The organism is Azospirillum brasilense (assembly GCF_003349955.1).
Taxonomy (GTDB): domain Bacteria; phylum Pseudomonadota; class Alphaproteobacteria; order Azospirillales; family Azospirillaceae; genus Azospirillum; species Azospirillum brasilense_B.
Map to the genome: position 1 here is coordinate 1 of NZ_QLKQ01000037.1, position 55,778 is coordinate 55,778.

Below are 55,778 nucleotides of genomic sequence, written 5' to 3' on the forward strand. Positions count from 1 at the left end.
CTCGCCATGATCCAGCAATGCATGCGCGTCAAATGGCCGTCAGACAGGACCTAAGATGAGGGGGCGGCCGCAGGCCGGAAAAGCCCCGGCATGAGGCAGGTCTTCCCCCACCCCGGCCCTCCCCCGCTGAGCGGGGGAGGGACATTGTGATGCATCAGAGCAGGTGGGCCTGGGTCAGGACCTCGTTGCCGCCGCGCCAGATCATGTCGAGCGCCACGTAGGTGATGATGGCGAGGCCGATCCAGCCGATCCAGCGGTGCTTGTGCAGGATGTGGGCGATCACGTTGGCCGCGGCCCCCATCAGAATGACCGACAGCAGCAGGCCGAGGACCAGGACCGTCGGATGGTCCTTGGCGGCGCCGGCCACGGCCAAAACGTTGTCGAGCGACATCGACACGTCGGCCACCACGATCTGCCAGACCGCCGCGCCGAAGGTGGTCGTCGCCACCGCCGCGCCGACTGCGGCGTCCCCCGAACCGTTCACGGCCAGCGCCTCGTCGGGCGTCACCTCGTCCGCCCCTCCGGAGCGAAGCTCGCGGAACATCTTCCAGCAGACCCACAGCAGCAGCACGCCGCCGGCCAGGGTCAGACCGATGATGGCGAGGAGCTGGGTGGTGACCAGGGCGAAGAAGATGCGCAGGATGATGGCGGCGCCGATGCCCCAGAAGATCACCTTGCGGCGCTGCTCCACGGGCACGGCGGCGGCGGCCATGCCGACCACGATGGCGTTGTCGCCGGCGAGAACGAGGTCGATGGCGACCACCTGCCCAAAGGCGGTGAGCTGCGACCAGAGATCGACGCTTTCCATATGAAAATCTCTTCGAAGGCTTCGGTTGGGCTCAATAGCGGTGTGCGGTCATCTTTTTTGTTGGGGCTTGCGCCTGAAACAGCGGCCCTGGGGGTTCTGTCGCACGAATCCGACCCCGGCGCAGCAGGTTTGGCGTGCAGCGGTGGGTTGCAACGGGCGTGGGGCGGGATCAGTCGGGCGCGCGCAGCCGGTAGCCGACGCCGGTCTCGGTCAGGATGTGCGAGGGGCGCTCCGGCTCCGCCTCGATCTTCTGGCGGAGCTGGCGGATGTAGATGCGCAGATACTGCACGTCGGTGTCCGCACCCCACACCTCCTTCAGGATGAAGCGGTGGGTCAGCACCTTGCCGGCATGGGCGACCAGCAGGCGCAGCAGGTCGTATTCGCGGGGCGACAACTTCACCTCGGCGCCACGGACGGTCACGATCCGCCGGACCAGATCGACGGCAAGGTCGCCGCTGCGGAACAGCGGGCGCTCCCCCTGCTGCTGCAGGCGGTGACGCAGGGCGGCGCGGATGCGGGCCAGCAGCTCGTCCATGCCGAAGGGCTTGGTCACATAGTCGTCGGCGCCGAGGTCCAGCGCCTCCACCTTGCCCGCCTCGTCGGCGCGGCTCGACAGCACGATGATCGGGGCGGCCACGCCGTCGGCGCGCAGGCGGCGGATCACCTCCAGCCCGCCGATCCCCGGCAGGCCGAGGTCGAGCACCAGCAGGTCCGGCGGGCGCCGCCGCACCGCCTCCAGCGCGCCCGCCCCGTCCTCCGCCTCGGCGATGTCGTAGCCCTGGGCGGACAGGGTGGTGCGCAGGAATCGGCGGATCGGCGGCTCGTCGTCCACCACCAGGACGCGCAGCGGCAACGTGTCCGACCTCATGGCGTCCCTTCCTCCCCAAGGCCGGGCCCCTCAAGGCCGGGCCCCTCAAGGCTGGGCCCCTCAAGACTGGGCCCCTCAAGACTGGGCCCCTCAAGACTGGGCAGGGCGGCGGCGGCGGGCATGGTCAGGGTGAAGACGGCGCCGGAGCGGTCCTTGCGGTTGCCCGCAGCGATGGTGCCGCCCATCGCCTCGACGAAGCCGCGGCAGATCGCCAGCCCCAGCCCGGTCCCGGCGCGCTGCCGGTCCTGGGCCTGGACGCGGTAGAACTTGTCGAAGATCCGTTCGACATCCGCCGCCGGGATGCCGTCGCCCTCGTCCCGCACCTCGATGCGCACCCGACCGCCCTCCCGCGCCGCCCCGACCTCGATCCGCGAGCCTGTTGGCGCGTATTTGGCCGCGTTGTCCAGCAGATTGAAGAGAACCTGTTCGAACAGCACGTCGTCCGCCTCCAGCATCGGTAGGTCGGGGGCCAGATCCACGTCCACCCGGTGCCCGGCCAGGATGCGGCCCGCCCGCCCCAGCGCGCTGCCCACCGTCTCGGCCAGATCGACCGGGCCGGTGCGCGGGCGGATGGCGCCCGATTCCAGCCGCGTCATGTCCAGCAGGTTGGCGATGAAGCGGTTCAGCCGCTCCGCCTCCTCCTGGATGGTGGCGGCGAGGTCGCGGCGCGACGCCTCGTCCATACCGGCGCCGTAAGCGGTCAGGCTGGTCGCCGACCCAAGGATGGAGGCCAGCGGAGTCCGCAGATCGTGGGAGATCGAGGTCAGCAGGGCCGAGCGCAGCCGCTCCGTCTCGGCGGCCAGACGGGCGCGGTCGACGTCCTCGGCCAGGGTGACGCGCTCAATGGCGAGTGCGGCCTGATCGGTCAGCGCGTCGAGCAGCCGGCGCTGGTCCGGTGTCAGCAGGGCGCCGGGCTTTCCCGTGCGGGCGGTGTCGGTGTCGATGCCGACCACCCCGACCGGGCCGCGCCCGGTGCGCAGGGGAAGGAACAACCACTTGGCGCCGGGCAGCGTGTCCGAGCCGCGCCCGGCGGGCCGGTTGTTCTCCCAGGCCCAGACGGCGGCGGCGAGGTCGGCCTCGCGCAGCTCGTCCTCCGGCGGGTAGCCGGCGCGGACGGACACGGTGTCGCCGTCGGGCAGCAGCAGGACCACATGCACCTTCAGCATCGCCGCGATCTGGTGGGCGGTCGCCCACAGCAGGTCGTCCATGGTGACCACCCCGGCCAGCTTGCGGCTGAAGCCGTAAAGATCCTCGGTCGTCTTGGCGCGCAGGCTGGCGGTGACGGCCTGGGCGCGCACGCGGGCGGTCAGGTTGCTGGCGATCACCGCGACCACCGCGAAGAAGAACAGCGCGACGATGTTCTCCGGATCGGCGATGGAGAAGGTGTAGAGCGGGTTCAGGAAGAAATAGTTGAAGGCCAGGATGCTGGCGACGCAGGCGTAGAGCGACGGCCCCAGCCCGCCGGTGACCGCGCTGCTCAGCACCGCCGTCAAAAAGACCAGCGCCACATTGCTGACGTCGAGCACCTGCTGAAGCACCTCCCCGACGCCCAGCGCCAGCGCGACATAGCCGGTGGCCGCGGCGTAGGGCCACCAGGACAGCGCCGGGCGCCGGGGGGCCGCGGTGCGCACCGTCTTGGGCGGGATCGGCTCCTCGGCGTCGTCGGCGATGACGTGGACGCTGATGCCGCCGGCCTGCCGGATCAGCCGGAAGGCGATGGAGCTGCGCAGCAGCTCCGCCCAGGGGCCGCGGTGGGACTTGGCGATGACGATGTGGGCGACGTTGTTGGTCCGCGCATACTCGACCACCGTGCCGGCGACGTCGCCGCCGGGGATGGTCACCGCCTCGCCACCCAGCTTCTCGACCAGCCGCAGCGCGTCGGCGATGCGGTCGCGCTCGGCCTCGCTCAGGCGCAGGCTGCGTGGGGTCTCCACATGCAGCGCGGTCCAGTGGGCGCGCAACCGGTCGGCCTGACGGCGGGCGTAGCGGACGACGGCGGCGCAGGCCGGGTCCTCGTTCACGCAGACCAGCAGCCGCTCCCCCGCCGCCCAGGGGCCGGCGATGGCATGGGCCTGCATGTGGGTGAGAAGCTGGTCGTCCACCCGCTGGGCGGTGCGGCGCAGCGCCAGCTCGCGCAGCGCCGTCAGGTTGCCGGGGGAGAAGTAATGGCGGATCGCCCGCTCGGCGGTGCGCGGGACGTAAACCTTGCCGTCCTTCAGCCGCTGGATCAGGTCGTCGGGCGTGATGTCGATGACCTCGATGTCGTCGGCGCGGTCGAGGATGGAATCCGGCACCGTCTCGCGCACGCGGACGCGGGTGATCCGGGCGACGACGTCGTTCAGGCTCTCCACATGCTGGATGTTCATCGTCGTGTAGACGTCGATCCCGGCGGCGAGGATCTCCTCGACATCGAGGTAGCGCTTGGCGTGGCGGCTGCCGGGGGCGTTGGTGTGGGCCAGCTCGTCCACCAGCACGATGGCCGGGCGGCGGGCGAGGATGGCGTCGAGGTCCATCTCGTCGAGCCGGCGGCCCTTGTACTCGACCTTGCGGCGGGGAAGGACCGTCAGGCCGGCGAGCAGCGCCTCGGTCTCGCGCCGGCCATGGGTTTCGACCACGCCGATCACCACGTCCACCCCGTCGCGCCGCTTGGCCTGGGCGGTCAGCAGCATCTCGTAGGTCTTGCCGACGCCGGGGGCCGCGCCCAGGAACAGCTTCAGCCGCCCGCGCCCCTCCCGCGCCGCCGCGCGCAGGAGCGCTTCGGGCGAAGGCCGGGCAGCGGCGGCGGTTCGGTCGTTCGGCATCGGGGGGCTTTCGGAACGGATCGGCAGCCCCGTCCCTGTCCCCGCCTGTGCGGGAGACGGAGCGGGGCCGCCTGTTGACCTTCAGCTAATGCGTCGCCGTGGCGGCGTCGAGGGCGAGATTGAGCCGCAGCACGTTGACCACCGGCTCCCCCAGCGGTCCGAGCAACGAGGGCTCGGTGTTCAGGGTGATCAGGGCGCGGACCTGGGCCTCCGTGATGCCACGGGCGCGGGCGACGCGGGGAACCTGGAAGTCGGCGGCGGCCGGCGACAGGTGCGGGTCGAGGCCGCTGGCCGAGGTGGTCACCAGTTCGACCGGCACCGGGGCGTTGGGATTCTCGGCCTTCAGCCGCTCCGTCTCCTCCCGCACTCGGTCGGCCAGCGCCTGGGCGGTCGGGCCGAGGTTGGAGCCGCCGGAGGCCGCGGCGTTGTAGGGCGCCGGCACGCTCTTCGACGGGTCGGCCGGGTCCGGCCCCAGCGTGGCGGAGGGCCGCCCATGGACATAGCCCTCCCCGGCAAAGCCCTGGCCGATCAGGGCGGAGCCGACGACCGTCCCGTTCCGCTCGATCAGGCTGCCGTTGGCCTGATGCGGGAAGACGGCCTGGGCGATGCCGGTGACGGCCAACGGGTAGATCAGCCCGGTCACCACGGTCAGCGCGGTGATCATGACGAGGGCGGGGCGCAGTTCCTTGATCATGGCGGGGTCCTCAGACGAGTCCGATGGCGGTGACGAGCAGGTCGATCAGCTTGATTCCGACGAAGGGCACGATCAGGCCGCCCAGCCCGTAGATCAGCAGATTCCGGCGCAGCAGCCGGGCCGCCCCCACCGCGCGGTAGGCGACGCCGCGCAGCGCCAGCGGGATCAGCGCCACGATGATCAGCGCGTTGAAGATGATCGCCGACAGGATAGCGCTCTCCGGGCTGGCCAGCCCCATCACGTTCAGCGCGCCCAGCTGCGGGTAGAAGGCCAGGAACATGGCGGGAATGATGGCGAAGTACTTCGCCACGTCGTTGGCGATGGAAAAGGTGGTCAGCGCGCCGCGGGTCATCAGCAGCTGCTTGCCGATCTCGACGATCTCGATCAGCTTGGTCGGGTCGCTGTCCAGGTCCACCATGTTGCCAGCCTCGCGGGCGGCGACGGTGCCGGTGTTCATCGCCACGCCGACGTCGGCCTGCGCCAGCGCCGGGGCGTCGTTGGTGCCGTCGCCGCACATGGCGACCAGCTTGCCCCGCGCCTGCTCGTCGCGGATGAGCTGCAGCTTCATCTCCGGCGTCGCCTGGGCGAGGAAGTCGTCCACCCCGGCCTCCGCCGCGATGGCGGCGGCGGTCATGGCGTTGTCGCCGGTGATCATCACCGTCTTGATGCCCATCTGGCGCAGCGCCGCGAAGCGCTCCCGGATGCCGCCCTTGACGATGTCCTTCAGGTGGATGACGCCGAACAGCCGACCGTCGCGGGCGACGGCCAGCGGCGTTCCGCCGGACTTGGCGACGCGCTCCGCGATGGCCTGCACCTCGCGCACCGCCGCCTCCAGGGCGGGGTCGGGGCGCAACGCGGTCACCGTGTTGCCCTGGCCGGCGACGCCCTGCCCGAGGGTCCGCACATGGGCCAGCACGGCGTCCACCGCACCCTTGCGGATCGTCACGCCGTCGCTGTCGATGCCGCTCAGCCGCGTCTGGGCGGTGAAGGGCACGAAGCGGGCGTGCAGCCCGGCCATGTCGCGGGCGCGGATGCCGTACTTCTCCTTCGCCAGGACGGTGATGGAGCGGCCCTCCGGCGTCTCGTCGGCCAGCGAGGCGAGCTGGGCGGCGTCGGCGAGGTCGCGGTCGGCCACGCCGGAGATCGGCAGGAATTCCGACGCCTGCCGGTTGCCCAACGTGATCGTGCCGGTCTTGTCGAGCAGCAGCGTGTCCACGTCGCCCGCCGCCTCCACCGCCCGGCCCGACATGGCCAGCACGTTGAAGCGGACCAGACGGTCCATGCCGGCAATGCCGATGGCCGACAGCAGCGCGCCGATGGTGGTGGGGATCAGCGTGACGAACAGCGCCGCCAGCACCAGCACCCCGACCGACCCGCCGGCGTAGGCGGCGAAGCTGGGGATGGTCGCCACGGCAATGACGAAGATGACCGTCATGCCGGCCAGCAGGATGTTCAGCGCGATCTCGTTGGGCGTCTTCTGCCGCTGCGCGCCCTCGACCAGCCCGATCATGCGGTCGAGGAAGGTGTTGCCCTGGGCCGCGGTGATCCGCACCTTGATCCAGTCGGAGATCACCTGCGTGCCGCCGGTCACCGCCGAGCGGTCGCCGCCGGATTCGCGGACGACCGGGGCGGATTCGCCGGTGATCGCCGCCTCGTTGACGCTGGCCACACCCTCCACCACCTCGCCGTCGGAGGGGATGAGGTCGCCCACCTCCACCAGCACGAGGTCGCCGGGCTTGAGCGCGGTGGCCGGGACGGGCAGCCAATCCTCATTGTCGGACAGCCGCTTGGCGGTGGTCTCCGTGCGGGTGCGGCGCAGGCTGGCCGCCTGGGCCTTGCCGCGGCCCTCCGCCACCGCCTCCGCGAAGTTGGCGAAGAGCAGGGTGAACCACAGCCACAGCACGATCTGCAGGGAGAAGCCGAGGCCCCCGGCGCCCGTCAGAAGATCGCGCAGGAACAGCAGCGTGGTCAGCGCCGCCACCACCTCCACGCAGAACATCACCGGGTTGCGGGCCATCAGCCGCGGATCGAGCTTGCGGACGGAGCCGGCGACGGCGGGCAGGAGGATGGCCGGGTCCAGCAGCGTGGAGGCCGGAGTCCGGGTGGCGGTTTTCGAATGGGTGTCCATGGAGGGTCCCCGGTCAGAAGAGGAGGCCGGCGCGCATCGCCAGATGCTCGGCCACCGGGCCGAGGGCGAGCGCCGGGAAGAAGGTCAGGCCGCCAACGATCAGGATGACTCCGGCCAGCAGCCCGACGAACAGGCCGCCATGGGTCGGGAAGGTGCCGGCCGAGGCCGCGCTGCGCGTCTTGGCGGCGAGCGAGCCGGCGACCGCCAGCATCGGCACGATGACCAGGAAGCGGCCCACCAGCATCCCGGCGGCCAGCGTCAGGTTGTACCAGAGCGTGTTGCCCGACAGCCCGCCGAAGGCGCTGCCGTTGTTGGCCGCCGCGGAGACGTAGGCGTAGAGCGCCTCCGAGAAGCCGTGCGGTCCGGCGTTGGCGAGCGAGGCGAGGCCGGTGTCCAGCACCACGGCGAAGGCGGTGCCGCCCAGCATCATCAAGGGCAGGCAGAGCACGGCGAGCATGGTCATCTTGACCTCCTTCGCCTCCAGCTTCTTGCCCAGATACTCCGGCGTGCGCCCGACCATCAGCCCGGCGACGAACATGGTGACGATGGCGAACAGCAGCATCCCGTAGAGGCCGGCCCCGACACCGCCGACGATGATCTCGCCCAGCATCATGTTGACCATCGGCACCATGCCGCCCAGCGGCATGAAGCTGTCGTGCATGGCGTTGACCGCGCCGCAGGAGGCCGCCGTGGTCACCGCGGCGAACAGGGCGCTCATGGCGATGCCGAAGCGGGTCTCCTTGCCTTCCATGTTGCCGGCGGCGTTGTCCAGCCCGAGGGCGGCGAAGGCCGGGTTGCCCTGGGTTTCCGCCCAATAGACGGCGGCGACGCCAACGAAGAACAGCAGGCCCATGGCGGCCAGGATGGCCCAGCCCTGCCGCTCGTCACCGGCCATGCGCCCGAACAGGTTGGTCAGCCCGGCGCCGATGGCGAAGATCGACAGCATCTGCACCAGATTGGTCAGGGCGTTCGGATTCTCGAAGGGATGGGCGGAGTTGGCGTTGAAGAAGCCGCCGCCGTTGGTGCCCAGCATCTTGATCGCCTCCTGCGAGGCGACGGGGCCGAGCGCAATGGTCTGCCGGGCGCCCTCCAGCGTGGTGGCGTCCACCGTCCCGGCGAGCGTCTGCGGCACGCCCTGCCAGACGAGGAACAGCGCGTAGAGCAGGCTGAGCGGCAGCAGCAGGTAGAGCGTGGCTCGGGTCAGGTCGGTCCAGAAATTGCCGACCGTCCGCGCCCCGGTGCGGGTGAAGCCACGGACCAGAGCCACCGCCAGCGCGATGCCGGTCGCCGCCGACACGAAGTTCTGCACGGTCAGCCCGGCCATCTGCACGAGGTGGCTCATCGTGCTTTCGCCGCCGTAATTCTGCCAGTTGGTGTTGGTGACGAAGCTGGCGGCGGTGTTGAAGGCGAGGTCGGCGGGCACCGCCGCCATGCCGTTGGGGTTCAGGGGCAGGACGCCCTGAAGGCGCTGCAGCGCGTAGAGCAGCAGCAGGCCGGCGGCGTTGAACAGCAGCATGGCGACGGCGTAGGTCACCCAATGCTGCTCCGCCTTCGCGTCCACCCCGGCCAAGCGGTAGAGCCCGCGCTCGACGGGGCCGAGCAGCGGCGACAGCAGCGTGCGCTCCCCGTTGAACAGCCGCGTCATGTAGCCGCCGAGCGGGCGCGCCACGGCGGCCACGAGGGCGGCGAAAAGCAGAATGTTGATCCAGCCGCTGACGGTCATGGGAGTCTCCTCAGAACCGTTCGGGGCGGATCAGGGCGTACACGAGGTAGCCCAGCAGCCCGGCGGCGACGAGGCCGCCGAGCGCGTAATCGACGATCATGGCGCAGGCCCCCCTCACAAGCGGTCGCAGGCGTGCACATAGGCGATGGCCGCGGCGAAGAAGGCCGCGGTGATCGCCAGCGCGATGATGTCCAGCATGGTTGCCTCCGGGGCGCGTCCGGAGAGCCGGGCGCGCGTCAGCGTGGATCGGATGCCGGCACGGCTGTGTCCGGCACGATCAGGCTGCGCCCGAAGCGCGTATAGATTCGAGGGGGGCGGTGGGGGGCGTGGAATATACGACGCGTATATGGTGGGTTGGTAAGTGCATGAAATGGTGAGGTTCTTGCCCCCACCCCGGCCCTCCCCCGCTGCGCAGGGGAGGGAGAAACAAGTCCCCTCCCCTGCGATAGCGGGGGAGGGTTAGGGAGGGGGCACCGTCAGCACAACGACACGCCCTCACCCGCCCGGCGCTTCCTCCATCCGGCGCAGCAGCAGATCGCACGGCCCCTGGAGATGCTCCCGCATCAGGAACTCCACCCGCCCGCTCTGGCGGCGGGCGATGGCGTCGAGGATGCGGCGGTGCTCCTCGTTGTACTGGCGCAGGGTCGGGCCGTCCTTCTCCATTTCGAGAACGTCGTAGATCTTCGGGACCCGGTAGACGGTCTGGAAGGAGCGGTTGAACAGCCCGCTCGGCACAAGCCCCATCAGGGTGGTGTGGAAGCGCTGGTTCAGCAGGCGCCACTGCTCCAGCGCCTCCCCTTCCAGCGGGCTGTCGCCAGACATCAGCGCCTCGGCGCGGTCGAGGCCGTTGCGCAGCGCCCGCTCCACGTCGAGCGGCAGGCCGCGCTCCGCCACGATGCGGCAGCCGTGCCCCTCCAGCAGGGCGCGCATCTCGTAGCTCTCCAGCAGGTCGCGCCGGGTGAACTGGCGCACCGTGTAGCCGCGGTTGGTCTCGTAGGTGACCAGCCCTTCCCGCTCGGCGGCCACCAGCGCCTCGCGGATCGGAGTCCGCGACACGCCGAACTGGGCGGCCAGCTCCGCCTCCTTCAGCTTGGTGCCGGGGAGCAGCTTGCCCTCCAGCACCCGGTTGCGCAGGGCGGTCATGATGGAGCCGACCTGCTCGGACCGGACGGTCCCGGTCGCCTTCTCATCGCTGAACGGGGTCACGGTGTCCTCCGGCCGGGGGCGTCGGGTGCCGGCGGTTGGAAAATGGCGGGGCAAGGGATGCGTTCTATCGGCGGCGCAGGAATCGCACAAGAAGAACGCTCATCAGGATCGTCCCGAACAGCCTCAGGGTTTGCAGGGTGAGGATGAAGGGCACGTCGGCGGCGCTGCCCAGAGCCACAACCGCCACGGAATCCAGCCCGCCGGGGCTGGTCGCCAGATAGGCGGTCAGCGCGTCCTTGCCGGTCAGCGTGACCAGCAGCCAGGCGGAGCCGAGCGACATCGCCACCAGGCCGAAGGTGGACAGCAGCATCAGCGGCACCGACGCCACGAGATCGCGCAGCAGCTCCCGCCGGAAGCGCAGGCCGGTCGTCCAGCCGATGATCGTGAAGGCGACGGCGATCAGCCAGGACGGCGAGTCCAGCACCACCAGCCCGGTCATGTTGAGCGTGCCGCCGAGCAGGATCGGACCGAGCAGCGGCCCCGCCGGAAGCCGCGTCACGGTGCCGGCCCAGCCTCCGGCCAGCGCGACCGCCACCAGGGCCAGCGTCGAGGCGACGGAGGCGGACGGCGCGGGACCGGCGCCGGGCACGGCAAGCGGTACAGGAACGCTGCCCAGCAGGAAATGGCAGACGAGCGAGGCCAGGACGACGACGACGATCACCCGCAGATACTGCATGACGGCGACGAAGCGCGGGTCGCCGCCGAAATCGCCGGCCATGGCGATCATCGCCGGGGCGGCGCCCGGCATGGTCCCCCACAGCGCGGTGCCGCCGGGAAAGCGGCCCGACCGCTCCAGCAGCCAGCCGACCAGCACCGCGCCGGCCAGCATCGTGGACAGCGCCATCAGCATGGGGAACCAGTGCAGCGCCACGTCGTGCAGGATGGTCACGTCCATGGACCGGGCGACGACGCCCCCGGTCAGCGCCTGGGCCAGCCAGGAGAAGCGCTTGGGCAGCTCGATGGAGGCGCCGCGCACCCCCAGCAGGATCGCCGCCGCCATCGGGCCGAGAAGCGTCGCGCCGGGAAGGCCGGCCACCATGAACAGGGCGGTGAACAGGAGGGTCGCCCCCACCAGCAGGCACCACTGGAGGGGATTGGAAAGGGGCATCATGTCGGCAGATTGCTCAGGGGCGCGCCCGCCGGTCGGCCGCGGGCGCGCCACCGCTCCATACAGTTCGGATGGGGTGGAAGGAGGATGGGAGAAATCAGGCGGCCACGGCCTCGGCCTGCTTCTCGACGTAGGCCATCACCTCCGCCACCGGCAGCACGTCGCCGTACTTGGCGTTCATGTCGAACAGGGCGGAATCGTGCGGGGCCTGGTGGCGGTCGCCCACGCATTCGGCGGGGACGATGACGCGGAAGCCGTGGGACACCGCGTCCACCGCCGTCGCCCGCACGCAGCCGCTGGTCGAGCAGCCGGTGAGGATCACCGTGTCGCACTCCATCACGCGCAGCATGGTGCTGAGCGGCGTGCCGAAGAAGGCGGAGGAGTGGTGCTTGACCAGCACGACGTCCTGCGGCTCCGGCGTCACGCGGGCGTCGAACCCGGCCAGCGGGTTGTCGGCGGTGAAGGCGCGCAGCGCCGGGATCTTCTTGACGAACATGCCGCCTTCGGTTCCGGCCGCGTCATAGACGACCTTGGTGTAGATGACCGGCAGGCCGGCGCGGCGGGCGGCGGCGTAGAGCGGCACGCTGGCGATCGTCGCGTCCACCACCCCTTGCCCGAAGAAGGGGGCGCCGGGCTGGGTGTAGAAGTCGATGAAGTCGATGGAGATGATGGCGGCCTTCCGCCCGAAGCCGATCCGGTTCTGGAAGACGCCGGAATAGTTGTCCTTGAGTTCGTCGGTGACGCTGAACATGGGGGTGATCCTTAAGCCGATTGCAGGGGGATGGGACGGATGGGCGGATAGCCGATGTCCTGAAGGACCGCCGTGGCGACCTCGGACCGGGCTTCCGGGGTTTCGGGGAAGTGGCAGGCGACCTGGTCGGTGCCCGCGCCGCAGGCGCGAAGCTCCGGCTGGTCGATCAGGCAGGCGCGCGGCAGCAGGGCGTCGCCGCTGCGTTCTGTGGGCACGCCGCCCGCCGCGGCGACCAGCCGCGCCCGGTAGCAGCGCGGGTGGAAGCGGCAGCCCGGCGGCACGTTGGTGGCCGAGCCGATCTCGCCCATCGTCACCGAGGTGCGGCGGCGGTTGCGCATCCGCACGTCGGCGATGGGCACCGCCGCCAGCAGCGAGACGGTGTAGGGGTGCAGTGGCCGGCGGTAGAGGTTGTCGCGCTCCGCCATCTCCACAACCTTGCCGAGATACATCACGGCGATGCGGTGGCTGACGTGGCGGACCACCGCCAGATCGTGGGCGATGAACAGGTAGGACAGCCCACGCTCCCGCTGGATGCGCTGGAGCAGGTTGATGATCTGCGCCTGGATCGACACGTCCAGCGCCGACACCGGCTCGTCCAGCACCAGGATCTTGGGGTCGAGCGTCAGGGCGCGGGCGATGCCGATGCGCTGGCGCTGGCCGCCGGAGAACTGGTGCGGGTAGCGGTCGGCGTGCGAGGGGTCGAGCCCGACGAGGCTCATCACCCCGGCCACCTTCTGCGGCCCGTCGCCGTCCCACAGCCCATGGACCTTCAGCGGCTCGGCGATGCTCTGGCCGATGGTGACGCGGGGGTCGAGCGATCCGTAGGGGTCCTGGAAGACCATCTGGATGTCGCGCCGCATCGCCTGCATCTCGGACTTCGACACGCCGGTCACGTCGCGCCCGTCGACCAGCAGCCGCCCGCTGGTCGGCTCGACCAGCCGCAGGGCGAGGCGGCCCAGCGTGCTCTTGCCGCTGCCGCTCTCGCCGACGAGGCCGAGGGTTTCTCCGGCACGGATGGTCAGCGACACGCCGTCCACCGCCCGCACCGCCTTGCCGGCCTTCTTGAACAGGCCGCCGCGGCGGGTGAAGACGCGGGTGGCGTCGACGAGTTCCAGGGCCGGAGGCGGTGCGGAGAGGGTATCGCTCATCGGATGGCCTCCTTCCGGTCGGGCAGGTCTTCGTGGAAACAGGCGCTGCGGTGGCCGGAGCGGTCGCCGGCCAGCGGCAGCGGCCGCCGGGTGCAGCAGTCCGCCCGCCCGCGGCCGACCGTGCAGCGCGGCTCGAAGGCGCAACCGGGCGGCAGGCGGGCGACGTTGGGCGGCTGGCCCTCGATGGCCGGAAGCTCCTCGTCCACCGGGCCGTCGAGCCGGGGGATGCTGCGGAACAGCGCGCGGGTGTAAGGGTGCCGGGGCCTGGTGAAGACCTCCTCCATGGAGCCGGTCTCGACCAGCCGCCCGGCGTACATCACCGCCACGTCGTCGGCGTATCTGGCGACCAGCCCCAGGTCGTGGGTGATGAGGACCAGCGCCATGCCGGTCTCCGCCTGGAGGTCGGCGAGCAGGTCGAGGATCTGCGCCTGCACCGTCACGTCGAGCGCCGTGGTCGGCTCGTCGGCGATCAGGATCTTCGGCGACAGGGCGATGGCCATGGCGATCAGCACGCGCTGGCGCTGCCCGCCGCTGAGCTGGTGCGGGTAATCGTCCACCCGCCGGGCCGGGTCGGGGATCTGGACGCGGGCCAGCAGCTCGATGGCGCGGGCGCGGGCGGCGGAACGGCCGATCCGCTGGTGCGCCCGCAGCACTTCGACGATCTGCTCGCCGATGGTGAAGACGGGGTTCAGCGCGGTCAGCGGGTCCTGGAAGATCATCGAAATGACCGCCCCGCGCAGGCGGCGCAGCCGCTCCGGCGGCTGGTGCAGGATGTCGGCGCCGTCGATCCGCACCTCGCCGCGGCGGACGCGGCCCGGTGCGGCGACGAGGCCGAGTGCCGACAGGAAGGTCATCGACTTGCCCGATCCGGACTCGCCGACCACCGCCAGCGTGCCACCCGCCCGCACGGCGAGCGACACGCCGTCGATGACGGTGACCGGCCCGTCGTCGCCGGGAAAGACCGTGGTCAGGTCGCGCAGTTCCAGCGCAACCGGGCGGGGGGCCGTGGCGGGGGCGACGGGAGACGCCGGGGCCACGGGATGAAGGTTGGGCATGGGCATTCTCACAGCACGCGTCCGGAGGAGCGGCGCATCTGCGGGTCGAGCGTGTCGCGCAGACCGTCCCCCAGCAGGTTCAGGGCGACCACCATCACCGCGATGCAGATGCCCGCCGACAGCGAGATCAGCGGGTTGGAGGCCAGGAAGCTCTGCCCGTCGGCGATGACGTTGCCCCAGGTCGGGGCCGGCGGCTGGACGCCGAGGCCGAGGAAGCTCAGGCCCGCTTCTGCCAGGATGGCGGTGGCGGCGCTGACCGTGGCGACCACGATCACCGGCGGCAGGCTGTTCGGCACGACGTGCAGGAACAGCAGCCGCATCGTGCCCATGCCGATGGCCCGCGACGCCTCGACGTAGGTGCGCGGCTTGATCGTCAGGACGACCGCCCGCATCACCGCGGCGACCCGCGGCGTGAAGGCCAGCGCCACCGCGATGATGACCGATTCCAGCGACGAGCCGCGGGCCGCCACCAGGGCGAGCGCCAGCAGGAAACCGGGGAAGGCCAGCAGGATGTCGATGATCGAGACGGTCACCCGCTCGACCCAGCCGCCGAAGAAACCGGCGACCGCGCCGATCACCATCCCCAGCGACAGCGAGAGCGCCATCACCGCGACGGCGACCTGGAGGGAGATGCGGGTGCCCCAGATCAGGCGGGACAGCACGTCGCGCCCGAACTGGTCGGTGCCCAGGAGATGCGCGGCCGAGGGCGGGGCCAGCGTGTTGGCAAGGTCGGTCTCAAGCGGCGACATCGGGGCGATCCAGGGGGCCGCCACCGCCACGATCAGCAGCAGGGTCAGCAGGATCACGCCGATCAGGAAGCCCGGATGGCGGAAGTAGCGCATCAGGGACGACCGCCGCGCCGAAGCAGACGCGGAAAGGGTTGCTGTGGCTGCCATGGGTCACCGTGTGGACAGGCGCGGATCGACCAGCCCGTAGGCGAGGTCGAGCAGGCTGTTGACGAGGACGACGGCGACGGCCAGCACCAGCACGCCCGCCTGGACGAGCTGGTAGTCGCGGGCCGAGACCGCCTTCAGGATCATCGAGCCGATGCCGGGCCGGCTGAACACCACCTCGATCAGAATGGCGCTGCCCAGCGACCAGGCGAAGGTCACCCCGACGATGGCGAGGATCGGCACCAGCGCGTTCTTCAGCGCCAGCCGCCACACCACCCGGCGCTCCGGCACCCCCATCGCGCGGGCGACGCGGATGCAGTCCTGGCCCAGCACCTCCAGCATCGCCGAGCGGGTCAGGCGGGTGATGTAGGCCGCGACCGAAATGCCCAGCACGCCGGCCGGAAGCACCAGATGGTGCAGGTGGGTGAGGAACCCGCCGCCCGAGCTGGCCCCCAGCGCCGGGAACCATTTCAGCTCCTGCGAGAACAGCAGGACGGAGGCGAGGCCGAGCCAGAAGACCGGGAAGGAGATGCCGAACAGCGCGACGATCATGATCAGCATGTCGCTCCACGACCCCTGGCGCTCCGCCGTGAGGATGCCGAGCGGGATGCCGATCGCCACCGCCACCGCGAGGCCGGCGAAGGCCAGGATTGCGGAGTCCGGGAGGCTGAACAGGATCTCCTCCAGCGCCGGGCGGCCGGTGACCACCGACGACCCGAAATCCCCGGTGACGGCGCGCAGCACGTAGAGTCCGTACTGCACGTAGACCGGCTGGTCGAGGCCGAGCTGCGCGCGGAGAGTCGCCAGCGCCTCCTCGGTCGCGTAGTCGCCCAGCATGTATTGGGCGGGGTCGCCGGGGATCATCCGGACCAGGAAGAAGGTCACGGTCACGATGCCGAACACCGTGATCGCGAGCTGCGAGAGTTGGCGAAGAAGCCGGTCCATGGTCACGCCTCCAGCAGCGAAACCGGATAGGCGCTCATCGTGAACAGCGAATTCTGGACGAAGCCGGAGACCTTCTTGGTGTGGGCGATGTACAGGTGGTCAGCGTAGAGCGGGATCACCGGCACGTCGCCCATCACCTTGGCCTGGATCTTCCCGTAGACCTCCTTGCGGGCGGCATCGCCCTGGGCGTTGCGGGCGGCGGCGATCAGGTCCTCGACGCCTTCGTAATGGGCGGTGTTGAGGCCCGGCGGGAAGGAGGATTTGGCGAACAGCGACAGGATCGGGCTGTCCGGGTCCGGCGCGCCGACGACGCCGGTGATGCAGGTCGGCACCGTGCCCTTGTTGCGCGCCTGGAGGTAGGCGCCGCGCTCCAGCACCTTGATCTTGGCGTCGATGCCCACGGCGGCGAGGTCGCTGGCGATCGGCACGACGATCTTGTCGTAGGGGTTGGCGCCCGGCGCCACGAGGTCCAGCGAGAAGGACCCCACCCCGGCCTCCTTGAGCAGCGCCTTGGCCTTGGCCGGGTCGTAGGGGAACAGCGGGACCTGGTCGGTGAACTCCTGGAAGGAGGAGGTCAGGAAGCCGCTCGCCTCCGACTTGGTGCCCTTGAAGAAACCGTCGATCAGCGCCTTGCGGTTGATGGCGTGGTAGATCGCCTGCCGCACCCGCACATCGCCCAGCGGCTTGATCGAGGTGTTGAGGACGAGGTTGATCGTGTGGTTGGCGTCGCGGTCGTGCACGGTGACCTGTCCGCCGCCCTTCAGGCGCTGGATGACCTCCGGCTGCTGAAGGCCGAAGAAGATGTCGATCTCGCCGTTCTCCAGGGCGATGGCCGCCGCCGTCTCGTCCTTGATGACGCGGAACTGCACCTCCTCGACCTTGGGTGCGCCGGCGAAATAGTCCTTGTTGGCGGACAGCTTGACCTCGCGGCCCGGCGCCCAGTTCTGGAACACGAAGGGGCCGGTGCCGATGGGGTTGAGGGCGAAGGCCTTGTCGCCGATCTCGCCCAGCGCCTTGCGGCTGACGATCCAGCCCTGGTTGAAGGCCGACACCTTGTGCAGGAAGCCGGAGTTCGGCTCCTTCAGCGTGATGACCACTTTGTCGGGGGACGGCGTCTCGATGGACTTGATGGAGGCGAGCTGGCCGCTGTAGCTGCTGCCGGTCTGCGGGTCGAGCACGCGTTCGAACGAGAATTTCACGTCGTCGGAGGTGAAGGGGCCGAAACCCTTGTGCCAGGTGACGCCGCTGCGCAGGGCGAAGCTGTAGACGGTGCCGTCGCCGGAGATGTCCCAGCCGGTGGCGAGGTCGGGGACGATGGCGTTGCTCGCCTCGTCATACTTGACCAGCCCGTTGAAGATCTGGGTGGCGACCGTCTGGTTCTCGATCTGGAAGATGCGGGCGGGATCCAGGTTGCCGATGTCGCTGCCGATGCGCACCCGCAGGACCGGCGGCGCCGCCGACGCCGGCAGAGGCCAGCCGCTGCCCGCCACCAGGGCGCCGGCGGCCAGCAGGGTGCCGAACTGGCGGCGGTTGACCCCGCTCCGCTCGATCCGGCCGGCGCGTTCCTTGCGATTGATCCCGTCCATAAGCCTGCTCCTCTGTGTCAAAGATTTTACGGGCAGCGCTGAGATTTGTCCGGTCTATTTTTGCACACAATCTGCGCTGGACCCTTATGCCCGACCAAATTCGCAGGAATCGTGCCACCCTGCGACAGACCGCCGCAGGCCGCCTATAAATTATTAAAAATCAGCTACTTAACATCTGATTCAGTGGCATTGCTTATGAATACAGCAATATGCATATCTGCGCAAAAGGCGGGCAGAGGCGGGTTTGAAATGGTGAAACTATGGACTTTGAATGCAAAAAAACCTCGTTGTATGCTGGTTGGGCGCCCGTGATGCGGCGTAAAAGCGGAAGAAGGAACCTCCTGAAATGAGCGATCTTTCCATCTACGACCGCCAGGGCATCGGCAAACCGCTCGGCTTCGGCCGCAAGTGCGCCCTCCTCGTCATCGACTTCCAGATCGGTTTCACGCGCGAGGACGCCTTCGGCGGCTTCAACATCAACAGCGCCATCACCGCCACGGGGAAGTTGCTCGGACATGTTCGCCCGCTGGGCATGCCGATCGCCCATGCCTGCTTCATCGCACCGGAGGCGCCGGGCGGCATCGGCCCGTTCGGTGAGAAGATCCCGTCGCTGCTGACCCTGACCGCCGACTCGCCCGACGTCGCCTTCGCTCCGGAGGTCGCGCCGCTGCCCAACGAGTTCATCGTGCGCAAGCAGCACGCCTCGGCCTTCTTCGGCACCGCCCTGTCGTCCTGGCTGCGGGCGAACGCGGTCGACACGCTGCTGGTCACCGGCTGCACGACCTCGGGCTGCGTGCGGGCCAGCGTGATCGACGCCTCCGCCCACGGGCTGCGCCCGATCATCGTGGAGGAGTGCGTCGGCGACCGGGCGGAGGAGCCGCACCGCGCCAACCTGTTCGACATGGGAAAGAAATACGCCGACGTGATGCCGCTGGACGCGGTCATCGCCCATCTGGCGCTGGCGGACGCCGCCTGATCCGGCGGTTCCGTCCCTAAGCGCAACGAAGCGACTTCAACAGGCCGTCGCCGGAGCAGTTCGTCCGAAGCCATCCGGCACGCGAGCGGAAAGCAGCAACGCATGTCCGATCTTTCGACAACGCATCCGGCCCGGTCCGGCGGCGGCAGCCCCTCCATGCCCGGCCCCAGCGAGGCGGAAACCCGCGCCCGCCTGGCCCGCATCGAGAGCCTGAACCCGATCGTCAACGCCCTGCTGGCGGTGGACGCCGACGGGGCGATCCGCCGGGCGCGGGCGCAGGATGAGGCGCGGGCGGCGGGTGACTGGCCCGGCCTGCTGGACGGGGTGACCGTCACCGTCAAGGACTGCTTCGAACTGGCCGGGGAGACGACCAGCTACGGCTCCTCCGCCCGCTTCGCCCGGATGGAGCAGCGGGACGCCCCGGTGGTGCGCCGCCTGCGCGACGCCGGGGCCATCCTGGTCGGGCGCAACAACCTGTCCGAATTCTGCCTGGGCTCGACGAACCAGAACGAGCATCACGGCCCCGGCCGGAATCCCTGGGACACCGGGCGGGTGCCCGGCGGGTCGAGCGGCGGGTCGGCGGCCTCGGTCGCCGCCGGGCTGTGCCGGGTCTCCATCGGCACCGACACCGGCGGCTCCATCCGCATCCCGGCGGCGCTCTGCGGGGTGGTCGGGCTGCGGCCCAGCGTCGGCCGGGTGTCGAACAGCGGCGTGATCCCGTGCAGCGTCGATTTCGACACCGTCGGCCCACTGGCCTACTCCGTCGCCGACGTGGCGCGCGCCTTTGCCGCCATCGCCGGCTACGATCCGGAGGACCCCAATTCGGTCGACGTGCCGCTCGACAATTTCCTTCCGGGTTTAAAGGCGGGGATCGCCGGCACGCGCATCGGTCTGCCGCGCAACTTCTACTTCGACAATGTCCAACCCGCGGTGGCGGAGCGGGTGCGCGCGGCAGCGGCGGTGCTGGAGAAGGCCGGCGCCATCTTGGTGGACATCAGCGTCGAGGACGCCGAGGTGGCGCAGGCCCGCACCGCCTTCTCGCTGCTCGTCGCCGACATGGCGCAGCATCACCTCGACAAGATGGAGACCGCGCCGGAGTCCATCGGGCCGGAGGTGCTGCGCCGCCTGCAGCTCGGCCTGCCGGTGTCGGGCGTGCAGTACGCGGACTCGCGGCGCTGGCTGGCCTCCTGGAAGCTGCGGTTCCGCGCGCTGTTCGAACGGGTGGACCTGATCCTCACCCCGACCACCCCCATCGTAGCCCCGCGCATCTACGACAGCGCCGACATGATCGAGGCGACACGCGCGGTCAGCCGCTTCACCTACGGCTTCGGCGCGCTCGGCCTGCCCGCCATGTCGGTGCCCTGCGGCTTCGACGGCGATGGGATGCCGGTGGGCATGCAGATCGTCGGGCGCTGGTTCGACGAGCCCCTGGTCTTTCGCGCCGGGGCGGCCTTCCAGGCGGCGACCGACCATCACCGTCAGCGCCCCGCCCTGCCCGCCTGATGCCTCCCGCCTGATTTCCCGAAAGGACCCGCCATGGAACCGTTCGAACTCACGGCCAGCGAGGCCGCCCACGCCATCCGCGACGGTCGCCTGACCAGCGAGGCGCTGGTCCGCTCCTGCCTGGAGCGGATCGCAGACCGCGATCCGCAGGTGCGCGCCTGGATCACCGTTGATCCCGCCCTGGCGCTGGCCGCCGCGCGGGAGGCCGACAAACGTCCCGCCGCCGGCCCGCTGCACGGCCTGCCCTTCGGCGTGAAGGACGTGATCGACACCGCGGACCTGCCGACCACCCAGAACTCGCCGATCTTCCAGGGTCACCGGCCCGCCCGCGACGCAGCCTGCGTGGCCATCGCGCGCAGCGCCGGCGGCATCCTGCTGGGCAAGACCGACACGGTGGAGTTCGCCTCCGGCGGGCGCAAGGCGGCGACGCGCAACCCGGTCAACTTCGCCCACACGCCGGGCGGCTCCTCCTCCGGGTCGGGGGCGGCGGTCGGCGACTGGCATGTGCCGCTGGCCTTCGGCACCCAGACCGGCGGCTCCCACATCCGCCCCGCCGCCTTCAACGGCATCTACGGCTTCAAACCGACCTGGGGCGTGGTCAACCGCGAGGGGATGAAGCACTACGCGGTGTCCCTCGACACGCTCGGCTGGTACGGGCGTTCGGTCGGCGACCTCGCGCTGATGGCCGAGGCGTTCCAACTGGAAGGCATGGGCAAGACGCCGCCGGTCACCCTGGCGGGCCTGCGCGTCGGGCTCTGCCGCTCCCCCGTCTGGTCGCGCATCGAGCCGGCGGGCGAGGCGGCGCTGCTGCTCGCCGCGAAGCGGCTGGAGGAGGCCGGCGCGGTGGTCGTGCCCTTCGAACTGCCGGAGGCGTTCTCGACCCTGGCCGAGGTGCAGGACGTGATCCGCCGCGGCGAGGGGCGGGCCTCGTTCCTCGACCTTTACATCAGCGACCGCCACCGGTTGCATCCCGAACTGGCCGACCATTGCGAGCACAACCACGGCATCACCGCCCGCACCCTGACCGAGGCCTACGACGTCGCCGACAGCTGCCGGCCGCGCTTCGCCGCGCTGTTCGAGTCCATCGACGTGATCCTGACCCCGCCCGCGCCGGGCGAGGCGCCGGAGGGGCTGCACAGCACGGGCGACCACATCTTCAATTCGATCTGGACGGTGCTGCACGTCCCCTGCCTCGCCATGCCCTGCGGCCGCGGGCCGCGCGGGCTTCCGGTGGGGGTACAGCTGGTGGCGCCACGCTTCCAGGACGCCGCCCTGCTCGCGATGGCCGAAGCCATGGCACCGGTGGTTGACGTCTGAGGGCCAGTGAAATCCCCTCTCCCCTCTGGGGAGAGGGTTAGGGTGAGGGGGGTGCGCTTGGCGTTACGTCCGGCAAAAGCGCAACCCCCTCACCGGCCCTTCGGGCCACCCTCTCCCCAGAGGGGAGAGGGTTCTAAGGCGCGCATGCTATTGCCTGCCCTACGGCCATCCATGGCTTGAAACAATGCTGCGCGCCCCGGAAACTTTCCCGGACCGGCCGGGTTGGACGGGTGCGGCGCCGCAGCCGGGCGCCCGAGGACGGGAGGAGAGGACGGATGAAGCTCGACGGGTCCTGCCATTGCGGCGCGGTGCGTTTTTCGGTGGACGCCTACGCACCGGTCCCCTACCTGCGCTGCCACTGCTCGATCTGCCGCAAGACGGCGGGCGGGGGCGGCTATGCCATCAATCTGGGGGCCAAGGCCGACACGCTGGAGGTGACGGGGGCGGAGCACATCACCGTCTTCCACGCCCGCATCGACGGGCAGGAAAGCCCCGGCGAGCGGCGCTTCTGCGCGCGCTGCGGCTCCGCCCTGTGGGTGAGCGACCCGCGCTGGCCGGAACTGGTCCACCCCTTCGCCAGCGCCATCGACAATCCCCTGCCGGAGGCGCCGGCCCACGTCCACATGATGCTGGGGTCGAAGGCCAACTGGGTCCCGGTCGAGGCGGGGCCGGGGGACGAGCGCAGCGACGACTACCCGCCGGAATCGCTGGAGGAGTGGCACCGCGCCCATGGGATGCTGGGCGGCGGAGTGTAACCTCCGCCGCCTGGACCGGTCAGTTCTTCAGCTTGTAGCCGGTGCGGAAGATCCACCAGACCGCCGTCAGGCAGAGCGCCAGGAACAGCGCGGTCATGGCGAGGCTGATCCCCACCGGCACGTCGGCCTGGCCGTAGAAGCTCCAGCGGAAGCCGCTGACCAGATAGACGACCGGGTTGAACAGGGTGATCTTCTGCCACAGCGGCGGCAGCATGCTGATCGAGTAGAAGCTGCCGCCGAGGAAGGCCAGCGGCGTGATGACCAGGATCGGCACGATCTGCAGCTTCTCCCAGCCGTCCGCCCAGACGCCCAGGATGAAGCCGAACAGGCTGAAGGTGACCGAGGTCAGCACCAGGAAGGCAACCATCCAAACCGGGTGCTGGATCGAGTAGTCGACGAACAGCCGGGCGGTCAGCAGGATCAGCACGCCGAGGATCATCGACTTGGTCGCCGCCGCCCCGACATAGCCGAGCACCGTCTCGAAGGCCGAGATCGGTGCCGACAGCACCTCGTAGATCGTCCCGGAATAGCGCGGCATGTAGATGCCGAAGGAGGCGTTGGAGACGCTTTCCGTCAGCACCGACATCATCACGAGGCCGGGCACCAGGAAGGCGCCGTAGCTCACCCCGTCCACCGCCGTGAAGCGCCCGCCGATGGCCGCCCCGAAGACAATGAAGTAGAGCGAGGTCGAGATGACCGGCGCCGCGATGCTCTGGAACAGCGTGCGCCAGGTGCGGGCCAGCTCGAACAGGTAGATGGCCTTGACCGCATGAAGGTTGATGGGGGAGGTCATGCCCGCTCCTTCACAAGGCTGACGAAGATCTCCTCGAGGGAGCTTTCCTCGGTGTGCAGGTTCGTGAAATCGATGCCGTGGTCGCCGAGCTTACGGAGAAGCCGGGCGATGCCCGTCTGGTCGTCCTGCGTGTCGAAGCTGTAGACCAGCTCCCGCCCGTCGCCGGACAGGGTCAGGGGGTAGCCGGCCAGCTCCGCCGGGATGGACTCCAGCGGGTTCTGGAGTTGCAGGGTCAGCAGCCGCTTGCCAAGCTTGCGCATCAGCGCGGCCTTGTCCTCGACCAGCACGATGCGGCCGTTGGAGATGACGCCGATGCTGTCGGCCATCTCCTCCGCCTCCTCGATGTAGTGGGTGGTCAGGATGATCGTCACGCCGCTGTCGCGCAGCCGCCCGATCATCTCCCACATGCCGCGGCGAAGCTCGACGTCCACACCGGCGGTCGGCTCGTCGAGGAAGAGGATGCGCGGCTCGTGCGACAGGGCCTTGGCGATCATCACGCGGCGCTTCATGCCGCCGGACAGCGCCATGACCTTGCTGTCCTTCTTGTTCCAGAGGGACAGGTCCTTCAGCACCTTCTCGATGTGGGCGGGATCGGGCGGCTTGCCGAACAGCCCGCGGCTGAAGCTGACGGTGGCCCAGACGCTTTCGAACGCCTCGGTCGTCAGCTCCTGCGGGACGAGGCCGATCAGCGAGCGCGCGGCGCGCCAGTCGCGCACGATGTCGTGCCCGTCGACCGTCACGGTGCCCGCGGTGGCGTTGACGATGCCGCAGACGGTGCTGATGAGCGTCGTCTTGCCGGCCCCGTTCGGTCCCAGCAGGGCGAAGATCTCGCCGCGGCGGATGTCGAGATCGACCCCTTTCAGCGCCTGGAAGCCGGTGGCGTAGGTCTTTTCCAGCCCACGCACCTGAATGATCGGCTGCATGTCTCCCCTCTGCCTGTCGGTCGGCCCGGTCCGGGCGGGCGCCACCTTAACGGTGGGACGGCCCGCGGTCATCGGGCATTCGGCGCGACGCAACCATTCCGGAGAGGGGGGCCCTGATTTCGGAGTCCCGATTCGGGGTGGGGGATGCCCGCCCACAAATGATTTCGGGACAAAGGCCCTGCCCCTCCCCATATTATGTAAAAAGCACGGTAGAGGACGAGCGCTCATGCCAAAAGATGTTGTGCTCAGCGATGTCGATGTTTGGGAAAGCTCCATCACCACATGGCTGCGTTCCAACGCGGCCGAGGACCCGGCGCACGATGTCGACCATCTTCTTCGCGTCTGGCGCACCGCCAAGGCCCTGGCCGCGGCGGAGGCCGAACGGGACGGCGGCCCGCCTTCCGATAGGCCGGCCGACATGCTCGTCGTGCTGGCCGCGGCCCTGCTCCACGACATCGTCAACGTGCCGAAGGACCATCCGGACCGCAGCCGCGCCTCCCGCCTGTCGGCGGACCGGGCGGAGGAGGTCCTGCGCGGCATGGGCTTCCCGGACGCTCTGATTCCCGCCACCCGCCACGCCATCGAGGCGCACAGCTATTCGGCCGGCATCCCGCCGCTGACCATCGAGGCCAAGCTGGTCCAGGACGCCGATCGGCTGGAAAGCCTGGGGGCCATCGGCATCGCCCGCTGCTTCGCCACCTCCGGCCTGATGAAGCGGGCGCTGTTCCACGGCGAGGACCCGATGGCCGAGACCCGCCCGCTGGACGACCTGCAATACGCGCTGGATCATTTCAAGGCGAAGCTGCTGCTGCTCCCCAACACCATGCAGACCCCGGCGGGCCGGGCGCGGGCGCGGGAGCGCGCGGCCTTCCTGCTGTCCTTCCAGGTCCAGCTTCTGGCGGAGATCGCCGGGGACGCTTGACCGCCCCGGGGACGGCGCGCCGGGAACCGGGGCCGTGGCTGGGGCCGATCCCGTCGCTCACTTGCCACCGGTGACGTCGAGGAAGGTGCCGGTGATGAAGGACGCCTCGTCACTTGCCAGCCATAGGATCGCCCGCGCGACCTCCTCGGGCTGACCGCCTCGTCCCATGGGGATCGAGTCCTTGACGCGGTCCACCCGTCCCGGCTCCCCACCGCTCGCATGCATCTCCGTGTAAATGTGCCCGGGGCGGATGGCGTTGACGCGGATGCCGTCCCGCGCGACCTCCTTGGCGAAGCCGATGGTGAAGGTTTCGAGGGCGCCCTTCGAGGCGGCGTAGTCGACATATTCGTTCGGACTGCCGAGCCGGGCCGACGCCGACGAGACGTTGATCACCACACCGCCCCGCCCGCCGTGGCGATGGGACATGCGCTTGGCCGCCTGCTGCGCGCAGAGAATCGGACCGATCGCGTTGACCGCGAAGATGCGCTGCATCCGCTCGACGCCGAGATCCTCGGTCCGGCACTGCCGGGCCAGCACCGCGGCGTTGTTGACCAGGACGTCGATCCGCCCGAACTCCCGGTCGATCGCGGCGAACAGCCGGACGACCTGCGCCGGATCCGCGCTGTCGGCGCGCACCGGCAAGGCGCGGCGCCCCAGAGCCTCCACATCCGCCGCCACGGCACGAGCGGCGGATTCGTTGGCGACGAAGCTGATCGCGACATCGTAGCCCCGCGCGGCGGCAAGCCTTGCGGTCGCCGCGCCGACGCCACGGCTTCCACCCGTTATCAGAATCAGCGGCGCCTGAGGGACGGTGTTCATTGGTATGACCCTTTCCTGTGGTGGCGGGACGGTCATGCGTGTTCGGGCGCGGCGGAAGGCCGGCGGCCCAGATGCGGCCTCAGCGTGAGGACGAGCGGAACGATCAGGGCGGCGGTCGCCGCCGAGGCCAGCACGCCGACCGTCTGGGTGCTGTGATCGGCAATCGCGCCGTAGAGGATCGGCGCCAAGCCCCCGGAACCGATGACACTCGTGTAGAAGACCGCGAAGGCCCGGCCGGTATCGCCGTCGGAAAGCTCCGGCACGGAGCCGTAGAGCACCGACGAGGTGCCGTTGAGCACGATGCCGAGCAACGGCAGCAGGACGAGCGTCGGCGTCAGCGACGTGAACAGCGTCGCCGCGATCAGCACCGCCGTGGCGGCCTCGGTCACCATGACGCTGCCGACGACACCCAGCCGCTCCCCAAGCCGGCTGCACGTCGCCTTTCCGAACGCGCCGCCGACGAACAGCAGGGCGAGGGCTAGACCGACCGTCGCCGTGTCCCCGCCCTGCCCATGGATGAGGAAGGGCAGAAAGAGCAGATAGCCCATGCGGGTCGCCGTATCGAGCGCGCCGATCATGGTCAGGATGCCGAAGCCGCCACGGCCACGGCCGGAGGCCGTCCCCGTCGCGGCGCCCCTGGCGATGGGGGTCGCCGGAGCCAGCGGCACCAGGGCGACCGACAGGGCGAGTCCAAGCGCCGCCATCAGCCCCAGCACCGGCTGCCAGGCGAGGAGCGGCAACAGCACCGCGACGAGCGCCGGCAACGCAGCCTTTCCGAGATCGCCGGAGAAGTTGTAGATGCCGAGCGGATGCCGCGACGCCGCGCCATAGCTGGCGGTGACGAGCATCGAGCCGCAGGGGTGCTGGATGCTCGATCCGATGCCGGCCACGACGAGACCGACGCACAGACCCGCGAAGCCGAACGGCGCCGCCATGATCAGCAAGCCCGCGGACGCGAGGGCGGTCGACAGGATCAGCGCCGCCCGCGGCGACAGGCCGCGCAGCGCCCGGTCGGCCGGAATCTGCAATCCCCCCATCGTTCCGTAATAGAGAGCGCGGACGATGGCCAACGCCGCGTAGGAAAGACCGAACTCCGCCTGCCACACCGGCAGGAAGGCGTAGAGGGCGTCGGTGTACCCGTCATGCAGCGCGTGGGCGAGGCAAGCGCCCGTCAGGTTTTTCTTTTTCCGAGTCCACCGATCCCCCGATTTCATCTTTGTTCGATTCCTCGAAGACGCAACAGACCTTGCTCGGCTGGGACAATCTCAAGGGCATGGTATACGCGTGAGGTTTCATCGACTAGTATGCTTTGAATCACGAATGCCGTTCCTTTTCCTCACGGATCACCCATGCGCCGCCTTCCTCCCTTGAACGCCCTGCGCATCTTCGAGGTCGCGGCCCGGACCGGCAGCTACGCCGAAGCCGGAGCCGAACTCGGTCTCACCCATGGCGCGGTGAGCCGGCAGATCGCGGCGCTCGAAAGCTGGCTCGGGCAGAGGCTCTTCATGAAGGACGGGCGCCGCATGGTCGCGACGCCGATGGCGAGAGTCTTCGCCGCCGAGGTCGGCCTTTCCTTCGATCGTCTGGCCGTCGCGGCGCAAGCCTGTGGCCGCCCCGACGCGCGCCGCATCCTGCGTGTCAGCGCTCCGACCAGCTTCGCGATGCGCTGGCTGATCCCGCGCCTCAACCGGTACCACGCCGACCATCCGCACGTCGAAGTCGCGGTCACGACGGTCTCGACCGTGCTCGAGGAGCTGCGCGGCGGCGTCGACGTGGCGATCCGGCGCGGCGCCGCGCGGGAGCATGTGTGGCCGCAGCATCGCGTCGTCCCGGTGCTGGACGACGTGGACACGCTGATCATGAGCCCGGCGCTGTTCGCGCAACGGCCGATCCTGACACCCGCCGACATCGAGGGACACACGCTGCTGGCAAGCGAAACCCGTGCCGGCGATTGGGCGAACTGGCTCGAGGCGGCAGGTCTGCAACATCTTGCCGGGCGGCCGCGCCGGATGTTCGATCATTTTTTCGTGACCCGTCAGGCGGTGGAGGACGGGCTTGGCATTGGGATCGGCCCGTTGCCGATGCTGGAGATCGACGTTGCCGCTGGAAGGCTGATGACACCGCTGCCGGACATCCGGGTTCCGAGAACGGGGTACGTCGCGCTCATTCCCCGTCAGGCCGATGCCGGAAAGCTGGCCGGAAATCTGGTTGCCGGCTTCGTCGACTGGCTTGTCGGAGAGGCGTGGGGGGAGCGCGGTGGCGGGCCGGGCTAAACCCCGGTGCGCCCGGCCATGGCTGGCGGAGTTCGGAAAAGCTGCCGCGTCCGATGGACGAAACGAAAAAGGACCGCTCCGGAGGAGTCGGTCCTTTTTTCCGGCCCGGATGGGCGGGCCGTCGCGTCGTGGGGCCGAAAGGCCCTGGCGCCGGTCATTCGCGCATCAGCGTCGGCAGGTCGAGCGTCGAGGTGCTGGCCGCCGGGGCGTAGGCGCCGGACGAGACGGCCTGGTATACGATGTACAGCGGAGTGGCCGAGATCCAGGCGCTGGCGAATTCCGTAACACCCTTGGCGATGCTCGACAGAAGGCCGTCGTGATGGCTGTGATGGGCGGAAGCGTAAGCCATGATGTGTCTCCTCTTTGCTGGTGGGGTTATTGTGCCGTGGTATACCCGATACCAGAAGCGCTATGCCCGCAGAGCTGCAAGACCGAAAAATTACAGCTTCCTCAAGCGTTTAGGATCAAAACAGTCGGCTGAACGAACCAAAAAATTGGATACTCCGGTATGACTCTTGCCACATGATTGCGTATGTGTTTGCCGGGGGGATCGCGTATCCTCTCGTCATTACCCCTGGAGATAATCTGGAGAGCCGTCTGTGCCGGTGCATGAGTGGCCGCAGATCGTGCGCGCGTTGCGAAGGCTGCACGGCCTGACCACCGCGCAGTTCGCCGTCATGCTGGCCACCACCGAGGAAACCGTCGCGCGCTGGGAATCCGGCGCCACCCTGCCCGACCCGCGGGAGCAGGCGCTGTTGCGCGACGTGCTGACCGGCCATTTCCGGCACCATCCCACCTTCCTCGGCCTGAAGGCGATGGTGCGGAGCATGGACGAGAAATGCACCCTCTACACGCCGGGGCTGATCGCGCAGGCGGTGTCCCCGCCGCTGGCCCGATGGATCGAGCGGCACCGTTTCGACATCGTCGGCTCCTCGTTGCTGCCACGCATCGACGGCCTGACCGCGGAGATGATGGAGCGCCACGCCCTGCCCATGCTGGAGGGGGCCAGCGACGTCCTGTCGGTCTCCTACAATGACCGGGCCGTGGCCTTCCGCAACGCCGTCATCAACCGGCGGCTGAGCGTCGTCCCGGTGGATGGCGTGCGTGTCCTCGTTCTGGTGGACCGGGTGCTGTATCTGGACGATGGTGCAGACACGCCGGACCCGGATTTCCACATGCTCACCGCCGACGAGTTGGCCGACGGCTGACCGGCCCTTCGAAGGTCCGGCTTGCCCTCGGCCGCGTTGTCTGCTCCATGGACGCCGGTACGGAGGGGAGCCAAAGCCTTGAGCACGGGACTGATCGCATTGCTGGACGATGTGGCCGGGTTGGCGAAGGTCGCCGCGGCTTCGCTGGACGACGCCGCGGGACAGGCGGCGCGGGCGGGGGCCAAGGCCGCCGGGGTGGTGGTGGACGACGCCGCGGTGACGCCGCGCTACGTGGTCGGCTTCACCGCCGACCGGGAACTGCCGATCATCGGCAAGATCGCGCTGGGCTCGCTGAAGAACAAGCTGGTGTTCCTGCTGCCCTTGGCGCTGGCGCTCAGCCTCGTGGCGCCCTGGGCGATCACGCCGCTGCTGATGCTGGGCGGCGGCTTCCTCTGCTACGAGGGGGCGGAGAAGGTGTGGGAGGCGCTGCGCCCCCACGCGGCTCATGAGGACGGCGAGGGGGCGGGCGCCGCCGGGCAGGACGCCGCGCAGTTCGAGCGGGAGAAGGTCAACAGCGCCATCAAGACCGACCTGATCCTGTCGGCGGAGATCATGGCCATCGTCCTGTCGACGGTCGCCGCCGAAACCTCGTCCTTCTGGACGCAGGCGATCGTTCTGGCGGTCGTCGGGGCGGGCATCACCGGCCTCGTCTACGGCGCGGTGGCGCTGATCGTGAAGGCGGACGACGTCGGCCTGTCGCTGGCGCAGAACGGACGCCCGGCGGCCAGCCTTCTGGGGCTTCGCACCCCCTCTCCCGGCGCGCCGGGGGGCGCCGACCGGGCGCTCGCCCCGGTGACGCAGGCGATCGGGCGCGGGCTGGTCAAGGGGATGCCGGTGTTCCTGAAGCTGCTCGCCCTGGTCGGCACCGCGGCCATGCTGTGGGTCGGGGGCGGCATCGTCATCCATGGGTTGGAGGGCTTCGGCCTGACCGCGATCGGGCACGCGATCCACGGCGCCGCGGTGGCGGCGGGCGAGGCCGTGCCGGCGGCGAAGGCGGCGGTGGAATGGCTGGTCGGGGCGGCGGGGGCCGGGGTGTTCGGGCTTCTGCTGGGCGCCCTGCTGATTCCGCTGGTTCACAAGGTGGTCGAGCCGCTCTGGGGCATGGTGACCGGCAAATAGAATGTCGGAAAGCGCGAAGGGGCGGCCCTGCCCGGACCGCCCCTTGGCGTTTGCCCTTCACACGCGGCCCTGCCCCGTTTCCACAATGACAAGGACGCTCCATGGACGGGGCTTGGTGTGCCCGGACCGGCCGTGGGTCCGCCGAGAGATCGGAGCGCCATATACTAGTATATCAGTACCCCGACCCATGGCAAGCCCCTTCCCCCTTCACATCAGCATGTTGGGCAGGAACAGCACCAGCCCCGGCCACAGCGTCAGCACGGCGACCAGCAGGACGACGGTGCCGACGAAGGGCAGCGATTCGACGATGTACTCCTCGACCGGGCAGTCGAGCAGGCTGCACACCGTGTACATCGCCACGCCTACCGGCGGCGTCATCGAGCCCAGCGTGACGATGGTCATCATCAGGATGCCGAAATGCACCGGATCGACGCCCAGCGGCGTGACGATGGGCAGGAAGATCGGCGTCAGCAGAAGGACCAGCACCGTGCTTTCGACGAACAGCCCGGCGATGAACAGGAAGATCAGGATCAGCGTGACCACCAGCAGCGGGTTGGTGGTGAGCTGGGTCATCGCCTCGGCGATGGTCTGGGGCGCCTGCTCGAAGATGATGGCGTAGCCGACCATGCCCGAGAACAGGATGATGAGCATGATCAGGCCGGTGTCCACCACCGCTTCCTGAAGCGCCTCGGCCACCGCGGCCCAGGTCAGCTCCTTGTGCAGCAGGAAGCCGACGACGGCGGCGTAGACGACAGCGAAGGCGCCGACCTCCGACGGGGTGAACAGGCCGCCGCGGATGGCGAACAGCAGGGCCACCGGGAACAGCAGCGCCCATTTGGCGTCGGCCACCGCCCGCCACACGGCGCGCAGGGTCGGCCGCTCGGCCATCTCGGGACGGTAGCCGCGGCGCTTGGAAATCAGCCACACCGTCACCATCAGCCCGGCCATCATCAGCAGGCCCGGAATGACGCCGGCCAGGAACAGCCGGCCGATCGACACGTTGCCGACGAAGCCGTAGAGGATCAGCCCCAGGCTGGGCGGGATGGTCGCGGTGATCAGCGAGCCGACCGCGATGGTCGCCGAGGTGAAGCCCTTGGAATAGCCGCGGGCGATCAGGCTGGGGCCGAGGATGCGGGCCTCCATCGCGGCGTCGGCGACCGCCGAGCCGGAGACGCCGCCCATCAGCGTGGACAGCACGATGCAGACCTGCGCCAGCCCGCCGGACATCCAGGAGACCAGCACGTTGGAGCAGTTGATCAGGCGGCTGGTGATGCCCGTCCGGTTCATCATGTGCCCGGCGAGCACGAAGAAGGGCACGGCCAGCAGCGGGAAGCTCTGCGAGGCCGAGGCGACCTGCTGCACACCGATGGACATCGGGATGATGTCGTTGGTGGCGAAGAAGGAGAAGCCGGCGATGCCGATGGCGAAGGCGATGGGAAGCCCGAAGGCCATCAGCGCGAAGAAGGTGACGGCAAGCAGGGTCACGGCACGACCTCCTCGATGTCGCCGGATTTGGGGGCCGGGGCGAAGACCGGCTTGGGGTGGCTGCGCAACTCGCGCAGGGTGTCCAGGATCTGCCCGGTCAGCGTGATGGCGAGCAGCAGGCAGCCCACCGGCACCGCAGCGGTGACGAAGGCGTAGCTGATGCCGCTGTCGCCGAACTGGCGTTCCAGGTTCAGCATGGTCAGGCGGTAGCCCATCACCGTCATGGTGACGAGGAAGGCGAGAACCAGAACGCCCAGCACGACATCCAGCATGGCCCGGCTGGAGGCCGGCAGGCGCTTGACCAGATAGTCGATGCCGATGTGGGCGCGCTTGCGCAGCGCCATGTCGGCGCCGAGAAAGGCGACCCAGACGAACAGGAGCTGCGCCACGTCCACCGACCAGACCAGGGGATGGCCGAACCAGCGCATGACGCCGGCGGCGAAGACGAGCAGAACGATGGCGGCGAGGAGAAGCATCGCCAGGACGGCTTCCCCCTTGTGAAACAAGGACGACATGATGGCGGTCCCTTGATGGCGGAAGGTGACGGCGGACAGCGTCGCATGCGGGAGAGGTGCTGGCCCCCACCCCGGCCCTCCCCCGCTCCCGCAGGGGAGGGAGAAGTCGTCCCCTCCCCTGCGAGAGCGGGGGAGGGTCAGGGAGGGGGCAAGGTCAGCGCGAACCGACTCCGCGTCAGTTCTGCAGCAGCTTCTCCACTTCCTTGTGGAGTTCGGCGTAGCCCAGCTTCTCGTAGACCGGCGCGGTGGCGTTGCGGAACGGGGTCACGTCGATCTCATCGATCGTCATGCCCTTCTCCTTCATCTGCTTCTCGAAGTCGGCGAGCGACGCCTGGGTGGCGCGCGACGCGCTGTCGCCGGCCTTCAGCGCCTCTTCCTTGAGGATCGTCTGCTGCTCCGCCGGCAGCTTGTCGAACCAGGCGGCGCTGGTGACGATGCCGGTGATCAGGTTGATATGGCCGGTCTTGGTGACGTGGTTGGTCACCTCGTAGAGGCGGGACCCGAAGCTGGCCGGGTGCTGGGCCTCGACGCCGTCGATCACCTTCTGCTGCAGGCCGGTGTAGACCTCCGACCAGCCCATCGGCGTGGGGGTGGCGCCCATGGCGCGGATCGTCTCCATCCACACCGGGGCGCCCGGCGTGCGCATGCGGATGCCGGCGAGGTCTTCCGGACCCTTCACCGGCTTGTTGGTCAGCAGGTGGCGCTCGCCCTGCCACCAGTTGAAGGACAGCACCTGATGGCCCGACGCCTTGCGCAGCTTGTCCGACCACTGGTCGAACAGCGGCGAGGTGACGACCTTGCGGATGCCGTCGTAACCCTGGGCGAGGTACGGGCCGCCCAGAACGCCGAACTCCTTCACGAAGACGGCGAGACGCCCGCCGTCGACGACCACCGCGACTCCGGCGCCGGCGCGGGCCTGCTCCAGCACGTCCTCGTCCTTGCCGAGTTGCGAGCCGGGGAACAGGCGGACGGCCATCTTGCCGCCGGACCGCGCCTCGACGTTCTTCTTGAACTCCTCCAGCCCGCGGTAGAGCGGGTCCTGCTGGGCCAGCGCCGTGTTGACGCTGAGCGTGTAGTCGGCGGCCATAGCGCCGCCGGCAACGGTGGCGAGCGCAAAGCCAAGGGCGGCGACGCGCCAGGTGCGGGTGATGATGCTCAATGCTTCCTCCCTTTGAGGACAACGCCTCTTGCACGGAGGCGATTGTTCGGTACGCGACTGGTATGGTAGTATACAAGAATGGTGTTGTCCATGGGCTTGCGAACCGTGCAGGATGAATCGGCCGCTTCGGATCGTCCGGACGCGCACCGGCGGGACGGACGGATAAAAGAAAGGATGGGGGAAGCATGCTGAGGAGGATCGAACCGGATTCGACGGAGCCCGTGGCCCGACGCGTCTTCCGTGAGCTGCGCCACGCCATCGTGACGATGCAGTTCCAGCCCGGCCAGCCGCTGTCCGAGCAGGAGGTCGCGGGCCAGCTCGGCGTCAGTCGCCAGCCGGTGCGCGAGGCCTTCATCAAGCTGAGCGAATCCGGTCTGGTCGTCATCCGCCCACAGCGCGGTACCTTCGTGGTGAAGATTTCGGCCAAGCAGGTGATGGACGCCCGCTTCGTCCGCGAGGCGGTGGAGCTGGCGGTGGCGCGCAAGGCCGGCGAGGGGTTGCCCGCCCGCGCCGTAGGGGAGCTTGAGGCCAATCTCAAGGCGCAGCGGGACGCCGCCCAGAGCACCAACCCGGCGGCCTTCCTGGAGTTGGACGAAGCCTTCCACCGCACCATCGCGCTGGGGGTCGACTGCGAATACGCCTGGCGGGTGGTCGAGGAAACCAAGGCGCAGATGGACCGCGTGCGCTACCTCAGCTTGCCCCAGGCGACCCCGCTGTTCCGGCTGATCGCCCAGCACGAGCAGATCGTCGAGGGAATCCGTGCCCGCAGCCCCGACGCCGCCGAGACCGCCATGCGCCTGCATTTGCGCGAGATCCTGACATCCCTGCCCGAACTGGCCCGGCGCTTCCCCGACCTGTTCGACAGCGAATCCGCTCCCGTCGCCCCGATCGCCGAATCCGCATGAACAGCGGGATCGCAGCGCTGCAACAGAATCGATAGCAGCGCTGTGAAGAGCGCTACGAATACTTTAGATCCCTGAGTGATTGACTTACAACAGCGCTGTTGTGCGCTGCAATATCGCTATGGAAGGCATGCGAATTGCGCGGTTTTTTCTTGAACCCGTGCGGTGCGAACATTGGCTCAACACGGATGCGGGGTGCCGCCCGCCAAGGCCAATCGGAGCCATGCCATGAAGACCCACATCATCGCCCGTCTCGTCATCGTCAGCAGCTTCGCCCTCGCCTCCCTGCTGACCGCCGCCATCCAATAAGCCCCTCGCCCGCATGAAAAAAGGGCCGCGCGGCCCGGGTCTTCCCGGATCGCGCGGCCCCATGGTGTGAGACGAGGGGACGCTGGGATCAGTCGGCGTGGGCGCCGCTCGGCATCGCCGGGGGCGTGACCTTGTTCCGGCCCCACTGACCGAGAACCACCAGCACCACGATGAAGGCCGTGATGTCGAAGACCGACAGGCAGACGAACAGCGGCTCGTAACCGATCGTGCTGGCGAGCTGGCCGATGATCAGCGAGAAGATCATGCCGCCCATGTAGCCGGCCATGCCGCCGAAGCCGGTCGCCGTGGCGACGTCCTGCTTTTCGAAAGTGTCGGTGACCAGGGCGTAGAGCAGGCTCGACAGCATCTGGTGCGCGAAGGCGCCGACCGAGAACAGGAAGATGGCGGTGATCGGGCTGCTGGTCAGGCCGATCAGGGCCGGGCCGATCATGCACACCGCACCGATGCCGATGCCGGCGATGCGCGAGTTGACCAGCGACATGCGGAAACGCTTGGCGAAGAAGGGCGACAGGTAGCCGCTGAGGACGCAACCGATGTCGGCGAACAGGAAGGGCAGCCAGGCGAACAGCGCGAACTGCTTGATGTCCATGCCGCGCGTGCTGACCATGTAGAGCGGGATCCAGAAGCTGAAGGTCTGCCACGCCGGCTCGGTCAGGAAGCGGGCGGCGGCGATGCCCCAGAACTTGCGCATGGTGACGACGCGCTTCATCGAGGGCTTGGGAAGCTGCACCTGTTCCTGGCCGTCCAGGATGTAGGCGTGCTCCTCCTTGGTCAGGCGCGGGTGGTTTTCCGGGTTGCGGTACAGCGCCAGCCACAGCATCGACAGGCCGACGCCCAGCAGGCCGGTGACGACGAAGGCGATCTGCCAGCTCCAGGTCACCGACAACCAGATGACCAGCGGCGGGGCGATCATGGCGCCGACGGAGCTGCCGGTGTTGAACCAGCCGGTGGCGATGGACCGCTCCTTGGCCGGGAACCACAGGGTGGCGGTCTTGGCGCCCGACGGCATGGCCGCCGCCTCGCTGATGCCGAGCAGGCCGCGGAAGAAGGCCATCGACTGCCAGCCGCCGGAGAAGGCGTGCAGGGCCGCCGCACTGCCCCAGACGAAGGCGAACATCGCGTAGCCGAACTTCAGGCCGATGAGGTCGGTCACATAGCCGGCGATCGGCTGCATCAGGCTGTAGCAGAGCTGGAACACGCTGACGATGTAGGAATACTGCTCCGTCGTGAAGTGCAGTTCTTCCTTGAGCATCGGCGCCAGGATGCCCAGCGTGTTGCGGTCGATGTAGTTGATGATCGTCCCCAGCATGATGAGCGCCAGGACTTTCCATCTCAGGCCACGCACTATCTTCATGACTTCCTCACTTGCCTGTCATCGGCAGGCATGGGCGCACGCCTTCCCCTTTCGGGAATTTCCCGGCGATTGCAATTTTTCGGATGGGGCCCAGGGCTTGAACACGGACACGCGGTGGGCTCCGCATGTGTGGCATATATTAATATATCAGTTCGGCGCGCAAGCGCTAAGCCGGCCGTTTTGTCCTGACCGACAATATGTCGCATACCAGATGGCAGAAAAAACAAAGGGGCGCGGCCCTGTCCAGAGCCGCGCCCCTATAAGACAACCCCTTGAACGGGAATTAGAATTGGCTTTCCGCAACCCTCTTGACCAGGAAGTCGCGGAAGACCGCGATGCGCTTGGAATGGCGCAGTTCCTCCGGATAGACGAAGAAGGCGTCCACCTTCGACCCGGAGTGGTCCGGCAGCACCCGCACGATGTCGTTCAGGCCGGTCACCAGATAATCGGGCAGCGAGCCGATGCCCAGCCCGCTCTCCACGGCGCGGAAGATCGCGTAAAGGTTGTTGACCTGAAGGACCGTCCGGTCGCGGGCGACCGGGTCGGTCACCAGATCGCGCAGCCAGTGGGTGTTGGCGAAAGGCGCGCGCAGCTCCTGCGGATAGGTCACCAGATCGTGGGAGGCGAGATCGGCCACCGTTTGCGGCTCTCCCTTGCGGTCCAGATACCGGCGGTGCGCGTAGAGGTGGGAGCGGAAGGTCATCAGGTGCCGCTGGATCAGGTCCGGCTGGCGCGGCGGGCTGACGCGGATTGCCACGTCGGCTTCGCGCATGCCCAGATCCAGCTCCGTGTCGGTGATCAGCAGGGTGAGCTGGATGTCCGGGTAGAGCGCCAGGAATTCCCCGATGCGTGGAGTCAGCCAGGTCGAGCCGAAGGCCGCCGTGGCCGTCACCTTCAGCGGCCCCTTGGCGGCGTCCTTGCTCTCGCTCAGCATCGCCTGGGTCATCGACAGCTTGGCGAAGATGTCGCGCGCCGCGTGGTTGAGCAGTTCGCCCTGCTCGGTCAGGATCAGGCCGCGGGCGTGCCGGTGGAACAGCGGAACGCCGAGGCTGTCCTCCAGCGCGCTGATCTGACGGCTGACCGCCGATTGGCTGAGGTTGAGGGCCTCGCCCGCGTGGGTGAAGCTGCCGGCCTCGGCCACAGCGTGGAACACCCGCAACTTGTCCCAGTCCATCATCCCGTCCTGCTTCCCATGCCTTCGCCTGTCGGTCGGGGCCTGTCCGCGGGAGAATGTGCCGCGCGCCCCTGTTCCAATACTCTTTATGGCAAAAAGCGGCGCAGGTCTTCCATCGCGAACGTCAGAGAAAGACGGTGCGGACATTAGACGTCTAATTTTTTGCTCCGCTCACCCCACCAAATGCCCGAGCGGCAGCGCCGTGCGGTAGCGCACCTGCTTCAGCGCGAAGCTGGAGCGGATGTTGGCGACCCCGGAAATCCGCGTCAGATGCTCCTTCAGAAAGCGCTCGTAGCTGGCGAGGTCGGGCACCACCACGCGCAGCAGGTAATCGGCGTCGCCGGTCATCAGATAGCATTCCATCACCTCCGGCAGGGCCATCACGGCGGCCTCGAAGGCGTCGATCCGCTCCTCCACCTGCCGCTCCAGGCTGACGCTGACGAAGACGTTCACCGGCAGATCGACCGCGGCGGGATCGACCAGCGCGACGTGCCGGGTGATGACGCCGGCCTCCTCCAGCGCCTTGACCCGGCGCAGGCAGGGGGACGGCGACAGGCCGACGCGCTCCGCCAGCTCGTTGTTGGGCATCCGCCCGTCCTGCTGGAGCAGGGCCAGGATCTTGCGGTCAATGCGGTCGAGTTTGATTTTTGGCATTTCATGCCGCCTGAAAGGTTTCTGCGCAATCTGATGCTAATCCGACGCGATTTCCGGCGCCACTTTGCAAACGCCTGCCGCGGCACAAATGATAGGCTTCACCAACCATCGACCGCCGTTCCGTTGAAAGGGGAACAGACATGGACGCGACCGTTCCGAACCACGCCGACCTCGCCTGCCTGCGCGAGCTGGAGCGCAAGGTTCTCTGGCTCGCGTCCTGGACGATCCACAACGCCAACCACCTCCGCCCCAACCAGGACGGGCTGAAGATCGGCGGGCATCAGGCCTCCTCGGCCTCGCTGGCGACGATTATGACGGCGCTCTATTTCCAGGCCCTGCGCCCGGAGGACCGGGTGGCGGTGAAGCCGCACGCCAGCCCGATCTTCCACGCCATCCAGTATCTGCTGGGCAACCAGACGCGCGCGAATCTGGAAAATTTCCGCGGTTTCAAGGGCGCCCAGTCCTACCCGTCGCGAACCAAGGACGTGGACGACGTGGACTTCTCCACCGGCTCGGTCGGGCTGGGGGTGGCGCAGACGCTCTTCGCCGCGCTGGTGCAGGACTATGTGAAGGCCAAGGGCTGGGCGAAGGATCGGCCGGAGGGACGCATGGTGTCGCTGGTCGGCGACGCCGAGATGGACGAGGGCAACATCTTCGAAGCGCTTCAGGAAGGCTGGAAACACGGGCTGCGCAACACCTGGTGGATCGTCGACTACAACCGCCAGAGCCTGGACGCGGTGATCCGCGAGGGGCTGTGGGAGCGGCTGGAGAACATCTTCCGCGCCTTCGGCTGGGACGTGGTGATCCTGAAATACGGCGCCCTGATGCAGGCGGCCTTCCAGGAGGAGGGCGGCCAGCGCCTGCGCGACTGGATCGACCACTGCCCGAACCAGCTCTATTGCGCGCTGACCTACCAGGGCGGGGCGGCGTGGCGGAAGCGGCTGCTCGACGACCTCGGCGACCAGGGGCCGGTGACCCGGCTGATCGAGCGCCGCAGCGACGAGGAACTTGCCCTCTTGATGGGAAATCTCGGCGGCCACGACCTGCCCTCCCTGCTCGACGCCTTCGCCCAGGCCCGTACGCACGATCGGCCGGTCTGCTTCATCGCCTACACGATCAAGGGCGCCGGCCTTCCGCTGGCCGGCCACAAGGACAACCATTCCGGCCTGATGACCCCGGCGCAGATGGAGGCGTTCCGCGCCGCAAACGCCGTCCGTCCGGGCCATGAGTGGGACCGCTTCGAAGGGCTGAGCCTGCCGGAGGCGGAGCTGGACGCCTTTCTGAAGCGGGTGCCCTTTGCGGCCAAGGGACGACGGCGCCACAGCGCGGCGACGGTCCCGGTGCCGGCGGCCCTGGTGACTCCGGCGCAGAAGGCGCTGTCCACCCAGGCCGCCTTTGGCCTGATCCTGAACGAGCTGGGGCGGGAGAAGACCGAGCTGGCGGAACGCATCGTGACGACCGCGCCGGACGTGACGGTCTCCACCAACCTCGGCGCCTGGGTGAACCGCCGCGGCCTGTTCGCCAAGAGCGCGCTGGCCGACCTGTTCAAGAAGGAGCGCATCCCCTCCACCTACACGTGGGACTTCTCGCCCGATGGTCAGCATTTCGAGCTGGGCATCGCCGAGTCCAACCTGTTCATTCTGCTGTCGGCGCTGGGCCTGTCGCACTCGCTGTTCGGGGAGCGGCTGCTGCCCATCGGCACCGTCTACGACCCCTTTGTCATGCGGGCGGCGGACCAGATGAACTACGCCTGCTATCAGGACGCGCGGTTCCTGCTGGTGGCGACCCCGTCCGGTGTGACGCTGGCGCCGGAGGGTGGGGCACACCAGTCCATCGCCACGCCGCTGGTCGGCATGGCCCAGGACGGGCTGGCCTGCTTCGAGCCGGCCTTCGCCGACGAGTTGGCCGTCACCATGCGCTGGGCCTTCGACTACATGCAGCGGGAGGGCGAGGGCGAGCCCGACGAGCGGACCTGGCTGCGCGACGAAACCGGTGGCTCGGTCTATCTGCGCCTGTCCTCCCGCGTGCTGGAACAGCCGGTCCGGACCATGGACGCGGAGCTGGAGAACGGCATCGTCCAGGGCGCCTACTGGCTGCGCCGCCCCGGCCCGAACGCCCAGGTGGTGGTCGCCTACAGCGGCGTGGTGGCGCCGGAGGCCATCGAGGCGGTGGGCATGCTCGGCGAGGACCGCCGCGACGTCGGCCTGCTGGCCGTCACCTCCGCCGACCGTCTGCACGCCGGCTGGAGCGCCGCCCAGCGGGCGCGCGAGCGCGGCAAGCCCCACGCGCGCTCCCACGTCGAACGGCTGCTGGAGGGGGTGCCGTCCCATTGCGCGCTGGTGACCGTTCAGGACGGGCATCCGGCGGGGCTGGGCTGGCTGGGCTCGGTCCACGGCCACCGGACGCGGGCGCTGGGGGTGGAGCATTTCGGCCAGACCGGCACCATCGCCGACCTCTACCGCCACCACGGGATCGACGCCCAGGCCATCGTCCGCGCCGCGGAGGCGCTGTCGCCCGGCCGCCCGGTCCGCCATTTGAAGGCGGTGTGAGCTGGTCGGATCCGTCCATCACTCGCGCCGGCCTGCCTGACGGATCATCCATAAAAAGAATAGAGCGCCGGCGCCGAAAAACGCCACGCCGCTAAGCAGTGTGATCTTATCCCATATGTCGCGCTTCATAGCGAAGTTGGCAAAAGCGACGAAGACACTCAGCAACGTCATGACAAGACTGAGACCAAAGAACACCCACAGGCTGCGTCGGTCGGATTTGCGGACAGACATGCGCGTTGCATCCGCCCATGTCATCCGCTCATCCGAAACCATATATTTTCGCACCATGATATAATTCACAAAAATCTGCATAATCAATCCCAGAATAATGGCGATCATCACCGTAAGAAATGATGACTTTAACATAATCAAAATCAGACCTGAAATTGAACCAAAAACAACTGATCGCTTTGCAAAGGTCTTTATTTTATTCTCTTCTTGCTCGTTTGGGACAATGCGGGCGCGACCGAACATGCCAAAGGGGAAATACAACCTTTGCCCAGTGGCACTGGTTTTGATCGTTGCTTCAGCCATGCTGTCGAGCAAGCCCATTGCATACCCTCATTCAACCCACGGAATATAAACAATGGTAGTGCGCAATCGCTTGCGAAGACAATCCGAATCAGAGAGCTTATCGACAATTAATCTATCAAAAGTAATATTCACAATGAAAAGGCGGCGGGTTGGTTGAGAAAACCCCCGGATGTGGGAAAGCGGTGCGATCCGGGGGCGCACCGTGACGCCACGCGCCCAGGATCACCACATAAGGAATGCACCCACATCGGTCACAGCGCGAGGCGAGGTCGGGATGAGCTGGTCGATCCCCATCGGCACCGTAAAGGGCACGGTGATCCGCATCCACATCACCTTCTTCCTGTTCCTTCTGTGGATCGGCGCCGCCTACCACGCGCAGGGCGGCTGGCCGGCGGCGCTGGAGGGGGTGGTCTTCCTCTCGCTGCTGTTCCTCTGCGTGCTGCTGCACGAGTTCGGGCATGTCTTCGCCGCCCGGCGCTATGGCGTCCGCACACCAGACATCACCCTGCTGCCCATCGGCGGGGTGGCCCGTCTGGAGCGCCTGCCGGAAAAGCCGTCGCAGGAGCTGGTGGTGGCGCTGGCGGGGCCGGCGGTCAATCTGGTGATCGCGGCGCTGCTCTACGCGGCGCTCGGCGGCTTCGTGCCGGCGGAAGCGGCGGAGGTGCGGAACGCCGGCATCGACGTGCTGTCGCGGCTGGCCGTGGTCAACCTGTTCCTCGCCCTGTTCAACCTGATCCCGGCCTTCCCCATGGACGGCGGGCGCGTGCTGAGGGCGGTGCTGGCGAGTCGCATGGGCTATGTCCGCGGCACCCAGGTGGCGGCCTCCGTCGGGCAGGCGGTGGCCATCGGTCTGGGGCTGCTCGGGCTGTTCGGCAACCCGATGCTGCTGTTCATCGCGCTGTTCGTCTATCTGGGCGCCTCGTCGGAGGCGCACGCGGTGCAGATGCGCGAGATCACCCACGGCGTGGTCGTGTCCGACGCCATGGTCACCCGCTTCGAGACGCTGCCGCCCTCCGGCGTGCTGGAGGACGCCGTGCAATGCCTGATCCGCACGACCCAGCACGAGTTTCCCGTGGTGGATGGCGCCGGCACGCTGCGCGGCGTGCTGACCCGCGACGACCTGATCCGCGCCCTGCGCGACCGCGGCCCGGACACGCCGGTTCTGGAGGTGATGCGCCCCGACATCCCGGTGATGCACCGGCACGGCAAACTGGAGGAGGCGCTGCGGCTGATGCAGGAGAAGAGCCTGCCCGCCGTCGGCGTCGACGACGGGAACGGCCGGCTGGTCGGTCTGGTGACTCCGGAGAATGTGGGGGAGATGATGATGGTCCAGGCCGCCCGGCACGCGCTTCGCCGCTGATGCCCTCCCCCTTCCGTTGCGCGGCCACTCCCTTCGGGAACAAGCGGCGGGCGGGGTCATTGTGCTAGGACAGCGGATGCCCCCACACGGGAAGGGAGGATGACATGGCGATGCGCTCCACGCGCCGGGCGGCGTTGGCCCTGGCCGGATTCGCCGGGATGACCGCCGCCATGGCGGGGCGGAAGGCCGCGGCTGACCAGCCCGGCGTCCACCGCGTCGCCATCCAGGTCAGCAGCAACGACCCGGCGCTGATGAACATGGCGCTGAACAACGTCAAGAACATCATCGAATACTACAAGACCATCGGCGAAACGGTGGAGGTCGAGCTGGTCACCTTCGGCCCCGGCCTTCACATGCTGCGCGCCGACCGCTCGCCGGTGAAGGAGCGGCTGGCGTCGCTGAAGGGCAGCCTGCCGACCCTGACCTATTCCGCCTGCGAGAACACCCGCAACGGCATGATCCGCGTCGAGCAGGGCGAGGTCCCCATGGTGCCGGAAGCCAAGCTGGTGCCCTCCGGCGTCGTCCGCCTGATGCAGCTTCAGGAAGAGGGCTGGTCCTACCTCCGCCCGTAATGACGGCGCCTCACTCGGCGTCGATGTCCTTCAGCAGGGCTGCGGTGACTGCCCCCACGGTCCCGGCGCCGATGGCCTGTGCGTCGACGCGCAGCAGCGGGCGCAGTCCCAGGCTGTTGGTCAGGAAGGCTTCCTCCGCCGCCAGCAGATCGGCAACGGACAGCGGCGCCTCCCCGGCATCGCTCCGTTCCAGGATCAGCGCGCGGCGGATGCCCGGCAGGGCGCCCTCGGCGACCGGCGGGGTCAGCAGGCGCCCGTCCCGGACGATGAACAGGTTGGCGACGCTGGATTCGGCCAGACGCCCCGCGCTGTTGAGCAGGAGCGCCTCCCCCGCGCCGCGCGTCGCCGCCTCCCGCCGGGCGAGGATGGAATCCAGATAGTTCAGCGACTTCACGCGCGACAGCGGCGAATGCTCGTTGCGCCGGGTGGTCCGGGCGATGACCGCCTCCACCGGGCCGGCGGGCGGCGGCGCGGGGGCCAGCGTCATCAGCAGCGTCGGCACGGCGTCCGCCGGCGGAAGGACGCCGCGCGCTCCGGTCCCCCGCGTCAGCGTGATCCGCAGCACGCCCTCCGCAAAGCCATCCCCCTGCGCTCCCGCCGCGATCAGCGCTTCGACGGCGACGGCCAGCGCCGCCGCGTCGTGGGGAAGCGGCAGGCCGAGCAGCGCCGCGCCGTCCGCCAGCCGGGCGAGATGCCGGTCAAGATGACGGGTGGTGCCGCCGGCCACCCGGATCGTCTCGAACAGCCCGTCACCCAACGTGAAACCACGGTCCGCCGGGTCGATCCGCGCCTCCTCCGCCGGCAGAAGGCGCCCGTTCAGCCAGACGACGCTCATGCCCGGGGTTCCTCCAACGCGCGGAGCTGGGCGCGAATCTTGACCATCATCTCCTCATGCTCGTCCGCCGGGTCGGAATCGGCGACGATGCCGCCGCCGGCCTGGGCGATCACCGCATCGGGCGTGATGGAGAGGGTGCGGATGACGATGCTGCTGTCCATCGCGCCGTCGAAGCCGAGCCAGGCGACCGAGCCGCAATAGGCACCGCGCCGCGCCACCTCCAGCTCGTCGATGATCTGCATGGCGCGGATCTTGGGCGCTCCGGTGATCGAGCCACCGGGCAGCGCCGCCCGCAGCAGGTCCACCGCCCCCAGGCCGGGCCGCAGCCGCGCCGTGACCACCGAGACGAGGTGATGGACGCTGGCGAAGCTCTCCAGCCCGTGGAGCGTCGGCACCCGGACGCTGCCGATCCGCGACACCCGGCCGAGGTCGTTGCGCAGGAGGTCGGTGATCATCAGGTTCTCCGCCCGGTCCTTGACGCTGGCCACCAGCTCAGCGGCGGCGGCGGCGTCCGCGGCGGGATCGGCGTGGCGCGGGCGGGTGCCCTTGATCGGACGCGTCTCCACCTCCCCGGCGGCGCTGAGGCGGATGAAGCGTTCCGGCGAGGCGCTGGCGATGCGCAGGCGCGGGCCGCAGTCGAGAAAGGCGGCGAAGGGCGCCGGGCTGATGGCGCGCAGCCGTCGGTACAGGGCGTAGGCGTCCAGCCCGTCACGCCGCTCGGCCAGGAAGCGCTGGGTGAAGTTGGCCTGATAGATGTCGCCGGCCCGGATGTACTCCAGCACCCGCCCCACCCGCGCCAGATAGTCGTCGCGGTCCAGTTCGCTCCACCAGGGAGCAGCCGGGACGGGGCCGAGGGGGGACGCTCCGCCGGCCTCCAGCCGGGCCGCCAGGGCGCGGGCGCGCCCCTCCGCCTCCGGGCGGGCGGCGATCACCCAGGCGCGGCGTTCCGCATGGTCGAAGGCGGCCACCGCGTCGTAGAAGCCGAAGGCCATCTCCGGCTGGCCGCCGGGGTTGGCGTGGCGCGAGGGTACCCGCTCCAGCCGCAGCCCCGCCTCGTAGCCGATGAAGCCGACCGCCCCGCCGCAAAAGGGCGCCGGTCCCGGCGGCCCCTCGGGCTTGGCGTGGCGCGCCAACTCGTCGGCCAGCACGGCGAAGGGGTCGCCGTCCACCGGCCGGCCGTCGAGATGCGCCCGCCCGTCCAGCGACTCCAGCGTGCGGAAGGGCTCCGCCGCGATGTAGCTGTAGCGGCCATGGGCGGGGTGCGGGGCGGCGCTGTCGAGCAGCATCGACCAGGGCTGTCCGGACAGGGCGCGGAAGGCCTCCGCCGGATCGGCGCATGACAAGGGGATCGCCAGCATGGCGGCGCAGCTTCCTGTAAGACCGGCCTTCACATGAGAATGGTGGCGCCGCCGTCAACCACCAACACATGCCCGTTGACGTAGGACGCGGCGGGCGAGGCCAGGAACACCGCGGCCCCGGCGATCTCCTCCGGGCGGCCCCAGCGACCCATCGGGGTGCGCCCCTCGAAATAGGCGGACAGGGCCGGGTTGCCGGTGATGCCGGCGTTGGTCTCCGTCGCGAAGAAACCCGGCGCGATGGCGTTGCTGGTCAGGCCCTTTCCGCCATATTCGGCGGCGAGCGCCCGCACCATGCCGGCCAGCCCGGCCTTGGCGGCGGCGTAGACCGCGTCGTTGGCGCGGGCGATCTGCCCGGAGATGGAGGTCACCGTGATCAGCCGCCCGAAGCCCTGGGGCAGCATCAGCCGCGCCGCCTCCCGCGCCAGGATCAGGCCGGCGGCCAGATCGACGTTGAGCAGCTCGCTGATTTCCTCGTCCGCGAAATCGGTCAGCGGCTTGCGGTTGCGCTGCCCGACATTCTGGACCAGCACGTCGAGCCGCCCATGGTCCCGCCCGATCCGCGCAAAGGCGTCCCGCACCGCCTCCCGGTCGGCCACGTCGAAGGCCAGCACCGAGGCCCGCCCGCCCGCCGCGGCAATGGCCTCGGCCACCGGCTCCAGCCGCGCGGCGTCACGCCCGTTCAGCAGCACATGGGCGCCCGACCCGGCCATGGCGCGGGCGATTTCCAGACCCAGCCCGCGCCCGGACCCGGTGACCAGCGCCACCCGGCCTTCCAGCGAGAACTGCGACAAATACGGGAGATGCGGAGCGGTCATGGTCACCGATGCGGAGGGCGTGAGCGGTTTTCAGGTTTAGCAGATGCTCCGCCGGATGGCACCCCGTTCGGCGTCCGATTTCGGGGGGTCAGGCGCGGGGAAGCAGTTCCACCGTTTCCGCGATGGTCCAGCCGTCCGCCCGCACCAGCCGCCCGAGGCGCCCGTACAGCGTGGCGCCGGGGGACACCCGCCCCTCCGCCGCCCAGACCTGGTCGGCGGGCGCGGCCAGCAGGCCCAGCACCTCAACCGAGAAGGCGACCCCGTGGCTTGCCAGCAGGCGCCCGAAGGGCTCCGTCCCCTCGCGAAGCTGTTCGGCGAAGGCCGCGGGAAAGCCGTCGAGCGCGATGCGGATGCTCGCCAGCTCCACCGGCAGCGCGTCCGGACCGACGGTCAGCACGATGTCGCGCCACAGCGCCGTGCCGTCCGGCTCCGTCCACTGGCGCAGCACCCGCACGCCCACCGGCTCGCCCCACCGCTCCGACAGGACGGCGGTCATGCCGTGGTCGTGGTCGAGCAGCGTCCGGAAGGGCGCCGGTACCACAGTGCCGGGAAGCGTGGACAGCGCCCGCGCTCCGGCCCCCCATCCCGCCGTCAGAGTCCGCGCGCGCGCCAGGGCGGAACCGGACTCGTCCACGGAGGTGCAGCCGGCGGCGGAGGCGGACGAAAAGGAAGGCTTCATTCGAAAATCGCGGTTCTGCGGAAGGATTTGGCCGCTCCCGAAGTGGGAAGGGCCATGGGTCGGCATTCTAGGAACAGCGCCGCACCGACCGCAATGCCGAAGGCGCACATCGCAGGATCGCGCCACTCGCTTGACCCCACAATGAAAAGGGGTGCCGGCCGCAGCCCTGTCCCGCGCCGCCGGCCTCTTGCGCCTGCCGCGCGCTGCATTAGATCACGCTCATAAAGTTGCCCGTTCCGGAGGGAAGCCGCGCCATGTCCGATCTTCTGCACGTCGCCTGCCCGAGCTGCGACACCCTGAACCGCATGCCGCGCACCCGCCTGGACCAGCCCGGTGCCGGCAAATGCGGCCGCTGCGGACAGCCGCTGTTCCAGGGCAAGCCCATCGCGCTGACCGCCGCCCGCTTCACCGCCCAGGCGGAGCGCAGCGACCTGCCGCTGCTCATCGACTTCTGGGCGGAGTGGTGCGGGCCGTGCCGGATGATGGCCCCGGTCTTCGAGCAGGCCGCCGGCCAGCTTGAGCCCCATATCCGCCTCGCCAAGGTCGACACCGAGGCCGCCCCCGATCTCGCCGCCCGCTTCGGCGTGCAGAGCATCCCGACCCTCGTCCTGGTCCACCATGGGCGCGAGGTGGCGCGCACCGCCGGGGCGATGCCGCTGCCCGCCCTGCTCGGCTGGGTCCGGCAGGCGATGGCGGCCGTCTGACTGTTGTTCGGACTGAGCGCTACTCCGCTTCCAGAAGCAGCCGGGTCAGGTCGGAGACGGAAGAGACCTCCAGCTTCTCCATGACGTTGTGGCGGTGCACCTCGACCGTCTTCAGGCTGAGGTTGATCTCCGCCGCGATGACCTTGTTCGGCTTGCCCTGCACCACCAGATCGGCGACCTGCCGCTCCCGCGGGGTCAGGCGGGCCAGCAGGGCTCGGACCTGGGCCTTGCGCGCCTGCGCCTCCCACGCCCGGCGGGATTTCTCCAGCGCCTCGTGCACCCGGTCGAGGAGAAGCTGGTCGTTGAAGGGCTTCTCGATGACATCCACCGCCCCGGCGCGGAAGGCGCGGGCGGCCATCGGCACGTCGCCGTGCCCGGTGATGACCACGACGGCCAGGACGGAGCCGGCGCGGGCCAGCGTGTCCTGCAACTCCAGCCCGCTCATCCCCGGCATCCGCACGTCGGTGACGAGGCAGCCGGGCCGGTCGGAGCGGACGGCGCGCAGGAACTCCTCGCCGGAGCCGAAGGACTCCACCGCCACGCCCAGCGAGCCGATCAGCCAGCCCAGCGAGTGGCGCATCGCCGGATCGTCGTCCACCACGTAGACGGTGCGGGCCGCGTCAGCCTGCATCGACCTTCTCCTCCGCTGCGGGCAGAACGAGGCGCACGATGGTGCCTCCGCCCGGATTGTCCGTGGCCCAGAGATGGCCGCCATGGCTTTCCACGATGGTCCGGCAGATCGACAGCCCCAGACCCATGCCGCCCGGCTTGGTGGTGAAGAAGGGGTCGAACAGGCGCGCCCGCGCGTCCTCCGACAGGCCGTGCCCGCGGTCGGCCACGGCGATCTCCACCCGCCCTTCCGCGTCCAGGCCGGTGCGCACGGTGACGCCCCTGCCCTCCCCCGCCCCATCACCCATGGCGTCCAGCGCGTTCTTGACGAGGTTCAGGACGACCTGCTCGATCTGCACCCGGTCGGCCAGGACCGGCGGCAGGCCGGGGGCCAGTTCGCGGGTGACCGGGATGTTGCCGCTGCGCGCCCGCCCCTCGCAGAGCTGCAGCGCCGCCTCCACCGCGCCGTTGACGTCGGCCGGCTCCAGCTGGACGGCGCGCTTGCGCACGAAGTCGCGGATACGGGCGATGATCTGCCCGGCGCGGTCGGCCTGGGCGGCGATGGCGCGGGAGGCCTCGGCGAATTCGGCGGCGCTGCCCACCCCGGCCTCCAGCCGACGCGTGCAGCCGCGCGCGTAGTTGGCGATGGCGCCCAGCGGCTGGTTCAGTTCGTGCGCGATGTTGCTGGCCATCTCGCCGAGGATGGAGAGGCGGGCGACATGGTCCATCTCCTTCTGCCGTTCCCGCGCGGTGTCCTCGGCGCGGCGGCGCTCGGCCATCTCGCGGCGCAGCTCGCGGTTGGCGGCGCGCAGTTCCGCCGTGCGCACCTTGATGAGATGCTCCACCCGCAGCGAATGAACCGCCCACCACAGCAGGGCGAGCGCCGCCAGCGCCAGCCAGTGCCAGTGTTCGCGCGCGAGGTCGAGCAGGGTGACGTCGCGCAGATGCTCGTAGGGGCCGATGCGCAGGCTGCGGAACAGGCCGTGGACCGGCTGGTAGTCCATCGGCACCGTCCAGCCCTCGTAGCCGCCGGCCAGCGCCGCCGGATGGCCCTCCGGCATCTCGAACAGCGCGACCACCACCGCCTTTGCCAGTTCCTCCGGCGTGTTGGCCAGCCGGGCGAGCGGCCAGTCGGGATAGAGGCCGGTGGACAGGGCGCAGCCGAACCCCGGCTCCGTCCGGGCGCCGACGACCTGGAACCCCGCGCGGTCGAGGTGGCCCTCCTCGGCCAGTTCCTCCAGCACGCAGGCGCGCAGCACGCCGGCGTCCACCGCGCCGTCGCGGACGGCGAAGGCGACGCGGTCGACCGGGAAGCCGGAGAAGCGCAGCTCCTTCAAGTCGGCGTAGGGATCGACCCCGGCCGCCAGCATCGCCCCCCAGGCGACCTGGAAGCCGCCGAAGGCGTCGGGGTCCACCGCCATCACGGATTTGCCCTTGAGGTCGGCGAGGCTGCGGATGTCGTCGCGCCCGGCCCGGACGATCAGCGCCGATCCCACCGCCGCCCCCGACGCGCCGGAGCGGGAGGAATGGAGCGTGGCGATGCGGGTGACGCCGTGGCGGGCCTCCAGCTCCACGTAATTGCCGGTGTTGGTCAGCACGAAATCGACGCTGCCGGAGGCCACGGCCGCGTCCATCCCCGGCAGGTCGAGCGGCACCATCTCCGCCCCACGCTGCGGAAAGCGCTCCGCCAGATAGCGGACGGTCGGTTCCCAGACGGCGTTGGCGTGGTCGCCGCCACGGTAGGCCAGCACGCCGACGCGGATCGGCGGCTCCGCCGCCCGGACGGGAAGCCCGGCGGAGAGCATCCCCAGCAGCGCCAGCATCAGGCAAACCGGGCGGATGGTGAACCGCATGGCATCCTTCGGACGGGTGAAGACGCGGGGGAACCGCGGGAACGGCCCCCGACGCGCCGCATACACCCTTACGCCGCCGCTTTCAATCCGGGTGGTCGCATCGCTCAGGGAAAGGCGGCGCCGGGGCGCAGGCCGATCCGCTTCAGCACGATCGCCAGCGGACAAAAGCCGGTGAAGGCCGCCTGGAGCAGGTTGGCCCCGACGAAGGCGGTCAGCCACAGCCAGTTCGGGCCGTGAAGCTGGGACAGGACGAGGCTCAGCAGGATCATGGTTCCGGCGAACGCCATGACGATGCGTTCGATGCTCATGGTGCGGTCTCCTCCGTGCCGGTTGGCAGGGTCATTTCATTCGTTGACACTAATTTAGTAATATCTAAATTATGGAGTCAAGACCCGCAGCTCCCGTCCGAACTGGCCCACCATGCCCCGCTCGCTCCCTCCACACACGACAGCCCGCAAGGCGCTGCTCGCCGTCGCCCTGCTGGCGGCCCTCCTGCCCCTGTCCGCGACGGCGGGTGAACCCGGCACACTGACCGTCCAGCCGCGCCCGGTGGAGGACCTGAAGGCTGTCTTCGCCACGGTGGAAAGCGTGCGCGAGACGCTGGCCCGCGCCCGCATCGGCGGCACGGTGGCCGACCTGACGGTGACGGAGGGTGACAAGCTGGCCGTCGGGCAGGTCATCGCCACCGTGCGCGACCCCAAGCTGCCACTCCAGCTCGCGGCCCTCGACGCGCGCATCCGGGCGCTGACGGCGCAGCAGCATCAGGCGGAGCTGGAGCTGGGCCGCGCCCGCCAGCTTCGCGCCAGCGGCACCGGCACGCAGCAGCGGCTGGACGACGCCCAGGCGGCGCTGGACGTCGCCCGCGCCCAGATCGCCGCCATGGAGGCCGAGCGCTCCGTCGTCGCCCAACAGGCGCGGGAGGGGGAGGTGCTGGCCCCCGCCGCCGGGCGCGTCCTTCAGGTCAAGGTGATCGCCGGCGCCGTGGTCATGCCGGGCGAGCCGGTCGCCAGCATCGCCACCGACACCTACATCCTGCGGCTCCGCCTGCCGGAGCGGCACGCCCGCTTCCTGAAGGAGGGCGACCCGGTGCTGGTCGGCCAGCGCGGGCTGGCCCCGGTGGCCGTCGCCGATCCCGGTGCCACGGCGCTGGCGCGCGGCGCCGTCCGGCAGGTCTATCCCGAGATGGCCGGCGGTCAGGTGGTCGCCGACGCCACCGTCAGCGGTCTCGGCGACTTCTTCGTCGGTGAGCGGGTGCGGGTCTACGTCGCCACTGGGACGCGCGACGCGGTGGTGATCCCGCCGGACTGGCTGCTGCGCCGCTTCGGCACCGATTTCGTCCGGCTGGCCGACGGAACGGAGGTCCCGGTCCAGGCGGGCGGCGACATTCCCGCGCTGGACGGCCAGCCCGGCGGGCTGGAGATCCTGTCCGGCCTGAAGCCCGGCGACGTGATCGTCCGCCCGGCGGGCTCGTGAGGGGGGCGTCATGAAGCTCGGCCTTTCCGGGGTGCTGACGCGGACCTTCATCCGCTCCCCCCTGACCCCGCTGCTGCTGCTCGCCTCGCTGGCGGTCGGCGCCATCGCCCTGATGTCGCTGCCGCGCGAGGAGGAGCCGCAGATCAGCGTCCCCATGGTGGACATTCTCGTCCAGGCCGACGGGCTGAAGGCCGGCGACGCGGTGGAGCTGGTCACCCGGCCGCTGGAGGAGATCGTCAAGGGCATCGACGCGGTCGAGCACACCTACAGCCAGACCATGGACGACCGCGTGGTGGTCACCGCGCGCTTCCTCGTCGGCACCCCGTCCGACGACGCCATCCTGCGCGTGCACGAGAAGGTGCGGGCCAGCCTGGACCGCATCCCGCTGGGCATCCCGGAGCCGCTGATCGTCGGGCGCGGCATCAACGACGTCCCCATTCTGACGCTCACCCTGTCGCCCCGGGCGGAGGCCGCCGGGCGCTGGACCGTCAACGCCCTGCACGGCGTAGCCGACGACCTGCTGGGCCAACTCACCCAGATCGAGGATGTGGGGCGCAGCGTCATCGTCGGCGGAAGCCCCGACCAGATCCGCGTGGAGCCCGATCCGGAGCGGCTGGCGCTCTACGGCGTCACGCTGAACCAGCTCGTCGACAAGGTGAAGAACGCCAACCGCTCCTTCCTCGCGGGGTCGCTGCGCAGCGCCGGCGGCAGCCTGCCGGTGGTCGCCGGCCGGACGCTCCAGGGGACGGCGGACATCGGGCTGCTTCTCGTCACCACCCGCGATGGGCGGCCCGTCTATGTGAAGGACGTGGCCGACGTGGTGGCGGGAGCGCGCCCCGACGAGAGCAGCGCCTGGCATCTGGTCCCGGACGGCACGGGCGGGCTGATCCAAAATCCTGCCGTCACCATCGCCATCGCCAAGCGCGCCGGGGCCAACGCCGTCACCATCGCCGACCGCGTGCTGGAGCGCGTCCAGGCCATCCGGGCCGACGGGCTGCCCCGGGACCTGACGCTGACCGTCACCCGCAACTACGGCGAGACGGCCAACGAGAAGGTGAACGAGCTGCTGTTCCATCTGGCGCTCGCCACCGTCACCATCGTCGGTCTGATCGTGCTCGCCATCGGCTGGCGCGAAGGGCTGGTGACCCTGGTCGTCATCCCGACGACGATCCTGCTGACCCTGTTCGCCTCCTGGCTGATGGGCTACACCATCAACCGGGTCAGCCTGTTCGCCCTGATCTTCTCCATCGGCATCCTGGTCGACGACGCCATCGTGGTGGTGGAAAACATCGACCGCCACTGGTCGATGCGCGACGGGCGGAGCAAGGTCCAGGCCGCCATAGAGGCGGTGGCCGAGGTCGGCAACCCGACCATCGTCGCCACCCTGACGGTCATCGCCGCGCTTCTGCCGATGATGTTCGTCTCCGGCCTGATGGGCCCCTACATGAGCCCGATCCCGGCCAACGCCTCCGCCGCCATGGTCTTCAGCTTCTTCGTCGCCATGGTGCTGACGCCCTGGCTGATGGTGACGCTGCGCCCGGGGGAAATGCCGGCGCACGGGAGCGGGCACGGCGAGGAGGGCGGCGGGCGGCTGGGGCGCCTCTATCGCGCCGTCGCCCGCCCTCTGGTGCGCAGCAAGCGCCGCGCCTGGATCTTCCTGCTGGCGGTCGGGGTGGCGACGCTCGCCTCGACGGGGCTGTTCTACAGCAAGGACGTGGCGGTGAAGCTGCTGCCCTTCGACAACAAGTCGGAGCTTCAGGTAGTGCTCGACCTGCCGCGCGGCGCGGCGCCGGAGGACACCGAGCGCGCCTTGTTCGCCGCCGCCCGCGCCATCGCCGACCTGCCGGAGCTGGCCAGCGTCCAGGCCTATGCCAGGACCGCGTCCCCCTTCAATTTCAACGGTCTGGTCCGGCACTACTATCTGCGCGACCAGCCCGAGCAGGGCGACCTCCAGGTCAACCTCGCCCCCAAGGGCGAGCGGAGCCGCAGCAGTCACGCGGTCGCGCTCGACATCCGGGCGCGGCTCTCCGCCCTGCCCCTGCCCGCCGGGACCGTGCTGAAGGTGGTCGAGGTGCCGCCCGGCCCGCCGGTGCTGTCCACCCTGCTCATGGAGGTCTACGGCCCCGACGCCGAGACCCGGCGCAAGGCGGCGCTTGCGGTCGAGGACGCCTTCCGCGGCGTGGACTTCATCGTCGACGTGGAGAACAGCGTCCGCCCGGCCGGCGACCGGCTGCGTTTCGCGCTGGACCGCGAAAGCCTGGAGTTCCACGGGGTGGAGGAGCAGGCCGTCTACGACACGCTGCGCGCGCTGACCGGGGGCGTTCCGGTCGGCTACTCGCACCGCGGGGCGGGGCGCACGCCCATCGAGATCGCCGTGCAAATGCCGCGCTCCGGCCTGTTCCTGTCCGAGCGCCTGCTCGCCACCCCGGTTCCGGGGGCGCGCGGCACGGTGGAGCTGGGCGATCTGGTGACGATGGCCCGCGAGCCGGCCTCCCACACGCTGTTCCGCCACAACGGCCGCTTCGCGGAGATGGTCATGGCCGATCTGGCCGGCCGGTTCGAGGCGCCGGTCTACGGCATGCTGGCGGTGCAGGAGCGGCTGAAGGCCATCGACTGGGCCGCCGCCGGACTGGCCGCCGCGCCGGAAATCCGGCTGCACGGCCAGCCCGACGACCAGAACCGACCGGTGCTGCTGTGGGACGGCGAGTGGGAGATCACCTACGTCACCTTCCGCGACATGGGGGCGGCCTTCGGCGTGGCGATCCTCGGCATCTATCTGCTGGTCGTCGCCCAGTTCGGCAGCTTCAAGCTGCCGCTGGTCATCCTCGTGCCGGTGCCGCTGACACTGATCGGCATCGTGCTGGGCCACTGGCTGTTCGGGGCGCCCTTCACCGCCACCTCGATGATCGGCTTCATCGCGCTGGCCGGGATCATCGTGCGCAACTCCATCCTGCTGGTGGACTTCATCCGCCACCTGCGCGACCGCGGAACGCCGCTGCGCGAGGCGGTTCTGGAGGCCGGGGAGATCCGCTTCAAGCCGATCCTGCTGACCGCCGTCGCCGCGATGATCGGCGCCGCCTTCATCCTGACCGACCCGATCTTCCAGGGGCTGGCGATCTCGCTGCTGTTCGGGCTGTTCAGCTCGACCCTTCTGACGGTGCTGGTGATCCCGGCGATCTACATCGTCCTGCGCGGGGAGGAGGCGTCCGCCGCTCCCCCGCCGCCCGCCGCCGTCCGCCGCCGCCGTGAACTCCTCGACGTTTAGGGATGACCATGCTCAAGACCCTTCTGTCCCATCTCGGCTTCAACCGGAGCGCCAACCCCATGAGCGACCAGATCAAGACCGTCGACGCCGCCACCGTCATGGGCTGGCTGAAGGACGGCTCGGCGGTGATCGTCGATGTCCGCGAACCGCACGAGCACCGCGCCGGCCACATCCCCGGCGCCACGCTGGTGCCGCTGTCGCAATTCGACCCGGCCCGCGTGCCCGACGCGACCGGCAAGCACCTCGTCTTCCATTGCCAGAGCGGGCGGCGCTGCGGTCCGGCCTCGGCCAGGATGGCGGCCGGCGGCTACAGCGGCGACATCCACCGGCTGAGCGGCGGCATGGCCGCCTGGGTGGCCGCGTCCGGCCCGGTCGAGCGCTGAAGGGAGTGTTTCAGCGGCTGGGGTCCGCGTCGGCCACGCAACGCGCGCCGACGCAGAACTGCCGGTACAGCTCCAGCAGGATCGGGCGCACCCGGTCCGACCCGATGCGGTAGTGGATCGAGGTGCCGTCCCGCCGGGTGGCGACCAGCCCCTCGTCCCGCAGCCTGGCGAGATGCTGGGACAGGTTCGACTGCGACAGGCCGAGCCGCCGCGCGAGGTCGCCCACCGGCATCTCCCCGTCCAGCAGGCTGCACAGGATCATCAGCCGGTGGCGGCTGGCGATGGACCGCAGGAAAGCCTCCGCCTCCGCGGCCCGCTCTTCCAGTTCGGCGGGGTCGAGCGGCGGCTCGATGGATGACTCGGGAAAAGGCTCGGTGAAGGAATTGGAAGGCATGGGCCGCGTCCGCCCGATTAAATAACATTTCTCTAATTTAACGGGCGTACCCTGGCGATCAAGCGGATTGTGGCCTATACGCCGGAGGATCTCAGGCCGCCGGAGGCCCGGCGGTCACCCCCTCGACAAGGCTCAGGGACGCGCCGCCATCGCCGCAGGCGCGGTCCCGCCCGCCGTGCTTCGCCCGGTACAGCGCCGCGTCGGCCCGCTGCAACAGGCTGTCCAGGCTTTCCCCGTCCCGCAACTCCGCCACGCCGGCGCTGACCGTGTGCCGGCCGCCGGTCTTGAAATCATGGGACCTCACCGCGCCGCAGACGCGTTCCGCCAGAAGATGCGCCTGCCGGCCGTCGGTTTCCGGACAGAGGATCAGGAACTCCTCGCCACCCCAGCGGCCCACCGCATCGATCTGGCGGGTGTTCTCCCTCAACAGCCCGGCGAAGGAAACCAGGACCCGGTCCCCCACCAAATGGCCGAGCTTGTCGTTGATCGTCTTGAAGTGG

At 69.3% G+C, this 55,778-nt stretch carries 52 protein-coding genes (1 of these 52 running past the window's edge); 16 read left to right on the plus strand and 36 right to left on the minus strand.

Annotated features, from left to right (window positions below):
* Window positions 1-154: 154 nt before the first annotated feature.
* The 15 genes from DXK32_RS16945 to DXK32_RS17015 all read right to left on the minus strand — a co-directional run bounded on the left by DXK32_RS16945 (window position 155) and on the right by DXK32_RS17015 (window position 17,714).
* Window positions 155-808, minus strand: coding sequence for a TerC family protein (locus DXK32_RS16945; RefSeq protein WP_114859600.1), 654 nt, complete (start codon window positions 806-808; stop codon window positions 155-157).
* A gap of 169 nt (window positions 809-977) precedes the next feature.
* The gene (locus tag DXK32_RS16950; protein ID WP_114859601.1) at window positions 978-1,676 is read right to left on the minus strand and encodes a response regulator; all 699 of its coding nucleotides are present in this window, start codon (window positions 1,674-1,676) and stop codon (window positions 978-980) included.
* Entirely contained in the window at window positions 1,673-4,477 is a 2,805-nt protein-coding gene (locus DXK32_RS16955) for a sensor histidine kinase (RefSeq protein ID WP_247877203.1), read from the minus strand. The genes DXK32_RS16950 and DXK32_RS16955 overlap by 4 nt, the downstream gene beginning before the upstream one ends.
* A gap of 85 nt (window positions 4,478-4,562) precedes the next feature.
* A complete protein-coding gene (locus DXK32_RS16960; RefSeq protein ID WP_114859602.1) occupies window positions 4,563-5,171 on the minus strand; it encodes a K(+)-transporting ATPase subunit C in 609 nt (202 codons plus the stop codon).
* 10 nt (window positions 5,172-5,181) lie between these two features.
* The gene (kdpB, locus tag DXK32_RS16965) at window positions 5,182-7,299 is read right to left on the minus strand and encodes a potassium-transporting ATPase subunit KdpB (protein WP_114859603.1); all 2,118 of its coding nucleotides are present in this window, start codon (window positions 7,297-7,299) and stop codon (window positions 5,182-5,184) included.
* A gap of 13 nt (window positions 7,300-7,312) precedes the next feature.
* Window positions 7,313-9,022, minus strand: coding sequence for a potassium-transporting ATPase subunit KdpA (kdpA, locus tag DXK32_RS16970; RefSeq protein WP_114859604.1), 1,710 nt, complete (start codon window positions 9,020-9,022; stop codon window positions 7,313-7,315).
* A gap of 10 nt (window positions 9,023-9,032) precedes the next feature.
* Window positions 9,033-9,122 carry a K(+)-transporting ATPase subunit F gene (locus DXK32_RS16975; RefSeq protein WP_035680142.1) on the minus strand — a complete coding sequence of 30 codons (90 nt, stop codon included), beginning with the start codon at window positions 9,120-9,122 and terminating at the stop codon, window positions 9,033-9,035.
* Window positions 9,123-9,517: 395 nt separating this feature from the next.
* Complete coding sequence (locus DXK32_RS16980; RefSeq protein ID WP_247877204.1) at window positions 9,518-10,228, minus strand: GntR family transcriptional regulator; 711 nt, start codon at window positions 10,226-10,228, stop codon at window positions 9,518-9,520.
* A 64-nt stretch (window positions 10,229-10,292) separates the two neighbouring features.
* Window positions 10,293-11,339: an AbrB family transcriptional regulator gene (locus tag DXK32_RS16985; RefSeq protein WP_114859605.1), complete on the minus strand. Its 1,047-nt coding sequence runs from the start codon at window positions 11,337-11,339 to the stop codon at window positions 10,293-10,295.
* Window positions 11,340-11,433: 94 nt separating this feature from the next.
* Entirely contained in the window at window positions 11,434-12,087 is a 654-nt protein-coding gene (locus DXK32_RS16990; protein WP_114859606.1) for an isochorismatase family protein, read from the minus strand.
* An 11-nt stretch (window positions 12,088-12,098) separates the two neighbouring features.
* Entirely contained in the window at window positions 12,099-13,235 is a 1,137-nt protein-coding gene (locus DXK32_RS16995) for an ABC transporter ATP-binding protein (protein ID WP_114859607.1), read from the minus strand.
* On the minus strand, window positions 13,232-14,290 hold the full coding sequence (locus DXK32_RS17000) for an ABC transporter ATP-binding protein (RefSeq protein ID WP_247877205.1): 1,059 nt from the start codon (window positions 14,288-14,290) through the stop codon (window positions 13,232-13,234). The genes DXK32_RS16995 and DXK32_RS17000 overlap by 4 nt, the downstream gene beginning before the upstream one ends.
* Before the next feature lie 8 nt (window positions 14,291-14,298).
* The gene (locus tag DXK32_RS17005; protein WP_014242070.1) at window positions 14,299-15,132 is read right to left on the minus strand and encodes an ABC transporter permease; all 834 of its coding nucleotides are present in this window, start codon (window positions 15,130-15,132) and stop codon (window positions 14,299-14,301) included.
* Window positions 15,133-15,189: 57 nt separating this feature from the next.
* Window positions 15,190-16,128, minus strand: a complete 939-nt coding sequence (locus DXK32_RS17010; RefSeq protein WP_014242069.1) for an ABC transporter permease — start codon at window positions 16,126-16,128, stop codon at window positions 15,190-15,192.
* A gap of 2 nt (window positions 16,129-16,130) precedes the next feature.
* The gene (locus tag DXK32_RS17015) at window positions 16,131-17,714 is read right to left on the minus strand and encodes an ABC transporter substrate-binding protein (protein WP_114859608.1); all 1,584 of its coding nucleotides are present in this window, start codon (window positions 17,712-17,714) and stop codon (window positions 16,131-16,133) included.
* Window positions 17,715-18,060: 346 nt separating this feature from the next.
* On the opposite strand from DXK32_RS17015, the gene DXK32_RS17020 reads away from it, so the two are divergent.
* From DXK32_RS17020 to DXK32_RS17035, 4 genes are all read left to right on the plus strand, one after another.
* Entirely contained in the window at window positions 18,061-18,690 is a 630-nt protein-coding gene (locus tag DXK32_RS17020) for an isochorismatase family protein (protein WP_114859609.1), read from the plus strand.
* A gap of 102 nt (window positions 18,691-18,792) precedes the next feature.
* Window positions 18,793-20,193, plus strand: a complete 1,401-nt coding sequence (locus DXK32_RS17025) for an amidase (protein WP_247877206.1) — start codon at window positions 18,793-18,795, stop codon at window positions 20,191-20,193.
* A 33-nt stretch (window positions 20,194-20,226) separates the two neighbouring features.
* Entirely contained in the window at window positions 20,227-21,510 is a 1,284-nt protein-coding gene (locus DXK32_RS17030) for an amidase (RefSeq protein ID WP_114859610.1), read from the plus strand.
* A 275-nt stretch (window positions 21,511-21,785) separates the two neighbouring features.
* Window positions 21,786-22,265, plus strand: a complete 480-nt coding sequence (locus tag DXK32_RS17035; protein ID WP_114859611.1) for a GFA family protein — start codon at window positions 21,786-21,788, stop codon at window positions 22,263-22,265.
* Window positions 22,266-22,284: 19 nt separating this feature from the next.
* Here DXK32_RS17035 and DXK32_RS17040 read toward each other — a convergent pair whose 3' ends face one another.
* The gene (locus DXK32_RS17040; protein ID WP_200478491.1) at window positions 22,285-23,058 is read right to left on the minus strand and encodes an ABC transporter permease; all 774 of its coding nucleotides are present in this window, start codon (window positions 23,056-23,058) and stop codon (window positions 22,285-22,287) included.
* Complete coding sequence (locus DXK32_RS17045; protein WP_035680117.1) at window positions 23,055-23,981, minus strand: ABC transporter ATP-binding protein; 927 nt, start codon at window positions 23,979-23,981, stop codon at window positions 23,055-23,057. The genes DXK32_RS17040 and DXK32_RS17045 overlap by 4 nt, the downstream gene beginning before the upstream one ends.
* A gap of 226 nt (window positions 23,982-24,207) precedes the next feature.
* Here DXK32_RS17045 and DXK32_RS17050 point away from each other — a divergent pair, with 226 nt between their 5' ends.
* Complete coding sequence (locus DXK32_RS17050; RefSeq protein WP_114859612.1) at window positions 24,208-24,903, plus strand: HD domain-containing protein; 696 nt, start codon at window positions 24,208-24,210, stop codon at window positions 24,901-24,903.
* Window positions 24,904-24,960: 57 nt separating this feature from the next.
* On the opposite strand, the gene DXK32_RS17055 is transcribed toward DXK32_RS17050, so the two are convergent.
* Complete coding sequence (locus DXK32_RS17055; protein WP_114859613.1) at window positions 24,961-25,722, minus strand: SDR family oxidoreductase; 762 nt, start codon at window positions 25,720-25,722, stop codon at window positions 24,961-24,963.
* 32 nt (window positions 25,723-25,754) lie between these two features.
* Window positions 25,755-26,936: an MFS transporter gene (locus tag DXK32_RS17060; protein ID WP_114859614.1), complete on the minus strand. Its 1,182-nt coding sequence runs from the start codon at window positions 26,934-26,936 to the stop codon at window positions 25,755-25,757.
* Between the two features lie 135 nt (window positions 26,937-27,071).
* Between DXK32_RS17060 and DXK32_RS17065 the strand changes: the two genes are divergently transcribed.
* On the plus strand, window positions 27,072-27,995 hold the full coding sequence (locus tag DXK32_RS17065) for a LysR substrate-binding domain-containing protein (protein WP_114859615.1): 924 nt from the start codon (window positions 27,072-27,074) through the stop codon (window positions 27,993-27,995).
* A gap of 154 nt (window positions 27,996-28,149) precedes the next feature.
* On the opposite strand, the gene DXK32_RS17070 is transcribed toward DXK32_RS17065, so the two are convergent.
* The gene (locus DXK32_RS17070; RefSeq protein ID WP_114859616.1) at window positions 28,150-28,344 is read right to left on the minus strand and encodes a hypothetical protein; all 195 of its coding nucleotides are present in this window, start codon (window positions 28,342-28,344) and stop codon (window positions 28,150-28,152) included.
* Between the two features lie 250 nt (window positions 28,345-28,594).
* On the opposite strand from DXK32_RS17070, the gene DXK32_RS17075 reads away from it, so the two are divergent.
* On the plus strand, window positions 28,595-29,203 hold the full coding sequence (locus DXK32_RS17075) for a helix-turn-helix domain-containing protein (protein ID WP_114859617.1): 609 nt from the start codon (window positions 28,595-28,597) through the stop codon (window positions 29,201-29,203).
* Window positions 29,204-29,281: 78 nt separating this feature from the next.
* Window positions 29,282-30,322, plus strand: coding sequence for a DUF808 domain-containing protein (locus DXK32_RS17080; RefSeq protein ID WP_114859618.1), 1,041 nt, complete (start codon window positions 29,282-29,284; stop codon window positions 30,320-30,322).
* A 207-nt stretch (window positions 30,323-30,529) separates the two neighbouring features.
* Here the strand turns inward: DXK32_RS17080 and DXK32_RS17085 are convergent, their stop codons facing one another.
* The 3 genes from DXK32_RS17085 to DXK32_RS17095 all read right to left on the minus strand — a co-directional run bounded on the left by DXK32_RS17085 (window position 30,530) and on the right by DXK32_RS17095 (window position 33,481).
* Window positions 30,530-31,807 carry a TRAP transporter large permease gene (locus tag DXK32_RS17085; protein WP_114859619.1) on the minus strand — a complete coding sequence of 426 codons (1,278 nt, stop codon included), beginning with the start codon at window positions 31,805-31,807 and terminating at the stop codon, window positions 30,530-30,532.
* Window positions 31,804-32,322: a TRAP transporter small permease gene (locus DXK32_RS17090; protein WP_114859620.1), complete on the minus strand. Its 519-nt coding sequence runs from the start codon at window positions 32,320-32,322 to the stop codon at window positions 31,804-31,806. Before DXK32_RS17090 ends, DXK32_RS17085 begins: the two co-directional genes overlap by 4 nt.
* Before the next feature lie 175 nt (window positions 32,323-32,497).
* Entirely contained in the window at window positions 32,498-33,481 is a 984-nt protein-coding gene (locus DXK32_RS17095) for a C4-dicarboxylate TRAP transporter substrate-binding protein (protein WP_114859621.1), read from the minus strand.
* A gap of 185 nt (window positions 33,482-33,666) precedes the next feature.
* Between DXK32_RS17095 and DXK32_RS17100 the strand changes: the two genes are divergently transcribed.
* Complete coding sequence (locus DXK32_RS17100; protein WP_114859622.1) at window positions 33,667-34,386, plus strand: GntR family transcriptional regulator; 720 nt, start codon at window positions 33,667-33,669, stop codon at window positions 34,384-34,386.
* A 394-nt stretch (window positions 34,387-34,780) separates the two neighbouring features.
* On the opposite strand, the gene DXK32_RS17105 is transcribed toward DXK32_RS17100, so the two are convergent.
* From DXK32_RS17105 to DXK32_RS17115, 3 genes are all read right to left on the minus strand, one after another.
* Window positions 34,781-36,067, minus strand: a complete 1,287-nt coding sequence (locus DXK32_RS17105; RefSeq protein ID WP_114859623.1) for an MFS transporter — start codon at window positions 36,065-36,067, stop codon at window positions 34,781-34,783.
* Between the two features lie 283 nt (window positions 36,068-36,350).
* On the minus strand, window positions 36,351-37,241 hold the full coding sequence (locus tag DXK32_RS17110) for a LysR family transcriptional regulator (protein ID WP_205215751.1): 891 nt from the start codon (window positions 37,239-37,241) through the stop codon (window positions 36,351-36,353).
* A gap of 171 nt (window positions 37,242-37,412) precedes the next feature.
* Window positions 37,413-37,895 (minus strand): Lrp/AsnC family transcriptional regulator, encoded by a 483-nt coding sequence (locus tag DXK32_RS17115; protein ID WP_114859625.1) that lies wholly within the window; start codon window positions 37,893-37,895, stop codon window positions 37,413-37,415.
* A 140-nt stretch (window positions 37,896-38,035) separates the two neighbouring features.
* On the opposite strand from DXK32_RS17115, the gene DXK32_RS17120 reads away from it, so the two are divergent.
* Complete coding sequence (locus DXK32_RS17120) at window positions 38,036-40,444, plus strand: transketolase (RefSeq protein WP_114859626.1); 2,409 nt, start codon at window positions 38,036-38,038, stop codon at window positions 40,442-40,444.
* Between the two features lie 18 nt (window positions 40,445-40,462).
* Here the strand turns inward: DXK32_RS17120 and DXK32_RS32220 are convergent, their stop codons facing one another.
* Window positions 40,463-40,996 carry a hypothetical protein gene (locus tag DXK32_RS32220; RefSeq protein WP_162801219.1) on the minus strand — a complete coding sequence of 178 codons (534 nt, stop codon included), beginning with the start codon at window positions 40,994-40,996 and terminating at the stop codon, window positions 40,463-40,465.
* A gap of 256 nt (window positions 40,997-41,252) precedes the next feature.
* Here DXK32_RS32220 and DXK32_RS17130 point away from each other — a divergent pair, with 256 nt between their 5' ends.
* Both DXK32_RS17130 and DXK32_RS17135 read left to right on the plus strand, forming a co-directional pair.
* Window positions 41,253-42,338 carry a site-2 protease family protein gene (locus DXK32_RS17130; RefSeq protein ID WP_114859628.1) on the plus strand — a complete coding sequence of 362 codons (1,086 nt, stop codon included), beginning with the start codon at window positions 41,253-41,255 and terminating at the stop codon, window positions 42,336-42,338.
* A gap of 104 nt (window positions 42,339-42,442) precedes the next feature.
* Complete coding sequence (locus DXK32_RS17135; RefSeq protein WP_205215746.1) at window positions 42,443-42,910, plus strand: hypothetical protein; 468 nt, start codon at window positions 42,443-42,445, stop codon at window positions 42,908-42,910.
* A gap of 10 nt (window positions 42,911-42,920) precedes the next feature.
* Here the strand turns inward: DXK32_RS17135 and DXK32_RS17140 are convergent, their stop codons facing one another.
* The 4 genes from DXK32_RS17140 to DXK32_RS17155 all read right to left on the minus strand — a co-directional run bounded on the left by DXK32_RS17140 (window position 42,921) and on the right by DXK32_RS17155 (window position 46,597).
* The gene (locus DXK32_RS17140; RefSeq protein ID WP_114859629.1) at window positions 42,921-43,745 is read right to left on the minus strand and encodes an aminotransferase class IV; all 825 of its coding nucleotides are present in this window, start codon (window positions 43,743-43,745) and stop codon (window positions 42,921-42,923) included.
* Window positions 43,742-45,103, minus strand: coding sequence for an aminodeoxychorismate synthase component I (gene pabB, locus DXK32_RS17145; protein WP_114859630.1), 1,362 nt, complete (start codon window positions 45,101-45,103; stop codon window positions 43,742-43,744). Before pabB ends, DXK32_RS17140 begins: the two co-directional genes overlap by 4 nt.
* A gap of 29 nt (window positions 45,104-45,132) precedes the next feature.
* Window positions 45,133-45,918 carry an SDR family oxidoreductase gene (locus tag DXK32_RS17150; RefSeq protein ID WP_114859631.1) on the minus strand — a complete coding sequence of 262 codons (786 nt, stop codon included), beginning with the start codon at window positions 45,916-45,918 and terminating at the stop codon, window positions 45,133-45,135.
* A gap of 88 nt (window positions 45,919-46,006) precedes the next feature.
* Window positions 46,007-46,597, minus strand: coding sequence for a hypothetical protein (locus tag DXK32_RS17155; RefSeq protein WP_114859632.1), 591 nt, complete (start codon window positions 46,595-46,597; stop codon window positions 46,007-46,009).
* Between the two features lie 254 nt (window positions 46,598-46,851).
* Here DXK32_RS17155 and trxC point away from each other — a divergent pair, with 254 nt between their 5' ends.
* Complete coding sequence (trxC, locus tag DXK32_RS17160; RefSeq protein WP_114859633.1) at window positions 46,852-47,301, plus strand: thioredoxin TrxC; 450 nt, start codon at window positions 46,852-46,854, stop codon at window positions 47,299-47,301.
* Between the two features lie 19 nt (window positions 47,302-47,320).
* Here the strand turns inward: trxC and DXK32_RS17165 are convergent, their stop codons facing one another.
* The 3 genes from DXK32_RS17165 to DXK32_RS17175 all read right to left on the minus strand — a co-directional run bounded on the left by DXK32_RS17165 (window position 47,321) and on the right by DXK32_RS17175 (window position 50,071).
* On the minus strand, window positions 47,321-47,932 hold the full coding sequence (locus DXK32_RS17165) for a response regulator transcription factor (protein WP_114859634.1): 612 nt from the start codon (window positions 47,930-47,932) through the stop codon (window positions 47,321-47,323).
* On the minus strand, window positions 47,922-49,763 hold the full coding sequence (locus DXK32_RS17170; protein WP_114859635.1) for a sensor histidine kinase: 1,842 nt from the start codon (window positions 49,761-49,763) through the stop codon (window positions 47,922-47,924). Before DXK32_RS17170 ends, DXK32_RS17165 begins: the two co-directional genes overlap by 11 nt.
* 104 nt (window positions 49,764-49,867) lie before the next feature.
* Window positions 49,868-50,071, minus strand: coding sequence for a YgaP family membrane protein (locus DXK32_RS17175; RefSeq protein WP_114859636.1), 204 nt, complete (start codon window positions 50,069-50,071; stop codon window positions 49,868-49,870).
* Between the two features lie 112 nt (window positions 50,072-50,183).
* Here DXK32_RS17175 and DXK32_RS17180 point away from each other — a divergent pair, with 112 nt between their 5' ends.
* The 3 genes from DXK32_RS17180 to DXK32_RS17190 are packed head-to-tail and all read left to right on the plus strand — an operon-like array spanning window position 50,184 to window position 54,884.
* Window positions 50,184-51,236 carry an efflux RND transporter periplasmic adaptor subunit gene (locus DXK32_RS17180; protein ID WP_114859637.1) on the plus strand — a complete coding sequence of 351 codons (1,053 nt, stop codon included), beginning with the start codon at window positions 50,184-50,186 and terminating at the stop codon, window positions 51,234-51,236.
* Window positions 51,237-51,246: 10 nt separating this feature from the next.
* Complete coding sequence (locus DXK32_RS17185) at window positions 51,247-54,501, plus strand: efflux RND transporter permease subunit (protein WP_114859638.1); 3,255 nt, start codon at window positions 51,247-51,249, stop codon at window positions 54,499-54,501.
* Window positions 54,502-54,509: 8 nt separating this feature from the next.
* On the plus strand, window positions 54,510-54,884 hold the full coding sequence (locus DXK32_RS17190; RefSeq protein WP_247877207.1) for a rhodanese-like domain-containing protein: 375 nt from the start codon (window positions 54,510-54,512) through the stop codon (window positions 54,882-54,884).
* A gap of 10 nt (window positions 54,885-54,894) precedes the next feature.
* Here the strand turns inward: DXK32_RS17190 and DXK32_RS17195 are convergent, their stop codons facing one another.
* Both DXK32_RS17195 and DXK32_RS17200 read right to left on the minus strand, forming a co-directional pair.
* Window positions 54,895-55,278, minus strand: a complete 384-nt coding sequence (locus tag DXK32_RS17195) for an ArsR/SmtB family transcription factor (protein WP_205215747.1) — start codon at window positions 55,276-55,278, stop codon at window positions 54,895-54,897.
* 91 nt (window positions 55,279-55,369) lie between these two features.
* A protein-coding gene (locus tag DXK32_RS17200) for a diguanylate cyclase (protein ID WP_247877208.1) crosses the window boundary here: on the minus strand, window positions 55,370-55,778 show its 3' end. 1,022 nt of this gene lie beyond the right edge of the window; only the last 409 of its 1,431 coding nucleotides appear in the window; its start codon lies off the right edge, out of view; it ends in the stop codon at window positions 55,370-55,372.

Bases quoted from the DNA above. Each gene is read 5' to 3' on its own strand.
- DXK32_RS17110 (WP_205215751.1), bottom strand. From the start codon at position 37,241: ATGGACTGGGACAAGTTGCGGGTGTTCCACGCTGTGGCCGAGGCCGGC.
- DXK32_RS17090 (WP_114859620.1), bottom strand. From the start codon at position 32,322: ATGTCGTCCTTGTTTCACAAGGGGGAAGCCGTCCTGGCGATGCTTCTC.
- DXK32_RS17070 (WP_114859616.1), bottom strand. From the start codon at position 28,344: ATGGCTTACGCTTCCGCCCATCACAGCCATCACGACGGCCTTCTGTCG.
- DXK32_RS16995 (WP_114859607.1), bottom strand. From the start codon at position 13,235: ATGAGCGATACCCTCTCCGCACCGCCTCCGGCCCTGGAACTCGTCGAC.
- DXK32_RS17060 (WP_114859614.1), bottom strand. From the start codon at position 26,936: ATGAAATCGGGGGATCGGTGGACTCGGAAAAAGAAAAACCTGACGGGC.
- DXK32_RS17105 (WP_114859623.1), bottom strand. From the start codon at position 36,067: ATGAAGATAGTGCGTGGCCTGAGATGGAAAGTCCTGGCGCTCATCATG.
- kdpA (WP_114859604.1), bottom strand. From the start codon at position 9,022: ATGACCGTCAGCGGCTGGATCAACATTCTGCTTTTCGCCGCCCTCGTG.
- DXK32_RS16945 (WP_114859600.1), bottom strand. From the start codon at position 808: ATGGAAAGCGTCGATCTCTGGTCGCAGCTCACCGCCTTTGGGCAGGTG.
- DXK32_RS17120 (WP_114859626.1), top strand. From the start codon at position 38,036: ATGGACGCGACCGTTCCGAACCACGCCGACCTCGCCTGCCTGCGCGAG.
- DXK32_RS17035 (WP_114859611.1), top strand. From the start codon at position 21,786: ATGAAGCTCGACGGGTCCTGCCATTGCGGCGCGGTGCGTTTTTCGGTG.
- DXK32_RS17140 (WP_114859629.1), bottom strand. From the start codon at position 43,745: ATGAGCGTCGTCTGGCTGAACGGGCGCCTTCTGCCGGCGGAGGAGGCG.
- DXK32_RS17155 (WP_114859632.1), bottom strand. From the start codon at position 46,597: ATGAAGCCTTCCTTTTCGTCCGCCTCCGCCGCCGGCTGCACCTCCGTG.
- DXK32_RS17165 (WP_114859634.1), bottom strand. From the start codon at position 47,932: ATGCAGGCTGACGCGGCCCGCACCGTCTACGTGGTGGACGACGATCCG.
- DXK32_RS17010 (WP_014242069.1), bottom strand. From the start codon at position 16,128: ATGGACCGGCTTCTTCGCCAACTCTCGCAGCTCGCGATCACGGTGTTC.
- DXK32_RS17130 (WP_114859628.1), top strand. From the start codon at position 41,253: ATGAGCTGGTCGATCCCCATCGGCACCGTAAAGGGCACGGTGATCCGC.
- trxC (WP_114859633.1), top strand. From the start codon at position 46,852: ATGTCCGATCTTCTGCACGTCGCCTGCCCGAGCTGCGACACCCTGAAC.
- DXK32_RS17180 (WP_114859637.1), top strand. From the start codon at position 50,184: ATGCCCCGCTCGCTCCCTCCACACACGACAGCCCGCAAGGCGCTGCTC.
- DXK32_RS17040 (WP_200478491.1), bottom strand. From the start codon at position 23,058: ATGACCTCCCCCATCAACCTTCATGCGGTCAAGGCCATCTACCTGTTC.
- DXK32_RS17020 (WP_114859609.1), top strand. From the start codon at position 18,061: ATGAGCGATCTTTCCATCTACGACCGCCAGGGCATCGGCAAACCGCTC.
- DXK32_RS16960 (WP_114859602.1), bottom strand. From the start codon at position 5,171: ATGATCAAGGAACTGCGCCCCGCCCTCGTCATGATCACCGCGCTGACC.
- DXK32_RS16985 (WP_114859605.1), bottom strand. From the start codon at position 11,339: ATGATGCCCCTTTCCAATCCCCTCCAGTGGTGCCTGCTGGTGGGGGCG.
- DXK32_RS17190 (WP_247877207.1), top strand. From the start codon at position 54,510: ATGCTCAAGACCCTTCTGTCCCATCTCGGCTTCAACCGGAGCGCCAAC.
- DXK32_RS17050 (WP_114859612.1), top strand. From the start codon at position 24,208: ATGCCAAAAGATGTTGTGCTCAGCGATGTCGATGTTTGGGAAAGCTCC.
- DXK32_RS16990 (WP_114859606.1), bottom strand. From the start codon at position 12,087: ATGTTCAGCGTCACCGACGAACTCAAGGACAACTATTCCGGCGTCTTC.
- kdpB (WP_114859603.1), bottom strand. From the start codon at position 7,299: ATGGACACCCATTCGAAAACCGCCACCCGGACTCCGGCCTCCACGCTG.
- DXK32_RS17175 (WP_114859636.1), bottom strand. From the start codon at position 50,071: ATGAGCATCGAACGCATCGTCATGGCGTTCGCCGGAACCATGATCCTG.
- DXK32_RS17185 (WP_114859638.1), top strand. From the start codon at position 51,247: ATGAAGCTCGGCCTTTCCGGGGTGCTGACGCGGACCTTCATCCGCTCC.
- DXK32_RS16975 (WP_035680142.1), bottom strand. From the start codon at position 9,122: ATGATCGTCGATTACGCGCTCGGCGGCCTCGTCGCCGCCGGGCTGCTG.
- DXK32_RS17100 (WP_114859622.1), top strand. From the start codon at position 33,667: ATGCTGAGGAGGATCGAACCGGATTCGACGGAGCCCGTGGCCCGACGC.
- DXK32_RS17055 (WP_114859613.1), bottom strand. From the start codon at position 25,722: ATGAACACCGTCCCTCAGGCGCCGCTGATTCTGATAACGGGTGGAAGC.
- DXK32_RS17195 (WP_205215747.1), bottom strand. From the start codon at position 55,278: ATGCCTTCCAATTCCTTCACCGAGCCTTTTCCCGAGTCATCCATCGAG.
- DXK32_RS17025 (WP_247877206.1), top strand. From the start codon at position 18,793: ATGTCCGATCTTTCGACAACGCATCCGGCCCGGTCCGGCGGCGGCAGC.
- DXK32_RS17045 (WP_035680117.1), bottom strand. From the start codon at position 23,981: ATGCAGCCGATCATTCAGGTGCGTGGGCTGGAAAAGACCTACGCCACC.
- DXK32_RS17135 (WP_205215746.1), top strand. From the start codon at position 42,443: ATGGCGATGCGCTCCACGCGCCGGGCGGCGTTGGCCCTGGCCGGATTC.
- DXK32_RS32220 (WP_162801219.1), bottom strand. From the start codon at position 40,996: ATGGGCTTGCTCGACAGCATGGCTGAAGCAACGATCAAAACCAGTGCC.
- DXK32_RS17150 (WP_114859631.1), bottom strand. From the start codon at position 45,918: ATGACCGCTCCGCATCTCCCGTATTTGTCGCAGTTCTCGCTGGAAGGC.
- DXK32_RS17065 (WP_114859615.1), top strand. From the start codon at position 27,072: ATGCGCCGCCTTCCTCCCTTGAACGCCCTGCGCATCTTCGAGGTCGCG.
- DXK32_RS17015 (WP_114859608.1), bottom strand. From the start codon at position 17,714: ATGGACGGGATCAATCGCAAGGAACGCGCCGGCCGGATCGAGCGGAGC.
- DXK32_RS17115 (WP_114859625.1), bottom strand. From the start codon at position 37,895: ATGCCAAAAATCAAACTCGACCGCATTGACCGCAAGATCCTGGCCCTG.
- DXK32_RS16950 (WP_114859601.1), bottom strand. From the start codon at position 1,676: ATGAGGTCGGACACGTTGCCGCTGCGCGTCCTGGTGGTGGACGACGAG.
- DXK32_RS17170 (WP_114859635.1), bottom strand. From the start codon at position 49,763: ATGCGGTTCACCATCCGCCCGGTTTGCCTGATGCTGGCGCTGCTGGGG.
- pabB (WP_114859630.1), bottom strand. From the start codon at position 45,103: ATGCTGGCGATCCCCTTGTCATGCGCCGATCCGGCGGAGGCCTTCCGC.
- DXK32_RS16955 (WP_247877203.1), bottom strand. From the start codon at position 4,477: ATGCCGAACGACCGAACCGCCGCCGCTGCCCGGCCTTCGCCCGAAGCG.
- DXK32_RS17000 (WP_247877205.1), bottom strand. From the start codon at position 14,290: ATGCCCAACCTTCATCCCGTGGCCCCGGCGTCTCCCGTCGCCCCCGCC.
- DXK32_RS17030 (WP_114859610.1), top strand. From the start codon at position 20,227: ATGGAACCGTTCGAACTCACGGCCAGCGAGGCCGCCCACGCCATCCGC.
- DXK32_RS17005 (WP_014242070.1), bottom strand. From the start codon at position 15,132: ATGCGCTACTTCCGCCATCCGGGCTTCCTGATCGGCGTGATCCTGCTG.